This is a genomic window from Leucobacter chromiireducens subsp. chromiireducens, assembly GCF_016758255.1.
Taxonomy (GTDB): domain Bacteria; phylum Actinomycetota; class Actinomycetes; order Actinomycetales; family Microbacteriaceae; genus Leucobacter; species Leucobacter chromiireducens.
Genome location: NZ_QYAD01000003.1, coordinates 115,344 through 173,014 on the forward strand (window position 1 = coordinate 115,344; position 57,671 = coordinate 173,014).

A 57,671-nucleotide genomic window follows, 5' to 3' on the forward strand; every position below is an offset into this window, starting at 1 on the left:
CAAGTGGAAGCGGTACATGGTGGCGGGCGGCATCGCCCTCTTCGCAGGTCTCCTCATGATGGGCCAGCTGCGCTACGACACGTCGTACTGGTACGTGGGCGTCTCGATGTTTGTCATGGGCGCCGGCGTCGGCATGACGATGCAGAATCTCGTGCTCGTGGTGCAGAACACGGTCGCACCGACCCAGATGGGCGTCGCCAGCTCGGCGGTCACCTTCTTCCGCACGATCGGCGGCACCGCGGGCATGTCCGCGATGGGCGCGATGCTTGCGCACCAGGTGACCAGCTACATCACGGAGGGCCTGCAGAAGCTGAGCCCCGCGGACCTCGCGGGCGCCGAGTCGCTCTCGAGCGGCGTGCTCCCCAAGGTGTCCGAGCTGCCTCTGCCGGTGCGCCTCGTCGTCGAGTCCGCCTACGGACACGGGATCGGCAACATCTTCTTTGCTGCGGCACCCATCGCGCTCATCGCACTCATCGCCATCATCCTGCTGCCGAACATTCCGCTCAGCTCAAAGAGCAACGCGGAGAAGATCGCCGAGATGCGCGCCGAGGGCGACGGTGCGACGGGCGATATTGAGCAGCCGCGTGCCGCTGACGCGGTGACGGTCCCCACGGATGCGACGGGGCCGATCGCCCTGCCCACCCGCCACGGTCGGGTGTCCGGTTCGAGCCCTGACGGCACGGCGAGCTAGGGTTATTCATCATGAAGGATCGCACGCTGCCGTCCGCTCACCCCACCGGGCCGGCGGGCGGCAGCGCCGACACTATCGCGGACATCATCGCCGAGTTCTCGGAGGTGATCGCCTTCGCACGGAGCCGCTGGGCCCGCTACGCGGAGGACGTTCACCCAGACCTCCGCGGGGTCGGTTTGATCGTGCTGCAGCTGGTGTTGCGCAAGGGCCCACTCACGGTGACCGGCATCAGTCAGATGCTCGATATGGACAAGGCCGTGGTGAGCCGGCAGATCTCCAAGCTGCGTGAACTGAACCTCGTTGAGGCGGAGCCCGCGCCCGAGGATCGTCGTGTCGTGCTCCTCACGGGGAGTGCACACGCGCAGGAGCTCATCGACGCGATCCGCGAGAAATGGGCAGACGCCTACCACGAGCGCTTCAGCGGGTGGACGGACGCCGACCTGGAGCAACTGCGCGCAAATCTCCACAGGTTCAATGCCTCGGCGGACCACACCGTGGCGCGCGACACACCCTCCGGGCGCTGCTCCCGCGGTGAGACCCCTGAGGCACCCGCGGGCTCTGAGGCCGCCGCAGGAAGTGCCCCGGGAACGTCCGCGGCCTAACCGCTCACGCGAGCCGGGGACGCGGTGACCGCGTCCCCGGCTCGATCGCACGCGCTACTGCAGCCGCTTTCGGATCCACGCCGAGGCGAGATCGACGAGCACGATCACCACGAGGATGATGATGAGGTAGGTCATCATCTCGTCGAACTGGAACGTCTTGATCGACTTGTTGATCAAGAGGCCGATGCCACCGGCGCCCACGAGCCCGAGCACGAGCGACGAGCGCACATTCACGTCGAAGCGGTAGAGCAGCAGACCGGTCAGCTGCGGCAGCACGCTGGGGATCGTCGCGTTCGCGACCACCTGCCACCGGCTCGCGCCGGCGGTGCGGAGCGCCTGCTCAGGGCCCGGATCGATGTCTTCCATCGCCTCGGACCAGAGCTTGCCCATCACGCCCGTGTTGTGCGCGATGAGCGCGAGCACACCGGCGAACGGGCCGAGCCCCACGGCAGTCACGAAGATCAGCGCGAACACGATGTCGGGCACCGCGCGGAAGAATGACAGGATGCCTCGCGCTACCTGGTAGACGAAGCCGTTGGGCGTCGTTGTGCGGGCACCGAACACGGCGAGGAGCAGCGCGAGCGGGATCGACACCGTGGTGCCGAGAAGGCCCACCCAGAGCGTGGTGAGCGCGCCCTCGAGGCCGGCCTTCACGACATCGGGGCTGAGATCCGGCGGGATCGCCTCGGCGAGGAAGTTCGCCATGCCCTGCGCGCCGGTGACGAGCTTCTCGGGCCGGAAGTCGGTGGCCTGGAACGCGAGCAAGTGCAGCAGCACGAGCACGACGATGATGACGCTCCACGAGCCCGCGCGATACGGCACGCGGGGGTCACGGGGAACGCCGAGTGCGCGCGGCGCGCCGCCGTGAGACGGTGCGGGGGTTGGCTCGCGGGTCAGGGTGTCGGTCATGGATGGCTCCTCAGGGATCACAGATAGAGGGACGCCAGCTCAGCGTCGTCGATGTCGGCGGTGGGGGCATCAAAGACGAGCTTGCCGCCGCGCAGGCCGATCACGCGGTCAGCGTAAGAGCGCGCAAGGTGCGGCTGGTGCAGCACAGCGGCCACGCCCAGCCCCTCGTTCGCCGCGAGGTCGTGCAGGAGCTGCATCACGTCGTCCGCGGCTTTCGGGTCGAGCGCGGAAACCGGCTCGTCGGCGAGGATCATGCGGGGGCGCTGGCAGAGCGCACGCGCAATCGCCACGCGCTGCTGCTGCCCGCCCGAGAGGCTCCCCGCGCGGTCGTGCGCCCGATCGGCGAGGCCCACCCGGTCGAGGCAGGCCATGGCCTCCTCTTTCAGCTCGCGCCCGAAGAGGGGCGGGAGCGAACGCCATCCCGGCAGGCGGGCGAAGCCGCCCGCGCAGACGTTCTGCAGCACCGAGCGGCGCTGCACGAGGTGGATCTTCTGGAACACGGTGGCGGCGGTGCGGCGCGCCTCAGCGCGACGCTGACTACTCGCCTCGGTGAGGCGAACCCCGGCGATCGTGATGTCGCCAGAGTCCGCCTCGATCAGGCCGTTCACCGCGCGCAGGGTGGTCGACTTGCCGGAGCCGTTCGCTCCGAGGAAGGCAACCACTTCGCCCGCGTGCACGCGCATGCTCATGTCCTGCAGCACGACGCGATCTCCGAAGCTCTTGGAGATGGCCCGGACGTCGAGCAGCACCTCCCGCTCCTCGGCCGCGGCCGCTCCCCCGTGAGCGGGGAGCGCGGTGACGCGCCCCGCCTCGGCGGAATCCCTGTGTGCGGTGACGGCGCTCATTAGACGTCCGCCTCGGTGAGGCCCATGGTCTTCGCGAGATCGAAGAGGGGCTGGTAGTCCTGCTTCGTGGTGGGGATCAGCGGCCCGGCGGGGTCAACGCCGAGGAAGCCGGACACCTCTGCAACATCTTCAGCGTCGAGGCTGAGGAGCGCATCGGACACCGCGTCCTTGAACTCCTGCGGCAGGTTGCCGCGCACGGTGATCGGGTCGTTGGGGATCGGATCCGACTCCCAGATCTGGCGGAACTGGCTCGCGTCGAAGGTGCCCTCGGCCGTTGCCGTTGCCAGGGTCTGCGAGTTGATCTGCGCCGCGTCGACGGTGCCGTTCACGAGTGCGAGGAGTGCCTCGGGGTGGCCGCCCGCGTAGTCGGCGGTGACCTCGTCGGCGATCCCCGCGTCGGTGATGGCCGACATGGGCAGCGCATCACCCGAGGTGGAGCCGGGGCTCCCGAGGGCGAGGGTGTGGCCCGGCAGATCCTCGAGCTTCTGGATCTTCGAGTCCTTCGGCACCCAGATGCCGCCCGTGTAGGTGGTGGGGTTGCCCTCGGCATCGCCGAAGGACGCGAGCGGCTCAGCGGCGGCGCGCTCGTTCGCGAACACGAAGCCGAGCGGGCCAAATTGGGCGATCTCGAGCTGGTCGTTCTCCATCGCGAGCACCTCGGCGGCGTAGTCCTCGGTGATCGACACCTCGACCTCGCAATCGAGCTTCTCGGAGAGCGCCTTCGCGAGCACCTGGTAGGCGGGCTCCAGACGCTCGGGGTCCTCGTAGGGCAGGATGCCGAAACGGATCTTACCGTCGGGGCAGCTCGCCGAGGCGGCAGCGGTGTCCTCGCCGGCGGGCGCGCATGCGGCGAGGCCCAGGGTGAGGGCGGCCAGCGCGGTGGCGGCGAGGGCAGCGTTCTTCTTCACGATTCTCCTTGGGTGGGTACTGCGGTGAGTGGGTGTGTAGTTCGGAACAGCAGGTCGATGGAAATTGGGATCCGCTACCGCGACAGTGCGGCGATCGTGCGTGCGCCAAGCCCGAGGCCCACGGTCATGCCGACACCGGTGGTCAGCGTGACGATCGAGACGCCGGGCACAGGGGTCTCCTGGCAAATGTCACCGAGCTCGCTCGTGGCATACAGTCCCTGCCAGCGCTCGAGCACCTCGAGCCGCGGCGTGCCAAGGAGGGTCGCCACCTCATCGAGCAGGATCTGCGACCAGCGCTCGTCAAGGAACGGTGGCGCCGCGTCGTGGCTGGCGTGGGAGTCGCCGACGAGCAGCGTGCCGTCGGCCTGCTGCGTGAACATGACGTTCGCAGTGATCTCGGCAAACTCGGGCCGCTGCGCGAACAGCTCCGCCCGGAGCGCATCGGCAGCCGAGCCCGCGAAGCGGCCGTAGCGCAGCATTGACGTGCCGGTGAGCACGGCCGGGCCGAGCCCCATCGGGCGGGGCGGGCGCACGCGCGCCATCTGCAGCGCGCACTCGCGCACGCCGGCCGCGGTGGCGATCTCGGGGAAGAGCCGTCCGAGCAGGTGTCCGGTCGCGACGATAATGTGATCGGCCTCGACACGGCCGCGATTCGTCTCGACGACACCGGTATGGACAGCATGCACGGTCGTTGCGAAGCGCACCTCGCCGCGCTCGTGGCCATTGACCCAGGCCGCAATCCGGGCGACCGCGGTGCGCGGATCGGCGGTCACATCGTCGGTGAGGAGCAGGCCGGCCCGCACGGCGCCGGCCGCGGAGCTGCCCTCCTCAAGGTGCAGCGTCGCGGCGGTCTCGCCGCCCGTGAGGAGGCGCGCGCCGGCGGGGGCGCGCTCGGCGACGAGCTCCTCAAGCACGGCCTGCTCCGCCGCAGAGCGCGCAACGGCAAGCGTGCCCGAGCGGCGGGCCGTCACCCCGGCGCGCTCCGCGAGGCTCAACCAGATCGGCAGGCTCTCTGCGGCAAGCTCGCCAAGCTCCCCGTACTGCACCGAGGCGCACACGTGACCGAAGTTCCGTACGCTCGCGGTGACCGCGGCAGCGTCCTGTTCGAGCACGGTGACGCGGTAGCCGGCGTCAAGCGCGGCCACGGCGTGAGCGAGGCCGATGATGCCCGCACCGACGATGGTGATGCGGGGGGCGGGGGTCTGCGATGTCATGCTTCGATCCTGAACCGCAGAAAGTAGTCAACACAACTTTTTGCGCCGGTGTTCGCCGAGCGTTCATTGCGAGCGCGGTATCGGCCCGGAACCTTCACAATTCGTTCATGTGGCCGTCACCCGCGAACCGCTGCGCTAGTCATGACAACTTGTAGTCTTTCGACATGACATCCACCGCTCCCCTTCACGTGCAGCTGTACGAGGAGATGATTCGCCGCATCCGCACCGGCGCCTGGCAGCAGGGCGACAAGGTGCCGAGCGAGAAATCTCTCATCGCCGAGTTTGGCACCTCGCGTGGTCCGGTGCGCCAGGCTCTCGCCGCGCTGCGCGCCGAGGGCATGATCGTGGGCGGGCGGGGTACCCCGCCCCGCGTGCAGCGCACCGCCCCCGTGCAGTCCTTCGACACGTTCATGTCGTTCACCGAGTGGGCGCGCGATCTCGGGTACACCCCCGGCCAGCGCGTCATTGAGGCGAGCCGCCGCCCTGCAACCGAGCGCATCGCCACCGAGCTGAGGATCGCACCGGATTCCCCCATCGTGGAGATCATTCGCGTGCGCTCGCTCGATGGCAAGCCCGCCATGCTCGAGCGCTCGCTGTACCCCTACGAGATCGGGCGACACCTACTCTCGGCCGACCTCGACGGCGGATCGATCTACCAGGCGCTCGCGGCGGCGGGCGTGGTGCCCGTACGCGCGCGGCACGTTATCGACGCGATCGCCGCCCATCCGCTGGAGGTGGAGCAGTTGGGCGTCGCCCCCGGCTGCCCGCTGCTGCGCGTACGCCGTGTTGCCACGAACGAGTTCGGCGCGATCATCGAGACCGCCGACGATCGCTACCTCCCGTCAATGACCAACTTCGCCGTCGAGAACAGCGCGGAGCACCGGATCCCGCTCACTCGGCAGGCCGTTACCGCGGCACCGATCGCCGAGCCGACCGCCGCGCACTGAGTTTCCCCACCCACGTTTCAGGAGCACCCCAATGATCACCCTTGCAGTATTCGATATGGCCGGAACGACGATTGACGACGGCGGGGAGGTGTACCGCGCACTCGAGGACGCGGTGATCGAGACCGGCGCCACCGTCGCCACCGCAGATCTGCAGACCTGGATGGGTACAGAGAAGCGCGCAGCCATCACCGCGCTCATGGAGCTCGGCGGCGGCGATCCCACGCTTCCCGGTGTGGTCGACCGCGCATTTGAGCGCTTCCAGACGATCCTCGCTGAGCGCTACGCGGCCGCACCGCCCACAGCGATCGCCGGTGTTCCCGAGGCGATCGCTGAGCTGCGCGCCGGTGGCGTGCGCGTGGCCCTCACCACGGGGTTCTCGCGCGACGTAGCGACCGCCATCCTCGATCGCCTCGGGTGGCAGGTGGCGCCCGAGGCGGACGCGGTCAGCGCCCCCACGGCTCCCGTTCTCCCCGCAGGAAGTGCCGACGCGGTGGTCGTCGACGCGCTCGTGTGCGGCGACGAGGTGCTCGCCGGCCGCCCGGCGCCGTACATGATCCACTGGGCCATGGAGCGCACGGGCACCCTCGACGTGCGCACCGTACTCGTCGCGGGCGATACCGCGGTGGACGTGCAGGCCGGGGCCAACTCAGGCGCCGCGCACGCGATTGGCGTACTCACCGGCAAGCTCGAGCGCGGCGACTTCCCCGCGGCTGCGACAGCGGTGCTGAGCGGGGTTGCTGAGATCCCCGCGTACCTCGCCGCGCAGCGCTAAACGCGGCGCAGCACCGCGTGCCGGGCGCTAAACGAGGCTCGGCACGCGATGCTCCGCGCGCAACTGCGCGGACACCAGGATCGGCAGGTGATCCGACAGGCCCCGGCCCAGCGTGGACACGCTCGAGATGTCGAGACCGGCGGAGGTTGCAAAGTCAAAGTGCCCGCGGAACATCTTGTAGCGGGTGTAGGTGCGCTTGTCGCTCAGGCTGAGCTCGTAGCCGTGATCGCGCATCTCGGTGTCGAGACGGCCTTTGAACACCGGATAGTTGTAGTCGCCGACCATGAGCGCCGGGAGGCCCGGGCCGAGGTCGCGCAGCTCGCCCAGCGCCGCGTGGATCTGGTGTCGACGCAGCGAGTTGAGCGCGGTCAGCGGGGCCGCGTGGAATGACGCCACCACGAGGTCTCGGCTCGTCTCACGGTCGTGCAGGCGTGCGCCCAGCAGGCGCTCGTGTGCGGGCGCGAGCAGCCGGTCGTGAAGCGACTTCTTCAGCTGGAAGGTGTGCGCCGAGCGGGTCTCGAAGCGGTCGCCGCGCACGTACATGGCGAGCCCGAGCCGGTTGCGCTCGGTGGCGTGCACGAGCCGCAGTTCGCCGAGTTCGGCGGGAAGCGCGACGGCCTCAGCTTCCTGCAGGCAGAGCACATCGATCTCGTGGTCTGCGGCGAGCGCGGCGATCTCGGTGACCGCGCGGTTCTTCCGCAGGTTGTAGCTGATGACCTTCATACCGTGCCTTTCCCCGGTGGATCACCGGGCCAGTCCGACAGGCACCACCCTACGCTCGCGAAGCTGAGTGTCTGCACCGGATTCCCCACTTCCCGGCGGGCGAGCCCACTCAGTCGAACAGCACTCCCTGCGCAGCGTCGGCGAGCGCAGCGCGCACAGCCGCGAGCGCGGGGTGGTCGCTGCTTGCGGCACGCGCGGCCGTGAACACGGTGCGCTGTGGACGATCCGGCAGTTCGAGCAGGCGGAGCGTGCCGCCCGCGCCGACGAGCCCGGGGAGCAGCGCGACCGCGTTGCCCGATTCAATGAGGCGGAGGTGCGCCTGCAGATCGGCCGTCTCGTACCGCACGTCTGGCTCGAACCCTGCGCTGCGGCACGCCTGCTCGGCCCAGTGCCGGGTGGCGGCGCCGTGCGGCTCCATTACCCAGGGGAGCTCCGCAAGGTCGGCGAGCTGGGTGGCCGCGTCGAACCTGGGGTCCCCCGCCCCGAGCGGGGGGAGGCCGAGCCGAATCGGATCCCGCGTGAGTGGCTCGCGGTCGAGTCCCTGGAAGTGCGGAGCGGAGTGCCCCGGGTACTGCTCGGCCACCACGAGGTCGAAACCGCGAGCCCAGGTCTCGTGGAGCGCCGCGCCGGGCTCCACCTGCACGACCTCGACGCGCAGCGCCGGGTGTCGCTCGCGGAGCGCTCGGAGCGCCTCGGGCATGAACGCGAGCATCGCGGTCTGGAAGGCTGCGACCCGCACGGTGCCCGAGACCTCATCCCGCGCACGGTGGAGTGCCGACTCCGCGCGCTCGAGCCCGGCGAGCAGGGTCTCGGCTTCGGCGGCGAGCGCGGCGCCCGCGGGCGTCAGCTCGAGCGTTCTGCCGCTTTTGCGCAGCAGTTCGACGCCCGCCTCGCGCTCGAGGAGCGCGAGCTGTTGGGAGACCGCCGAGGGACTGTAGTTCAGGGCCTGTGCGACGGCCGCGATCGTGCCGCGCGCGTGCAGTTCCCAAAGCAGGCGCAACCGCTTCATATCGAGCATCGGCGTTCGTTCCCCTTCTACTCGCAACCGTTCAGCTTTTCTTCATGATATTCCATGAAAACAATCGCTGTACTTCATACTTCAACAGCTCCACACTGACACTACGGGCGCTCATCGCTGACGCCCATCCGCCATACCTGTTCGTTGAAAGGCCCGTCGTGACCGTGCACGCCACCACCCGCCCCCAGGACCTCGCACCCGAGGCCATCGCGCTCGTCGAGCGCTGGATCCGCGAAGCCGCGGAGATTCCCGCAGACCCCTCGGCCGCGCGCCTCGCCGGCGTGCTGCGCGACCCGAACGGGCTCGATTTCACCGTGGGCTTCGTCGACGGCGTGGTGCGCCCCGAAGACCTCCGCGCTGCGGCGAAGAAGCTGAGCGAGCTCACCCCGCTCACCCCGAAGTTCCTCGCCGCCCCGCTCCGCGGCGCGATCGGCCTGGGTGGCGCATTCGCAAAGCCCCTCCCCGGCGTCGTCGTGCCCATCGCGCGGCGCGTGCTCCGCCAGATGGTCAGCCACCTCATCATCGACGCGAGCGATCAGAAGCTCGGCCGCGCGATCGCCAAGCTCCGCACCGACGACGTGCGACTGAACATCAACCTGCTGGGCGAAGCCATCCTCGGCGAGCACGAGGCGGAGCGCCGCCTCGCCGGCACGCATCGCCTGCTCGACCGTCCCGACGTCGACTACGTCTCGATCAAGGTTTCCTCCACAGTCGCCCCGCACAACCACTGGGCGTTCGACGAGGCCGTCGCGCACATCGAGGAGCAGCTGATCCCGCTCTTCACGCGCGCCGCGGCGGCAAGCCCCCGCAAGTTCATCAACCTCGATATGGAGGAGTACAAGGATCTCGACCTCACCCTCGCGGTGTTCACGAGCATCCTCGACCGACCCGAGTTCCTCGAGCTCGAGGCAGGCATCGTGCTCCAGGCATACCTGCCGGACGCCCTCGGGGCGATGATCCGCCTGCAGCAGTGGTCGGCGGGCCGCGTCGCTCGCGGCGGAGCCCCCATCAAGGTGCGCATCGTGAAGGGCGCCAACCTGCCCATGGAGCTCGTCGACGCCGCGATTCACGGCTGGCCCGCCGCGACCTGGGGCACGAAGCAGGACTCCGACACGAGCTACAAGGCCGTCATCGACTACGCGCTCCACCCGGATCGCGTGCGCAATGTGCGCATCGGAGTTGCCGGCCACAACCTCTTCGATGTGGCACTCGCCTGGCTGCTCGCGAAGGCGCGCGGCGCAGAGAGCGGGATCGAGTTCGAGATGCTGCTCGGCATGGCCACCGGGCAGGCCGAAGCGGTGAAGCGCGAGGTCGGCTCTCTCCTGCTCTACACCCCCGTGGTGCACCCCGAGGAGTTCGATGTCGCCATCGCATACCTGATTCGTCGCCTCGAAGAGGGCGCGAGCCAGGAGAACTTCATGTCCGCGGTGTTCGAGCTGGGCGAAAGCCGCCCCCTCTTCGAACGCGAGCGCGATCGCTTCCTCGCCTCTCTTGACGCGCTCACCGCGATCACCGGGGATGGCAGCGCCGCGGGCCTCGCGGTGCCCCCGCCGAACCGACAGCAGGATCGCCGCGAATACGACACCGCGGGCACTGAGGCGCGCGTTGAGGCCCGCGTGGCCGCCGGCCGGCGGGGCGAGTTCGACAATGCGCCCGACACCGATCCCGATCTGCCCGGAAACCGGGTGTGGGGGCTCGCGATTGCTGACCGCATGACCGACTCGCAGCTCGGCACGCAGCTCGTCGCCGACGCCGTGGTGCCTGATGATGCCGCGCTCGATGCGATCATCGAGCGCGGCATCGCGGCGTCCGCCGGGTGGCAGGCGCTCGGAGCCGACGAGCGTGCCCGCATTCTCATGCGCGCGGGCGAACGACTCGAGGAACGCCGCGGCGAGCTCCTCGAGGTCATGGGCTCCGAGTGCGGCAAGACCCTCGACCAGGGTGACCCCGAGGTATCCGAGGCGATCGACTTCGCGAACTACTACGCGATGCTCGGACAGCTGCTCGAGCAGGTCGACGGGGCGACGTTTGAGCCCGTCGCGCTCACCGCGGTCATTCCACCGTGGAACTTCCCCGTCGCAATCCCCGCGGGTGGAGCGCTCGCGGCGCTCGCCGCAGGCTCGTCGGTGATCATCAAGCCCGCCTCGAACTCCGCCCGCTCGGGCGCCGTGATGGTCGAGGCGCTGTGGGAGGCCGGCGTGCCCCGGGAGGTGCTGCAGCTCGTGCAGTTCCGAGATCGGGATCTGGGCTCGCGGCTCGTCGCCGATCCCCGCGTGGACCGGCTCATCCTCACAGGCGCGTACGAGACCGCAGTCCGCTTCCGCGAGCTGCGGCAGGACCTGCCGATTCTCGCCGAGACGAGCGGGAAAAACGCGATCATCGTGACGCCCAACGCGGATTTAGATCTCGCCGCGCGCGACGTCGCGCAGTCCGCCTTCGGCCACGCCGGCCAGAAGTGCTCGGCGGCCTCGCTCGTCATCCTCGTGGGATCGGTCGCCACCTCGGAGCGGTTCCGCGGGCAGCTGCTCGATGCGGTGCGTTCACTCCGCGTGGGAACGCCCGAACACCTCGGCACGCAGATGGGGCCGATCATCACGGCGCCCGACGGGAAGCTGCTTCGCGGGCTCACGCGGCTGGGTGCGGGCGAGCGGTGGCTCATTGAGCCCGCGCCCGTGGAGAGCGACAGCCCGCTGGCGCGGGATGCGCAGGGCAGCACGAAGCTGTGGAGCCCGGGAGTGCGCGATGGGGTGCGCCGCGGCTCCGAATACCACCTCACCGAGTACTTCGGCCCGATCCTCGGCATCATGACGGCGGACACGCTCGACGAGGCGATCGATATGGTGAACGACATCGACTACGGGCTCACGAGCGGGCTGCACTCGCTCGACCGAGACGACCTCGAGACGTGGCTGCGCCGCATCCAGGCCGGCAACCTGTACGTCAACCGCGGCATCACCGGTGCGATCGTGCGACGGCAGTCGTTTGGTGGATGGAAGAAGTCGGCCATCGGCGCTGGCACGAAGGCCGGCGGGCCGAACTACCTGCACGGGCTCGGCAACTGGGCCGACGCGCCGGTCGCGGTGGCGGCAGGAGCCGCACACCCCGCAGCTGCGCCGGTTCTCGCGGCGGCCGAGCGTGCGGGTCTTGCGGGCGCCGAGCTTGCCTGGCTGCGCACCGCGCTGGGCAGCGATGCGGCAGCGTGGGACGCCGAGTTTGGTGTGGCGCGTGATGCCTCGCAGCTCGGGGTCGAGCGCAACCTGCTTCGCTACCACGCGGTCAGCACCACAATCCGAGTTGCGGCGGATGCACCCCTCCACGAGGCCGTCCGCGCGATTGCGGCGGGGATCACCGCCGGTGCGGCCGGATCGTCGGCCGCGGCCGAGCGCGTCGCCCCCGTGGTGAGCGCAGCGTTCGCGTTGCCGACGCCCCTCGCCACGGCACTCGTGCAGGCCGGCGTCTCCGTGCAGCTTGAGGACGAAGCTGCGTGGGGCGCTCGCCTCGCGGGGCTTGCCGCACAGGATGGGCCAGCGGCGAGCGCGCGCGTGCGTCTCGTTGCGGGTGCGTCACGCGCGGACGAGGCGGCGCGCATCCACGCCGCGACGGGCGGCAAGCCGGACATCGCGGTGTACGCTGGCCCGGTCGTCTCCGCGGGCCGTGTGGAGCTGCTGCCGCACCTCCGGGAGCAGGCGGTCTCGATCACCGCGCACCGCTTCGGCACCCCGAGCCAGCTGTCCGAGGGCCTCATCTAACCGCCCCGCCCCGCCCCCGCCCCCTGGCGAATCGGGGTCAGTTGGGCAGGGTGTCGCGCGAGCGCGCACACCGACACCCTGCCCAACTGACCCCGATCTTGCGCTTGCGTGTGGGGGTGCGGGTGGAGTGGGGTGAGCCGGGGAGGGCGGCGGTCAGAGGGCGCGGAGGTGCACCTCAAGGGTGCCGAAGATCATGTGCTCCGTCGCGGGGAACGTCAGCCCGGCGGGCAACTGCGCACGCTGCCCGCTCGACGAGACCAGCGTAAGGCCGTTCGTAGAGTTCAAGTCTTCCACCGTCCACTCGCCGCCGGCCAAGCGCAGCCGCACGTGCGACTTCGACACCGTTCGAGTGGGGTCGGCAAGCAGCAGGGTCTCGGAGCCTTCCAGGCTGCTCGGCTTCCGGCCCGCCACGATGTCGGTGCCGACGAGTTCGAGCACCTCACCGTCGGGCAGTTCGAGTCCCCACCGCTGCGCCGCGGGCGCTGCTGCAGGCTCGGGCTGTTCTTCGACGGGAAGCTCAGGCACAACGGGAGGCACAGGCACAACGGGAGGCTCAGGCGCAGCGGGAACCACGGGAGTCGGCGGCACCGCCGTGACCGCGGGTGCGGCGGGAACCACGGGCTCAGCGGGAGTCGACAAGTCAGCTGGGGGCGCCGGCGCAGCAGCGCGCGGGGCCCGGGGCTCAGGCCACGCGAAGGGCTCTGGCGCAGCGCGCACACCGAGCGGGGTGGCCGGGCGCTCCTCAACCTCCTCGGCAGCGAGACGCTCGAAGTTGCCGATCGTCGTGTTACTGAAGCCCCAGTCGTTCATGTCGTGCGGATCGGCGGCGGCACGAACGCGCTCGCTTCCGCTAGCTCCCGTCGACGGCGACGTGACCGGCGCAACGGGCGCGACGGGTTCGGCGCCGCCCGCGCGCTGCGGGTCGCTCGGCTCACGGTGTGCCTCCGCAAGCGCGGCCTCCGAGACGGGAGGCAGGCCCCGCCAGGCTGCGGGTTCACTGGCCGCGGGGCTCCCCGCACCGCCTCCCGCTGCCACCGCAGCCGCACGACGCGATGGCGAGAGCGGCGGAAACGCGGTCTCGCCCTGGTACACCCGCGCACCCGCGTACATGCCATCGCCGATGTGGCTTGCCAAGAGCATGGCCCAGATCGGGGGAAGGAATGCACCGAGCACGGTGTACCAGGCGTCCTTGCCGAACTCTCGATTCAGCCGGTGGATGGCGATGATGCTCACAACGATGACGACGAGGATCAGTCCGGGCACAAACCCGAGCAGCACGAGCCAGCCGGGCAGGCCGCCACGCTTCAGCAACTGCCACTGATTCCAGACGGGGATCCACCCATCGCGCGACGGCAGCCCCAGGTAGGGAAACAGCTTCGACAGCGCCCAGAGGTACCAGACGTACAGCACGAGCGCGACGAGGCCCCAAATGCTGAGCATCGCGACAAGCACCGTGAAGCCACCGCTGCTGAGTTCAGAACTCATCGGATCGCCACCAGTCCATTCACTCGGGGAGTCGGAAGCGAATCCCACCGCAGTGCGGGTGATCCACTGCCTCTCATTCTACGTGTGGCGGGTGTGCAACAGCCGGAACGCGCCTGACGAACACTCAGCTGAGCAGCAGCCTCACGATGACCGTGATCCCCGTCACCACACCGATGAGCAGCACCGGTCCGCCGACGAGCACCGCGCGACGGAACCGCGCATTCTGGCGCGCGAGCGACGGGAGCGCTCCCTTGGGGTCATCGGCCGCGGTGGCGCGTGCCTGGTCGGGAGTCGAACCGGGCCCCGGAGCGGGCAGCTCCCCGGGCGCTCCGAGATCCCACGCCGCGAGATCCGCTGCCGCGAGATCCGCTGCCGCGGCGGCAGGATCCAGTTCCGGTACCGCCCGCGCCCCGTACACCACGGGGATCTCCGGTCGCTCGCCGCCGTGCACCGGTGCAGGCGGTTCGCCCGGCGCCTGCGGCAACCGCCGCTCGGGATCCAGCTTCGGCTTGAACATCAGTGCGGCGAGCGCACGCGCGGAGCGCTCGTCGGTCGGTTCAGGCACGGGCGGCGCGGGCGTTCCGCTCGTACCGCCGGTCACCTCATCAGGGTCACGCACGGGGCACCTCTTCTGGTTTCGCGGGCTCCGCCTCGCCAGACGTGGCCGCGGCCGCGGGTGGATGTGCGGACCGCTCGGGGCCGATCCCGAACGAAGCGAGTGAGAAGCGTACACGGAGCCGTCCCAGACCCGAGCGGTCCGCGCGCAGCTGATCCCGCGCACGATCGACGCGCGACCACAGCTCGGTCGCCTCGTCTGCGGACGCGCCCTCCGGGGAGAACACCGCGTGGTCGACGCGCGCAGCGAACGTCGCACCACCGGGCAGGCGGGCACCCAGATCGCGGCGGCTCTCCGTCGCCGCCCCGCGACTGCGCGGTCGCGGGATCGCCCCGGCGTCCACGTGCAGGTCGACAAACTCCTCCCACGCGCCGAGCGCGCGCACTTCGGGGTGCGAAGCGCCGCGTCGCCGCCGCGTGCGCAGCGCCTTGATCGCGGGGATGAAGAGCGCCAGGGTGGTGAGCAGGAGCACGCCGAGAAGCCCCAGCGAGACCCCGCGCACCCAGGGCCACACGCTGCCGGGTTCCGTTCGCGGCGGCGCCGGATCGGACGAGCTGTCGCCCGTTCCCGCTCCGTACTCCGGATCGCTCTCGTGTGCGTCGCGCTCCTCCGGCACCGTTGGGTGCTCAGGGAGACGTTCGCCCTCGGTGAGCGCTGCGGGTGGAACGGCGACCTGCGGGGTGACATCGAGCGGCGCCCACACGCCATCCGCGCCACGCGCCTCCACCCACGCGGCGATGTTGCGCCCCGCACACGTTTCGCCGCACGCGGGCACACCGGGCACCTCGCCAGAGTCGGCGGCACCGGCGGCACCGGCGGCACCGGCGGCACCGTCGGCACCGTCGAGCCGCACTCCGAGCACGACACGCGCGTCGAAGCCAAACGCCTCGGCGAGCCGCGCGGCGGCAACCGCGAACTGCTCGTCGTCGCCGATGCCCGCCACGAGCTCAGCGCTGCTGGCACCCTCGCCGGCAGCCGCCTGGCGGTCCGCAAGCTGCGCGAACAGTTCCTCGACACGGGCGTCAGAATGGCCCCCGGCGCTCGCGACGAACCGCGTGCCGTGCTCTGCGCTCAACTCGTCGAGCCAGGCGCGCGCACCGGGGTTGTCGCTCAGCGCGTGACTCAGGTATCCACGCTCGCGCAGCCGCTCAATCGCGGTCTGCAGCCCCGCACCCGTGGCAGGCAACTGCTGCATGCGCACCCAACGGTCGAGCTGCGGGTACGCGGTGCGGTCGATCTGCGGGGTATCAAACGCGGGCGCGGGATCGAGCTGAGCGTCCGCCGCCGTGCCGACGACCGCGGTGTAGCCGTCGCCGGAGCGCAGCCCCGCCGCGGTGGGCACGGCAATCCCGGCGCCTGTCTCGCGATCCAGGTAGAAGCCATCGGCGAGATCTGCGGAGCGCGGACCGGTGAAGCGCGGCGGCTCACCGAGTTCGGCGGGGAGCGGCAGCCAGATCCCGGAGTCCCCTGAGTCAAGCCGCACGCTGATCCGACTCGGGTCTGGCACGTCGTGCCCGCTCGGGAAGCGGGTGAAGGTGCCGCGCTCCGCGGTCACCGCGAAGTCGACGCCGTTCGCGTCGTCGAGCACGGCGATGCGCAGCCGTTGCGGGAGCTCCCCGTCACTCGTCACTGTAAAGAGCGGCGCGTCGAAGGCGGCGTCACGCTTCCACACGCGATACCCCGAGAGCGGGCTGCTCTGTGCGCGGACCACCACGACCGGGTCCACCTGGTCACGCGGCAGCGTGCGCGGTGTCGCGGTGACAGCGGGCGCGAGTATGGTGCCCGCGGCGAGCGCGCCCACCGCAAGGAGCGCAGCCAGGCTGCCGCGCACGAACCGGCGCCCGGTTGCCCGCGGGCCGCCCCCCAGGCGCAGTGCCGCGCGGCGCGCTCGGCCCGAACTCCACGCGATCCAGGTGGTCACCAGGATCGCGCTCACTCCCCAGAGCGCGAGCTCGCGCGGGGCTTCGATGAGGATCGGGCCGATGCTCAGCGGCTCGCTCGGCGTTCCGGGCCCGAACACGGTGCCGAAGAGCACCGGCGCGAGGAGTGGGATCGCGGCGAGCGCGTGCGCCCAAGGGCCGCCCGCGGCGAGGCGTGTCGATGCGGCAACCGAGAGCAGCACAACGACGAGAAGCGGGACCAGCACCGACTGGTAGTGCCCCACGGGGAGCGTGAGGGTGAGGAGCTGTTTCCACCCGAGCGCAACCGAAGCAAGCCCATCGCCGAGCCCCAGGAAGAAGCTGCGTACCCCGCCGCCGAGTGCCGCGGGAACCGCGAGCGGCACGATGAGCGCCGTGCCCACCACGGCGAGGGCGACCGCGGTGCCGACGCCCCAGCGCCAGCGAGTGCCCGCCCACACCACGAGGAACGCGGCCGCTGCTGCGACGCCCGTGACGAGCGCGGCACGCGGATCCTGATAGATCGGCCAGGCCGCCGCGAGCGCGACGAGCGCAATCGCGAAGGCGAGGAGGCCCGCGGCGAAGCCGGGTCCGGGCCGCCGCGGGCTCACGCGCTTCCCCGACGGAGGAGGAGCGGCGCGGTGTCCTGCAGCGCCCCGACCGTGAGGAGCGCGGAACCGGCCCCGCGATGAATCGCGGGATCTGCGTGCAACGCGCAGCGCACCGTCAGCACGGCAACATCGCCCGCGAAGGGGACGGTGGCGCGGCGCAGCCGCTGTGCCTCGGGGCGGGAACCCGTGATGAGCACCACGAGCGACAGTGGTCGCCCCGACTCCGCAAGCCCGCGCGCCAGCTGTTCGAGGGGCACGCCCGCGTCGCTCGGATCGAGTTCCGCCCAGGCGTCGAGCAGCTGCGCGCCGGTACGGCTGGGCAGCTCACATGCACCCGCGAGCGCGGCTCGCACTCGCCCCGCCACCCACTGCGTGGCCACGAGGCGCTCGCGTCCTTCCCGAACCGCGTGCGCACCGAACGAGGCCGCGGTACTCACGCCCAGTTCGAACTCCTCGGGCGTCGCGTACGCGTCACGGCGACTATCGAACAGGATCGCGGAACGCGCGGTCTGGGATTCCTCGTACTGCCGCACCATGAGTCGGCCGGTCTTCGCCGTGGAGCGCCAGTGGATGTGCCGCCGCGCATCGCCCGCGGCGTACTCGCGCACAGCGTGAAACGAGAGGTCGGCATCGGTGAGGCGACGGCTCGCATCCCCCTCTAGGTCGCGGATGAGCCCGGCGCTACTCGCCGGGAGCGCGGCCGTGACCGGGTGCACGTGAATGCGCCGATGCGCCGGCCAGCTCAGCTCGCGCTGCAGGAGACCGATCGGGTCGCGCCGGGTCAGCGCAAGCGGCCCAACATCGATCACCCCGCGGTGGGGCGTCGGCACGGCAACCTCGATCGCTGCCTCGGCACCGGGGGTGAGGAAGGGGATCGGTAGTTCACGAAGTGCCGCGCCCACGGGCAGCTCCGCCGTCGCCGGCAGCGCTGGCGTGCGGCTTGCGTTCGTCACGCCGACGCGCAGTGTTGCCTCGCCCCCCGCGACCACCCGCTCGCGTTCTGCGTGCAGCTCGACCCGGTACGCGCGGCCGCCCAGCAGGAACGGCAGCGAAACGAGGATCAGCAGCGCTGCGGCGATGGCGAGCATTCCCGCTTCAGCCCACCCCAGCCACGCGGCGAGCACCGCGGCAAGCACACCGCCCAGCGCCACGAAGCGGCCCGCCGGCGTGACAACGCGCACGGCACGGGTGAGACCCGCCCGGAGCATCGCCAGCGGGTTCCGCCGCGAGGGCGGTGCGGTGTCCGTCTGGCTCACGCGGTGCCGTTCTCCCGCGGCATGGGTGCGTCAAGCAGCACCTGACCGACGATCTGCTCTGCGGTGACGCCGTCGAACTCCGCCTCCGGTTCCAGCACAAGGCGGTGCGCGAGGGTCGGCAGCGCAAGGTCGCGCACATCGTCCGGCGTGACATAGTGGCGTCCCGCTGCCGCGGCCCAGGCGGTCGCGAGGCGCACAAGCGCGAGCGCACCACGCACACTGGCGCCCAGGCGCACCTCGCGCGCACGGCGAGTGGCCTCGACGATCTGCACGGCGTAGTCGGCGACGAGCGGGCTCACATGGACACGATCGACCAGCGCCTGCGCCTGCGCAACCATCGCGGTCGTGACCACCGGCTCGATGGGCTCCTGCACCCGGCGGTGCTGCTCGAGAATGCGCAGCATCGCGGACGCATCCGGGTAGCCGATCGTCGTCTTGATCATGAAGCGGTCGAGCTGCGCCTCCGGCAAACGGTAGGTGCCCGCCTGCTCAATGGGGTTCTGCGTGGCGATCACGAGGAACGGATTGCCCACCTCGTGGGAGACCCCGTCGACCGTCACCCGCGCTTCCTCCATCACCTCGAGCAGTGCCGACTGCGTCTTCGGGCTGGCGCGGTTGATCTCGTCGGCGAGCACCACGTTCGCGAATACTGGGCCCGCATGAAACTCGAACACCCCAGCGCGCTGATCGAACACGGAAATGCCCGTGACGTCGCCAGGCAGCAAGTCGGGGGTGAACTGAATGCGCGAGGAGGTGCCCTGGATCACTGCCGCGAGCGCGCGCGCGAGCGCCGTCTTGCCCGTGCCGGGCACGTCCTCGAGCAGCACGTGCCCGCCCGCGAAGGTGCTCGCCAAGACGAGCTCGATGACGCGGCGCTTGCCTTGGACAACCTCGCCGAGCGCGTCTGCGCACGCGGAGAACACCTGCTGCACCCACCGTGCCTGCTCTGGCCGGAGCGCATCGCTCGCCACGCCACGCGCTGCGCCACCGGTGCCGCCGGAGGGTGCGCTTCCGAGGGGCGCGCTCGGCCGCGTTGCGGGCTCCGCGCTCGGCGAGGCCGGGACGAGCGTGGGATCGTCGTCCACGGGAAAGTCGTCGCGCGGATCCTGCTGCTGTGCGTTCATGAGTCCTCGTGTGGTTGGGGTGGTCGGTGGAAAAGAATAGGGGCTAGGGCGCGCAGACGGGCGCGTTCAGCACTGCCGGAGTGAGCGCTGCATAGTCGCCTGCCCAGCTCACCGTGAGTGGAACGGTTCCGTCCGCAGGCGCGCCGACCGCGTAGCTGGCGCTGCCTGCAGCCGCGGCCGAGATCGTCGCGGTCTTCCCGACCGCTGCGGGATCGCCCACCGCCGCGGGGTCGACGCAGCTGCCGTTGAGCTCGACAACCACGGGGCGCGGGGCACCGCTCCAGCGCGCCGGCGCGGGCTCCGAACACTGTCCGCCAAGGCACTGCTGCACCGTGATCGGGGTTGCGTCGTTTGGGTTCTCGGGCGGGGCCTCGCCGCCACCCGGCAGGAAGCGGAGCTTCGCGCCGGGGAGGAGCGCCTCGGCGCTCGGCGAGCCCACATAGCCATAGCTTGCGCGGCTGCTGTCGCCCACCGGGGTCGTCGACACCGCATAGCTCGCACGGGGATCCGGGATCGTGCCGCCCACCTGGGTCTCGCCCGTTGTCGCAGAGCTCACGCCGTACGGACTCGTTGCGCACGCGGCGCCGCGGTACCAGCCGCCACGCTTCAAATCGGAGAAGGTCGCATTCGCGCTGCCGCCAGCCACACAATCGGGTGCGCTCCCCCGCGGCGCGACTGCGTACCGCAGCGTGACCGTCTCACTCGCGTGGGCGGAGCCCCCGTCGGGGATCACCGTGGCGCTCGTCGATCCCGATTCGCTCTGCAGCGTGGCGCCGCGCAGGAGCGGAGCGCCGATCACCCGCCCCTCGGCCTGCGCTGCGGTTCCCGTGTCTGAACCGCCCGGCACCGGGGGAAGCTCGTGCGCGGTCACCGGGGTGACGGTGACGGTCGCCGCGCCCACGGGCAGGCCGCGGAGGTCGATGCTGCCACGGCTGCCCGAGATCGCGCCCTGGGCGACCCCGCCGACGGCGACCCGCAGCTCACGCGTATCCGCGGAGCCGTTCGCTGAGACGCGGAGGCCACCGCTCGCCTGGTCGGTGTTTCCCGCGTCAGGGAGGGACGAGACCGAAAGCGTCGGCTGCTCCGGCGCACGGTAGGCCCACGCGGTGATCGCACTCGAGGGAGCCGAGTCGCCCACCGAGTTCTGGGCGCGTGCGGTGAAGCTGTTGCGCACGCCGCTCTCGAGCCCCGTCACCACGCAGTCGAATGCGCCCGATCCTGCCGAGGTGCAGCTCGATGACCCCGCGCCCTGCACACGCACACCCGTCACATCGGGGTGAGCCTGCCGCCCACCCAGGGTCACCCGGAACGATGCGCTCGACGCGGTAAACCCGGTCTGCGTAATGCTTGCCGGCGCGTCAGGAAGGCCCTGCGCGTCGAGCTCAATCGAGCCAGCGCCCACCCGTCCCTGCGCGTCGCGCACCGTGTAGCCCACCGTGCACGTACCGCCGGGGCCGTTCGTGTCGGGCCAGCTCACGTTGACGCGCTGCTCGTCCGACACGGCGAAGCGGGCGATTGAACACCCGGCGCCGTCCACCGACACCACCCGCAGCCCACCGCCGCGCTTCCCGGCAAACGGGTCGTGCTCGCCGGCCACGCCCACGAGGTCTGCAGCGCAGGGCTGGCCCACCGTGCAGTTCAGCGAGACCGTGCCGCCACGCGGAAGGTCTCGCGGGCTCTCGCCCACCCGGAGGGTCAGTGGGGCGCGCGATTCACCCGCGCCGGTCACGGATACCGTCAGCGTCTCCTCGACTCCGGCGCGCGCATCTGCGCGGGCCGTCGCCTGCACCGTGCCGCCGCCAATCGTCACGTCGAACGCCTCGCTCGCACCGCTCAACGAGAAACGAAGCGCGGAGGCGGAACCGGCCCGCTCACCCTGCCAGGTCACCATGTCGCTCAGGGCAATCGTTTCACTCGCTCCCGGCGAAATCGTGCGGGTCAAGGCACGGAGCTCGGCGACAGGCTCACTCGGGATGACGCGGATGGGCACGGGCAGCACGGTCCACCGTTCCTGGCCCGAAAGGCGCACTTCCATCTGGCAGCTGTCGGTCCAGGGCTCGCCGCGGCCGGCCAGGTACCGAATCGTGCTGGAGTTCTCGGCTTCGCAGCGCGCACCGGGGCGCCCAGTCGCGAAGACGCTGCCGCGCAGCTCAATGCGATCGGTGGGTCCGGCATCCACGAGGTCGGCGACGCGCGCCGAGACGGTCTCGCCCTCGTCGACCTCGAGCGGCGCGAGCCCAGGCTTCAGCGTGACGCGCAGTTCGTCGAGCGGCGGAATCACGAGGAAGCCGTAGCTCGCGACAGCGGTGCCGTTCGCGTCTGTCCCACTCACCTTGAAGATCACGAGGTCGCCCGCTGGGTTATAGTCGCCGGCAATCTGCGATCCCGAAACCCGGTAGTCGCCGCGCTGCGCGTCCCACAGCGAGAGCTTGAGTGTGTCTGGGTCGCCGCCCTGCCAGCGCACTTTCCCCGAGAGCACGTCCACGCCACGCCCCGCAAGCTGCGAGCGATCCCGCACGCTGAGCACGGTATCCCGCACTGCGGGTGCCTGCGCTCCGACGCGCTCGGAGGTCTGCACGACGATGAGGCCCTCCGCGGTGCTCCCACTCTGCTCCGAGCGCACCGAGTAGCGGTACGACACCGTGCCCAGTTCTGCGCCCGCGCGCACTCCGACCCGCCCCTCGGCGATCTCGGACACGTCGAGCGCCTCGGCCAAGGCACGGTACTCCGCGCTATCGGGTGCGGCCGTGGTGTTCGGCTGCACCGAGCGCAGGGTGAGCGTGCCGCCCGCGGGGTCAACATCGTTGTCGAGCGGCCGGATCACCGTCGCGCCGCCCGGCACCAACCGCACTTGGTCGGTCATCGCGGTTGGCGCGCCGCTCGAGTCGCCCGTCACCACGACGTTGAGCGTGCCGCGCCCGGTTCCGCCGCGGCCATCGCTCACCGTGTAGCGCAGCGGAACGGTGCCCGCCTCGGCCGCCGCAGATGCGCCGACCTCGATGCCCGTGCCCGACGCATCGAGCGTGGCAGAGATTCGCGGGTCATCGCCCGCGTCGATGCTCACCAATCGCACGCGATCCCCGTCCGGGTCCACACCCGTGAGCGGCACGCGCACGCTCGCGCTGCCGCCCGGCGCCACCCGCGCGGTCACTGCGGAGGGCTGCGGATCCCGGTTGGCTCCCGTCCCGACCACGGTAAACACGACCTCGCCGGTGTCGCTCAGTTCGGGGGCGCCCGCGGCGTATGCGGTGTAGCTCACACGATAGGTGCCCGGCTTGTCCGGCGCCACATACCGCAGTGTGCCCCCCGCTGCGAAGGCGAGTTCGCCGGCTGCCCCGGAGGAGGTGACCTTCGGGTCCAGCAGCAGACGCTCCCCCGGCGGCGCAACATCGTTTTCGAGCACGCGCACGTCGACGGTCGATCCCGCGCGCACGGTCGCGGAGTTGCCGACCGCGATCACCCCAGCGCCGCTGGTCTCGGGCACCTGGAACACGGTGAGGCGACCGCGCGCGCTCGCATCGCCCTCCGCCACAGTGATGTCTGCGGAACCAATTCGGCCGGGCGCCCCGTCCGCGGTGTTTCCGGCGACGCGCACCCGCGCGTGCTCAACGACGTCGGCCCGCAGATCGCCGTCCACCACGGCAACGCTGCGCACCGCGAGCGCACGGTCCTGCGCCCCAGGAATGGCATCGAGCACTTCAACGGTCGAGTCAGCGAGCGGCCGCACATAGGCGCGGAGCGGTGGCAGGACGAGCTGCGGCCCACCCGCCACTGCTGTGACCCGCAGGGTGCCCGTTGTCTCCGTTCCCGTGACCGCATCGCGCACCGTCATCGCGTAGCTGGATACCCCAGCATCGCTCGCAGTCACCTGCACCGTGCCGGAGGTCTGCTGCGGAGCCGCCTGCGCCGAACCAGCGAGCGGCACGACGTCGACCAGCGTGAAGGTTCCCGAGCCGCCGGCCACCCGCTCGAGCGGGCGAATCGTGGTCGGCTGCCCCACCGCGATGGTCGCGGCGGTACCCGTCACGACGGGCACCGCGTCAGCGCGCACCTGCAGCGTCAACTCGCGCTCCGCCTCAGCTCCACGACTGTCGCGCACGGTCACGCGCAGCCCAATGTCCGCGGGCCCAGCGTTCGGGTCGGTATGGCGCACCGCCAGGCGCCCGTCCGCAGTGACAATCGCGCGCACGGGATCCGCCGCCCGCACGGGCGCCACGCGCGCGAGGGTCATCACATCACCCTCGGGATCGACCCATCCTTCGAGCAGCGGCGCGACGAGCGTACCGCCCGGCACCACCGCGGGCACGCCCCACTCACGCTGGCACCCCTCCACGGGACACCACGCAGGCGCTCCGTTCTCGTCATCCGCGGCGATGCGCAGCGTGACGGTCGCGGGCGCCGACTCGAGGGTGCCATCTGAGATCCGGTAGCTGAAGCTTGCGGTGCCCCGCGCGCCGGGTGCGGCCTGGAACACGAGCGACTGCCGATCTGCGAGCAGCTCGAGCGTGCCGAACTCCTCGGGCAGCGAGGAATCGTCGATCGAGTCGGGCACAACCGTCAGCACGTCGCGCACGTTCGCATCAAAGTCGTTGAGCAGCACGGGCAGCGGCGTTGGCACCCCGGGGCGGGCGCCGAACGAGTCATCGACGGCGGTGGGCGCCACCTGCTCGGTGACCTCCTCAACCACCACGGCGCCACGCAGCTCTTGCGGCGGATCAGCGAGACTCCACTGCGAGAGTGGGATCAGTGCGCCGTCCGGCAGTGTCCACAGCATGCCGGTTCGCGGTTCGCTCAGCACGGCCCGATCGCCGTTGCTCTGGATCACCGGGGCGAGGTCCGTCGCATCGCGCACCGCGTCATCAAACTGCAGCGGGAGGGTCTCCGCGCGTGCGCTGCGCCACAGCGTGCCCGCGCCCTGCCCGAGCCATGCGGCAAAGCGCTCGCCCGCCACCTCGCTCGGCCGTGCCGGCGTTCCGCTCGCTTCAGCGACGCGCTCGGAATCACGGCCCGGCGAGGCCGCGATAAGGCCCGCCTGGTCTGCGATGAGCGCGGCCGCGCCGTCTGCGCCGCGGCCGGAGCTGCTGAGCTGCAGGCGGGGCGTCCCCTCAAGGGTGAGCTGCGCGGGATCGGCCCCGGCACGCAGCAACCGGCCGTCTGCCGCATCGAGCAGCACCCAGTCGTCACCGATAAGCGCAAGCTGCGGCTCCGCCGCGGGCGATCCCGGCAGCTCCGTGGGGCTTCCACGCTCGGTGTCGCGGGGCACGTCAAATCGGCGAATTGTGTGCGACTCGGCCGAGTACACCGCAACCGTGCCATCGGCGGCGAGGGCAATCGCGGCAGCATCGAGCGCGGTGTCCCCCGCAGCCTCGTCTGCGGCGGCATCGTCGGACGCTTCAGGAGCGTTATCCGAGGGCGTCGCGCTCTCTCCGATCGGGCGCAGCGCGGTGAGCTGGCGTTCCAGTTCCTCAGCGCTCGGCACCGCGCTGAGCGACTCGGCCGCGAGTTCGCCCGCGAGCACGCCGCCCGCCTCCGTGCGCACGGCGACAAAGCGCCCGGCAACGAGCACCTCCCGCGCGCCCTCGGGCAGCCGGACGCTGCGCGCGGCATCGTCGGAGCCCTGCGATCCCGAGCTGGCTGTCGCGGCCTCGTCGGCACCGTCCGCCGCATCTCCCGAACTCGCTCGATCGCGGATGCCCAGGTCCTGCGGGGAGCCCGCCGCAATCGGCCACGCCTCTCCCGATCCGTTCGTCAGCACCGCGGCGCTGCCGCCGGCCTGCACGACGCCGCTGGGTTCAGTGACCTTCCGCACCGTGTCAAGCTCGCCGGTATCCGTGTTCACGCGACCGTATTGGCCCGCGTCGCGCGCCACCCAGACGCCGGGCTCCACGCGTGGCGTGTCACGCGCGTCGTAGCCGCCCGAGACAATCGCGATGGTCGCGATGAGCGCGGTCGCCGCGCCAGCCGCAACCCACGCCCAGAGACGCCGTCGCGACACGGTTTCCCCTGTTCGTGTCTGCCACCCCCGCTGCGCGGCGGTCACCCGCCACCGCCCAGCACCGCCCAGAGGGTGCCTCCCACCACGGCGACCCCCGCGAGCGCGATGGCCGCTCCGATCAACGCGGCACGCTTCGCGGAGCGCGGCCGCTCGACGATGACACCGTCGGAGTCGACCTCGCGGAGCTCAGCGCGGGTGCGACGGCCCGGCACCTCGGAAACGACAGGCCCCCGCACGCCCACGGGAATGGTTCCGGTCTGCGGCGTCCAAACTTCCGCGACGATCTCGAGTGGGGTCACGTCAAAACCGTAGCCGCGCTGCACGTCCTGCAGCGCCGCGCCGAACTCCGCCATCGAAGCGAAACGCTCGGCGGGGGTGCGACGCATCGCACGCGCGAGCACGGCATCAAACGGCTCGTAGCCCTGCGCACCCGGAATCGGCTGCACTTTGCCTCGCACGATCCGCTCGATGAGCAGCGAGCGCGTGTTCTTCTCGCGCGTTGCCTCCTCGAAGGGCGAGAGGCCCGCGGCAAACGAGAACAGGGTTGCGCCGAGCGCCCACACCTCTGTGGCGACGCTACCTCTGGTCTCAAGGCGCACCACTTCGGGTGCCGACCACGGGATAGACATGGCCACCTCGTCAGCGGGCACGGGACCCGCGGGCTCGCCGTTCTCGAGCACGGCGTGGCCGCCCGCGATCCCAAAGTCCGAGAGCGCGGGTTTGCCGAGCGAGGTGAGCAGCACGTTCGCCGGTTTGATGTCTCGGTGCAGCACACCGGCGCGATGCGCGGTCTCGAGCGCGCCTGCGAGCCGCACCCCGGCATCGAGCACGTCGCGCAACTGCGCGGGGTTGCGCTTCGTGAGCGCGCCCAACGAGGCCGGGCAGTACTCCATCACGAGGAACGGCTGTCCCGCAAGCGACATCCCCGCCTGAAAGATCGACACGATCGAGGGGTGGCTGCTCAGTGCGGCCATCGAATCGGCCTCGCGTTCGAACGCGGCGCGCTGCTGCGGGGCCGCGTTCAGCACCTTCACCGCGACCTCGCGGCGGGGGAAGTCTTGTTCGTAGAGGTACACCTGAGCGAAGCCGCCCGATCCCAGCGGGCGCACGTAGCTGAACCCCGGGATCGCCGGATGGGAGGCCACGCGCTGCGAGCCCACGGCTATCCCTCGGCCCCGCAGTGGGGACGTGACGCCTGGCTCTCGTGCATACCCCCAATGATAGGAGATCGCACCGGCACATCCCGAAACGACGCGATCCCCCCGCTCCCAGGGAGCGAGGGGATCGTGTAGGGCTCGATGCCGCAGCATCAAGCAACGTGCGAGCTTAGAGGCCCGAAACGTCCAGCGGGATTCCGGGACCGAAGGTCGTCGAAACGGCGCCCTTGATCACGTACTTGCCCTTGGCCGACGACGGCTTGAGACGCGAGATCTCGTCGAGCACGGACGTGATGTTGTCCGAGAGCTGCTCAGCCGTGAAGGAGGCCTTGCCGACGATGAAGTGCACGTTGGCGTGCTTGTCGACGCGGAACTCGATCTTGCCGCCCTTGATGTCGGTCACGGCCTTGGCCGGGTCCGGGGTAACGGTGCCGGTCTTCGGGTTGGGCATGAGGCCACGGGGACCCAGCACCTTACCGAGGCGGCCAACCTTGCCCATGAGCTCGGGGGTCGACACGGCCGAATCGAAGTCGGTGTAGCCAGCGGCAACCTTCTCGATCAGCTCGTCGCCACCGACCTCGTCGGCGCCAGCAGCGATTGCTGCCTCAGCCGCGGGGCCAACTGCGAACACGATGACGCGGGCGGTCTTGCCCGTGCCGTGGGGCAGGCTGACGGTGCCGCGCACCATCTGGTCTGCCTTGCGGGGGTCCACACCGAGCTTGACGGCGACCTCAACGGTCGAGTCGGTCTTGGTGGAACCAGTCTCCTTCGCCAGGGCAACTGCCTCGGCGGGAGCGTAGAACTTGTCTGCCTGGATCTTCTCGGCAGCGGCGCGGTACGCCTTCGACTTCTGTGCCATCTTCAGTACCCTTACTCGACCGTGATGCCCATGGAGCGAGCGGTGCCCGCGATGATCTTCGACGCAGCGTCGAGGTCGTTCGCGTTGAGATCAGCCTGCTTCTGCTCGGCGATCTGGCGAACCTGCTCAGCCGTCACCTTTGCAACCTTGACGGTGTGCGGGGTGCCGGAGCCCTTCTGCACGCCAGCAGCCTTCTTCAGGAGCTCAGCGGCGGGCGGGGTCTTGAGGACGAAGGTGAACGAGCGGTCCTCGTACACGGTGATCTCCACCGGAACGATGTTGCCGCGCTGGGACTCCGTTGCAGCGTTGTACGCCTTGCAGAATTCCATGATGTTGACGCCGTGCTGACCCAGCGCGGGACCCACGGGGGGTGCCGGGTTGGCAGCACCGGCAGCGATCTGAAGCTTAATCAGACCGGTAACCTTCTTGGCCTTTGCCATGATTGTTTCCTTTCCTTCGAACGGGTTTCCCCGCTCTCCCGCAGTTCCGGCCGATCCGGACGCGGTGTGGTTATGCGCGAACGCACAACTTCACAATCGTACCCCAGTTTTTCCCGCTCCGCACCCAGCCCACTCCCCTCCCCCGATTCGGGGTCACTTGGGCAGGGTGTCGCCTGCCTAGCTGCACTGACACCCTGCCCAAGTGACCCCGAATCCCGGCGGCGGGGCAGGGCGGGGCGGGCGCGAAACAAAAAAGAGGGCCCCGCGCCGAAGCGCGGGGCCCTCTCACATCCGGGAAACCGGACTAGACCATCTTGGTGACCTGATCGAAGCCCAGCTCCACGGGAGTCTCGCGCTCGAACAGCGACACGAGAACCGTGAGCTTACCGGCCGCGGGGTTGATCTCGCTGATCGTGCCCGGCAGCCCCTCGAAGGAGCCGGACTTGATCGTGATCGTCTCGCCGACCTCGAAGTCGATCTCAACGTTGCCCTGGGCGGCGGCATTGGCCGCGGCCTTGCCCTTCGCCGTTGCTGCGGGCTCGAGCTCGACGGTGCTCTTCAGCATCTCGAACGCCTCGTTGATGCGCAGGGGCACGGGGTTGTGAGCGTTGCCAACAAAACCGGTCACTCCAGGCGTGTGGCGAACGACGGACCAGGTGGTCTCAGTCAGGTTCATGCGAACGAGCACGTAGCCGGGGATGCGCACGCGCGTCACCATCTTGCGCTGGCCGTTCTTGACCTCCATGACTTCTTCCATGGGGACCTGGATCTCGTAGATGTCGTCAACCGCACCCATCGTCTCGCGACGGTTCCACAGGTTCGACTTCACCTTGCGCTCGTAGCCGGCGTAGGTGTGAATCACAAACCACTTGCCGGGGCGACGGCGCAGATCCTTCTTGAAAGCCTTGTAGGGATCCTCGGAGGTTTCTGCCTCTGCATCCGCAGCGACGCCGTCCTCGGTCTCCTCGTCGACAATCGCCGAGGCCGCAGCCTCTGCTTCCTCAACGGAGTCGATGTCGAGGGCGTCCTCAACTGCCGCGTCGACAACGGGGTCAGCGGTGTGCGCCAGCGCATCGAGGGCCGCGTCGAGGTCGGCCTCGGGAGTGTTGCTCGTCTCGCTCGTCATCTGCTGCTCTTGCTTTCTGTGCTTACCGAATTCGGGGCCGGGAGTAGCGCGTCTCGCGCGACTATCCGAGCGGCGTCCCGAAGATGAAGACGGTGATGAAGCTGAAGACCTGGTCAAGTGCCCACACCAGCGCCATCATGATCACCACGAAGGCGATCACAACGAGCGTGTAGTTGATGAGCTCCTTGCGGGTCGGCGTTACGACCTTCTTCAGCTCGGCGATGACCTGCTGGATGAAGAGCACGATCCGGCTGAACCAGTTGCGCTTTGCAGCGCGGTCGCTGGTAGCGCGCTCGGCTACGCCGCCGCTCTCCTCAACTTCACTGGTGCTCACTCGCCGTTCCTTTCAATAGACTCGTTCGGCGCCGAAGCGCCGAACGAGTGCGGCAGGGCGGACAGGACTCGAACCTGCAACCTGCGGTTTTGGAGACCGCTGCTCTACCAATTGAGCCACCGCCCTATGGAAACTGACTTAAGAACTTCCATTCCCGAAAGGTCGAAACCTTCAGGCATAGGAAAGTATGGCAGAAGTCAACTACCGAGGACTACCTTACGGGATCCCGGGCGGGTTGTCGAACTGGCACGCAGCGCCCGGAACGTCGCGCTGCGCCGACACCTCTGCTGCGTATCGGCACGCGTTCGCGCTCACGCGCGGGCAGCGTAGCTCCGGCCCGACTGGTCCGGAGCTACGCCCTGATCGGGGAGTTAGCCCCGACTCATGCGGCGGCGCAGGCCGAGTGCGGCCGCACCCGCGAGCACGAGCGCGCCGGCTGCGGCAAGCACCGGAATACCCGCAGAACCGGTCTGCGCGAGTTCGTCATTCACCGGGGTGTCTCCGGCGCCGGGCCGCGTGTCGCCGCCGGTTCCGGATCCCGCGCCAGTGTTCCCTGACCCCGACCCATCAACGCCGGGGCCGCCCGGCTCACCCGTTCCTGGCTGCTCAGATTCCACCGCCTGCTGCCACACGGCGAGCGCCGCCCGCAGTTCGCCCTCGGCCGCATTCAGCTGCGCCTGAGCCACGTTCAGCGTGCCCCGAAGCTCCGTGGCCTCGGCAAGTTCTGCCCGCAGCGCTCGCTCGGCAGCCTCCGCCCCGCGCTGCGCGGCCCGCGCCTCGGCGAGTGCCCCCTCGGCTTCCTCGATAGCCGCATCCAGTGGCGCCCGGTCCACCGAGACCATCCGGTCCTCGAGCGCTCCCGCCCCATCCGAGATCTGCCACACCAGTGCGTCCACTGCGTCCTGCGTGGCGGGCTGGCTCGCCAGCTGTGCCCGAAGCTCCGCCACCGCGACCTCCGCCTCGTGCGTCTCAGGAATCACGAGGTCAAAGTCGCCCGCTTGGGCCGGGGTGACCACACCGAGCACACGCTCGACCTGCGCGATGGCGGCCTCGGCACGCGTGCGCGCGTCAGTCAGGGCAGCCTCATCGAGCGCACCCGCAACGAAGCGGAAGGTGCGCGGAGCGCTCTGGTTTTGGTAGGAGTCGTACGCAACCAGCGTTGCCTCGTACTCGCGCCCGATAGTGAGCGTCCGATCAATCGGCTGCCCCACCTTGTTGCCCGCACGCACCGCAAGCGGAATGTCGAGCGCCGCTGGCTTCGGCGCGACAACATAGTCGGAGTAGATTCGTCCATTCGCCGGCACGAGGTCAGTGACCTGCCCGGTCTGCACATCAGTCACGGTGAGGGTGTACTCGGCCGTGAACTGATCATCGCCAGCCTGCGGGAGCCTGAGCACCGGGCCGGTTTCCGTCTGACGCACGGTCGGCTGGCGCTCTCCCCACGCTGGAGCAACGGCGTTGCGATTGGCCTGCGTGTAAGTGAACTGCGCCTTCGTCTCGGCGGGAGTTGCGCCGCGCGCGATGACCCAGCTCGGGCCCGCGAGCGAACCGGAAGACGCAAACGGCGGATTCTCCTGGAACGCCCACGCCCCATCGTCGGTGTATGTGCGCCCCGGGTCAGCTGCGTAGTTGATTCGGTCGATCTCGATCCGGTCCCCGTACACGTCCACGACCACCGACTGCGCGGTAGGAATCGTGGCATCGCGCGCCAGGCCGGGCCCGAAGACCTGGAACTTCCCGTCGTTTTCGCCGTAGGACATGGACCCCTCGTTCACCGAGGTGAAGTCCTGCTGGTGGATCGAGCGCTCGTCAGTGATGTTCAGGTGCGAGTGCCCGGAGAAGTAGACCACCTGCGGGAACGCGCTGAGGTTCGTCTTCAATCCACCGTTCGAGGCCTGCGCACCATCCCACACTGTCGCGGGGATCGGGCGATGCCCAAACACGAAGATCGGCTGGCCCTGCGTCGCGGGATCCTTGCTCAGCGCGTCGAGCCGCCCGTAGAGCCAGTTTGCCTGCGTGGTGTTCCATGCCTCGGTGTTCACCACGAACGCGGGGAACTCGCCAATTTGGGATTCGTAGTACCCGGTGGTGCCGGGGAACCAGTCATCCGGATACTGCTCCGCCATGCGGGTCACGTAGTCGTCGTGGTTGCCGAACGACATCATCACCTGGGTATCGGTCATCCCGGTGCGCGCGAGGTTGCGCTCCAGCATCTCGCGCGGGTACTGGTGATCCGCCGCCGAGTTGAAGTAATTGTCGTTGATCTGATCGCCGTTTGAAATCAGCGCATCGGGGTTCGGGGCGATCCGCTTCAGGGTGTCGAAGTAGCCGTCCCACTTCGCCATCGCCGGCCCCGTCCCCGTCGAGAGGTGAATGTCACTCATCACGGCGAACTGGGCGAGCGGCTCCTCGGCTGTCTTGACAAGAATCCCGCGAATCATCGGGAGACTCTCTGCGCGGTCGGTGAACGCGACGGCCGTGAGATTCGCGGTCTTTTCGATCAGGATCGGGCCCGTTGCCAGAGCACTGTCACGCGTGGGGTGCGTGCCGTCGAGCGTGTACCGAACCTCCGTCCCCTCAGCCGAGGTGAGGGTCACCGCCTGTGGTCCGACGTAGCGGCCGCTCTCGTGGCTTGCCGCGGGCGGGGAGACTTCACCGCTCACCGCGGCATGAGCTGCGACAGCCGTGGGCAGCGCCGCCTGCGCCCCAAGCAGCGCGACACCGCTCAACGCAAGGGCAGCGATCCTTCGTTTCGACATGGATTCCTCTCGTCCGGCGCCCGAGATAGGCACACATGAATCCAAGTTGTCGATACAGGATGTCGGCGTTTTGGCCCCGGCGTGAAAGCTGCATGAACACCGCTTCACCCCGGATTCACCCATTGGCCTGCACGCATTCCCGCGCGGACGCCCACACGTCCTAGACTGGTCTCGTGACCACCATCTCTCGTCTGTCAAAGAAGCTCGGTGCTATCGCCGAGTCCGCCACGCTCAAAGTCGACGCCAAGGCGAAGGCCCTCCAGGCCGAGGGCCGTCCCGTCATCAGTTACGCCGCCGGTGAGCCCGATTTCGCGACGCCCCCGCACATCGTCGATGCCGCCCGTGCAGCGCTCGATGATCCCAAGAATTTCCGCTACACCGCCGCAGCCGGCCTGCCCGAGCTGAAGGAGGCCATCGCCGCGAAGACCGCGCGCGATTCCGGCTGGGCGATCGACCCCTCGCAGGTGATCGTCACGAACGGTGGCAAGCAGGCCGTGTACCAGGCGTTCCAGGCGCTGCTCGATCCGGGCGACGAGGTCCTCCTCCCGGCCCCGTACTGGACCACGTACCCCGAGGCGATTCAGCTGGCAGACGGCGTTCCCGTTGAGGTGTTCGCCGGCTCGGATCAGGGCTACAAGGTCACCGTTGAGCAGCTCGAGGCCGCACGCACCGAGCGCACGAAGGTGCTGCTCTTTGTCTCGCCGTCGAACCCCACCGGCGCCGTCTATACGCCGGAGGAGACGAAGGCGATCGGCGACTGGGCCGACGCCAACGGCCTGTGGGTCATCGCTGACGAGATCTACCAGAACCTCACGTATGACGGGGTTCGCGCGGTGTCGATTGTCGAGGCAACCCCTGCGCTGCAGGATCGCGCGATCCTCGTGAACGGTGTTGCGAAGACCTACGCAATGACGGGCTGGCGCCTCGGCTGGATGCTCGGCCCCGCCGACGTCATCAAGGGTGCCGCCAACCTGCAGTCGCACCTCACCTCAAACATCAACAACATCGCGCAGCGCGCAGCGATCGCGGCGCTCACCGGGCCGCAGGAGCCGATCGAGGAGATGCGTCTCGCATTCGATCGCCGCCGCAAGCTGATCGTCGCGGAGCTGAACAAGGTTCCGGGCTTCAACTGCCCCACCCCCGAGGGCGCGTTCTACGCGTACGTGGATGTGACCGCGGCACTCGGCAAGCCCGTGCGCGGCGTCACGCCGACGACCTCGCTCGAGCTCGCGGACCTCATCCTTGAGCACGCAGAGGTTGCCGCGGTGCCCGGCGAGGCCTTCGGCCCCTCCGGGTACCTCCGCTTCAGCTACGCGCTCGGCGACGACGCGATCCTCGAGGGCGTCCAGCGCATCCAGGCGCTGCTCTCCGAGTAACACGCCTCGTGCGAACGAGAACGGCGGCAGCTCCTTCGGGAACTGCCGCCGTTCGACGTTGTGCGGGGGGGGTGTTGGTGCGGCACCCGTTCCAGCGCCAAGCACGGTCTTCTAGAACGCGACTAGCACCTGGTCGAGCACGAGCTCCACGGGCTGGTCGCTGCGGAAAAGCAGCCAATCTAGGCAGGCGCCCGCCAGGGCGCCAAAGAATGCCGCGCCCGCGGTCTCAGTGGTCTCCGCGGCATGCGGGTCGCCGTTTGCCTCGCGGGCTGCGCGCAGCACGTCTCGGAATCGCACCGTCACTGATCCCCGTGCGAGGGTCATGGTGTCAGCCCAGGGCCGATCGGTACGAAACACTTCGGAGGCCATGAGCTTCGCGAGATCGAGGTTGCCCCTCAGGGTCTCGAGCGTCACGGCCGCGACGGCGCGCGGCCCATCCGCGGGGGCCACTGCCTCACGCGCCGCATCGATCGCGGCGGCAAGCTTCGCAAAACCATCGCGGATCACCTCTTCAAAGATCGCGTCCTTCGAGGCGAAGTTGTAGTACAGGCTCCCCTTGGCCACCCCGGCGGCCTCGGCGATCTGGTCCATGGACGCACCGCTGATCCCGTGCTGCGCGGCAACCCGCACAGCAGCCTCAGTGATGAGCTGTTTGGTGTTGACGCGAGCCATACCTCTATCTTCCCCTACTTGGCGAGCACTTGCCCCCACGAGGGCGGGATGATCTCTCCTGTGGCGCGGCCCCCGTCGCCCAGCAGCCACCCCACGCGTTTCACGATGCGCAGCGCGATGGCGCTCTCGCGGATCACCAGCGACGGCACCGCTTCGACAAGCATCTCCTCGATTCGCGGCACCTCGGCAACCGAGCGCAGCCACACCGCAATCAGGATGTTGGTGCGCCCGGTGGTTGAGGCGCAGAGCCGCACTCCAGGGATCTGGGCCACACGCTGGGCAAGCTTCTCGTGTTCCGTCGCAGGCACCGCCGCAAACCACTGAGCGGTCACCGGGGTTCCCGTCACTCCCTGCGCGACCTCGCATCGGAAGTGCACGAGCCCGTGCTCGACCGCCGCGCGGATCTGCCGCCGCACCGTCGGCTCGCTCATCCCGAGGCTCCTGGCGATCTCGGATGCCGACGCGCGACCGTCGAGTGCAAGAGAGCGGAGCACAGCGGGATCCACGCGCGGCGGTGTGGCCTCTGCACGCTGACGGGGGTTCAGCTTCGCGACGTTGCGCGCCTGCTCCTGCGTGAGCGACTTCATCGACCAGCTATCGGCGATCACGTGCATACGTGTGCTGAACGAGGTCTCGACGTGTTCGACACCCGGTACTGCCGCGATGACGGGCAGCGTCTGCTCCGTGAGGTGCGCGAGCGAGGCCGCCGAGACGGTCAGCAAGAGGTCACGGTGGCGCGCGGAGATATCAAGAGACACGACATCGGGCAGTGCGGACAGCGCGCTGATCACCTCTTCACGCTGCGGCACCGCACACATGACCTCGATGAACGCGGTCACCGGGCAGAGCCGCGTCGCGAGCGGGTGCGCCGCAATCCACGCGACTCCGGCATCGGTGAGACGCTTCCAGCGTGCGGCGAGGGTGGTGCTGTGCACGCCCAGGATGGACGCCAAACTCGTCCACGAGGCCCGCGGGGCAATCTGCAGCGCATGCACGAGTTGCAGATCCTCATCATCGAGCACCGAGGGATCATGGAGATGATCGTTTCGTGTAATTTCTCGCACGTACTGATTGAAACCTGCATTTTCACTCGACGCAAGATCCAAACACGCAGACTATCTGGCGTGCGGCTGCGCGTTCGTAGCCCCTGACCTTCCTGCAACGGAGCATGTATGACGTCCCCCACCCCCACCGAGCTCACGCAGCTGCGTCGCGCACTGCACGCGATTCCTGAGATCGGGCTCTCATTGCCGCGCACGCAGCGGACCCTGCTCGACGCGCTCGACGGGCTTCCGCTGGAGGTGCGCCTCGGACAAGCGAGTACCTCAATTACCGCGGTGCTCCGCGGCACCCACCCTGACCGCGCCTCGGACGCGCCCGCGGTGCTGCTCCGCGCCGATATGGATGGGCTGCCGATCGACGAACCGGAGTCGGCAGATCCCCGATCCGAAATCGCGGGCGCCATGCACGCTTGCGGCCACGACCTCCACATGGCCATGCTGGTGGGCGCAGCTCTCGAGCTGAGCGCACGCCGCGCCGAACTCCGCGGAGACGTCGTCTTCATGTTTCAGCCCGGCGAAGAGGGGTGGGGCGGCGCGCGAGTCATGATTGACGAGGGCGTGCTCACAGCTGCCGGCCCGGAGGCAGGCGCCGCCTTCGCGATACACGTCTTCACCGGCGATCCACGGCCCGCACGTTTCGAGGTGTGCTCCGGCACCGCCATGGCCGCGGCAGCCGCGCTCACCATTGAGATCATTGGCCGCGGCGGCCACGGCTCAGCCCCGCATCTCGCGAGCGACCCGGTCCCCACCGCAGCGGAGACCATTCTCGCGCTGCAGAGCGCCACGACCCGCCGATTCAATGCGCTCGATCCCGTCGTCGTGACCGTGGGGCAAGTAACGGCAGGCACAGCGCGGAACATCATCCCCGACCGCGCGCAGCTGTTTGCCACCGTTCGCAGCTTCTCGCACGCAAGCCAGGCACGCGCGGCCGAGGTGCTTCCGGCCGTGGCTGAGGGGATCGCTCATGCACACGGTCAGGACGCAGTCGTCGAGTTTCGCCCCGAGTTCCCGCCCGTGGTCAACGAAGGCGCGAACGTCACCACCACCGTCGAAGCCGCGAGCCGGCGATTCGGGGCTGACGCCGTTCGTACCCTTGATACCCCCAAGACGGCGTCCGAAGACTTCGCCGAGATTCTCGAGCGCGTTCCCGGTGCCTTCGTCTTCCTCGACGCCACCCCTTCCGCGGGAGCCGGGTACAACCACTCCCCCTTCGCCGCGTACGACGATTCCGTACTCGGTGATGGCGCTGCGCTGTACGCAGAGTTCGCGGTGCAGCGGCTCGCGGAACTGAGCGCCGCAGATATCACTTCCCACCCACTCACGCGCAACGACCGCGCGTGACCCCACCGAAGGACATCATGACCACGACAACCTCCGCTCCCAGGGTCGCACCGCCGCGATCCCAGTTCCGCACCGTCTTCGCCACCAGCTTCGGCAATGCGCTCGAGTGGTTCGACTGGCAGATCTACGCCACGTTCGCGCCGTTCATCGCCGCGCAGCTCTTCAACGCCGAGAACCCGATCTCCTCACTACTGCAGACCTTCGCTATCTTTGCTGTCGGATTCCTCGCTCGACCCCTGGGCGGACTCCTCTTCGGTCTGATCTCAGACCGCTTTGGGCGAAAGTCCTCGCTCATCCTCGCGGTGGGTGCGGCGTCCTTCGGGAGCCTCTTGATCGGCTTGATCCCCACCCACGCCGCAATCGGCGCGTGGGCCGCAGCGTTGTTGCTCGTCGCACGTCTGATCCAGGGGCTGGCGCATGGCGGGGAGATGCCCGCCGCGCAGACCTACATCTCCGAGATCGCTGTTCCCGAGAAGCGAGGCATGTGGTCTTCCCTCATCTATGTATCCGGCACCACGGGCATTCTTTGCGCAACCCTGTTCGGTGCGGTACTCACGGGCGTGATGAGCGTGGAAGCCATGCAGCAGTGGGGCTGGCGCGTTCCCTTCATCGTGGCCGCCGCGATGGGGCTCTTCGTGCTCGTGATGCGCATCGGCATGCATGAGACCGAGTCCTTCACCACCGGTCGGCTGCAAACGCTCACCGAGACCCGACCGGAGCCGCTCCTCCCCGCACGCCGCGCCGCCATGCTGGTGATCCTGCTGACCCTCGGCGCCACCGTGTCGTTCTACGTGTGGGGCGTCACGGCCCCAGCGGTCGCAACCGCGACGCTCGGCATGGACCCGAGCGGTGCGCTCTGGGCGGGTGCCGGTGGCATCATCGTCTTCATCGCCGCGCTGCCGCTCTGGGGCCGACTCTCCGATCGCATCGGTCGGAAGCGTGTGCTGGCAATCAGCCTGCTCGGCACCGCGGCACTCTACTTCCCCATGCAGTCGCTGATGTCCGATCAGCCGTGGACGTTGTTCGTCGCGACCGCGTCCGTGCTCGTCTTCCTCGCGGGCACGATGGCGATCCTGCCCGCTGTGTTCGCCGAGCTCTTCCCCACACACATCCGCACGGTGGGAACGGCTGTCCCCTACAGCATCGCGGTCGCGCTCTTCGGCGGCACGGCACCGTACCTGCAGACCTGGTTCAGCGCGCAGCTCGAACTGCCCTGGCTGTTCTCGCTCTACAGCGTGGTCCTGCTGCTGATCTCCGCGGCAACCGCGATCTTCCTGCTCCCGGAGACGAAGGGCCGCGTGCTCTAGCGTCACGCGCAACGCGCAGTGGGCGGTGCCCCGGACAGGATCCGGGGCACCGCCCACTGCGCGTTTCAGCTTCGCCTAGATCGCGAGCGCCGGGTGGAGCCGCGAGATAGTCCACACCTTCTGTCGCCGCGCCGCCACCGCACTAATGGCGAGCGAACCGACGAACACGACGGCCATCACCGCGAGTGCCACCCAGAAGCGACCATCGATGCCACCACCGATCAGCTGCCGCAGCCCATCAACCACGTACGAGGCGGGCATGAACGGGTGCAGGATCTGGAAGAACTTCGGAGTCGTCTCCACCGGGTAGGTACCGCCCGAGGAAGAGAGCTGCAGCATGAGGAGCACGAGGCTCACCACGCGGCCCGCTGCCGTTCCGAGCACCGCGATGAACATCTGCTGCAGCGCGAGGAACGCGAGCGTGACCAGCAGCATGAACGCCGCCATGCCCACCCAGTGCGTGGGGCGCATCCCGATTCCGTAGACGAGCACCAGCATCATGATGACCACCTGGCCCAGGCCGATCAGTGCGGCGGGCCAGAAGCCAGCCAGCACCGAGCGCAGCCCGGACACGTTCGAAGCCAGCGGGCGCCGCGGCAGCGGCCGCAGGATCAGCCAGGTAATGAGCGCCCCCACGAAGGAGGCCAGTGCGATGAAGAACGGAGCGAAGCCTTCACCGAAACCCTGCACGGCGTTCTCGGTGGATTCGTCGAGCGCCACCGGCTTCGCCATCGTCTCGGCGATCTGCACGGTCTGTCCGTCCGCGAATTCGGGCGCTTCCTCCGCGCCATCGGCGAGCTTCGTCGCGAAGGTGTCGGCGCCGTCGGTGACCTTCTTCGCGCCCTTCGCGAGATCGCCCGACTTCGAGCTGGCCTCCTGCGCGCCGTCGTTCAACTTGGTCGCGCCCTCGGCAAGCTGCCCGGCCCCGTCCGCGAGCTGGTTCGCACCGTCCGCTGCCTTGCCCACACCAGCGGCCAGCTCCGAGCTTCCCGCGGCCGCGTCACGTGTGCCACCGGCGAGCGTGCCCAGACCCGAAGCCAGCTGCCCGCTGCCGTCACGCGCGGCGGTCGACTTCTCCGCGAGCGTGCCCGCGCCGGAGGAGACCTTCGCAGCCCCCGCGTTCAGTTCGGACGCGCTGGAGCTCAGCGTGCCAAGCCCCGACGCAACCGTGTTCGATCCGGTAGCGAGCTTCGCCGCGCTGTCTTGCAGTTCGCCGGTCTTGTCGGCCAGCAGGTGTGTGCCGCCGGCGAGCTCACCCGACTTCGTGGCAAGCGTCTGAGCCCCGGTGTTCGCCGCAGCGATCCCGCCCGAGAGCTGATTTGCCCCGCCCGCGAGCTGCTCAGCGCCCCCAGCAACCTGCTGCGCACCCGCAGAAACCGCGGAAAGCGAGGTGCCCTTCGCGGCAAGCGCGGCCTCGAGGTCAGCGATGGTGGCCTCAGGATTTGCTGCAGCGAAACTCGCGATCGCAGCGGCGCCCTGCGACACCTGAGCTGCGCCGCCCGAGAGCGCCCCAGCATTCTCGGAGAGGCTTGCCGCGCCCTGCGCTGCGTTCGCCGTACCCGCTGCGAGATCTCCCGCACCCGCCGAGAGCGCATCGGCGCCCGCTGCGAGCTCACCCACCTTTGTGTTCAGCGTCACAGTGCCGGCGCTCAACTGGTTCATGCCCTGCGAAAGGGTATTTGCACCCGAGTGGAGCTCTCCGGCCCCCTGGGCGAGCTTGCCGCTGCCATCAGTGACCGCAGCGCTGCCGCTTGCGAGCGCACCGGCGCCCGAGCTGAGCTGGCCCAGCCCATCGCGCAGCTGCCCCGACTTGTCGGCGGCTTCCCCAGCCCCGGCGGCAAGCTTGGCGCTACCGTCAGCGAGCTTCGCGCTGCCGGCGCGAGCGGTGTCGAGCCCACCAGCCAGCTGCTGCGTGCCGTTCACCAGTTCAGGCGATTTCTCCACGATCTGCGCGGTGCCATCGGCGAGCTCCCCGAGCCCCACACTCAGCTTCTGGGTGCCGTCAGACACCTGCTTCGTGCCCGACTCAAGCGCGTCCGCCGCCTCTGCGGCGTCGCGGGTGCCGTTGCTGAGCTTCTCAACGCCGACAAGCACCTGCTCAGCAGCCGTCTGCGTTGCCGTCTCTGCAACCGCGTCGCGCAGTTGCACCATGGCCTGCTTGCCCAGTGTCGACGCGAGGAACGAGTTGTTGTCGTTGTACTGCACTTCGAGGGTGCCGGCCTTCGGATCATCCTGTAGGCCGGCAAGCGTGCTCGAGAAGTCCTTCGGAATGGTCACGGAGAAGTAGACATCACCATCGGCCACCGCGCTCGCCGCGTCGGCGGCGTCGAGGGGCTTCCAGTCGAGATCCTTCCCCGCTTGCAGCTCTTCGAGCACATCGTCGCCGGCGGTGAGCATCTCGCCGTCTGGCTTCTCTGCGGGCTCATCGAGGTTGACGACCGCGACGGGCAGGTTGTTCATGTTGTCGGTGGGCGCCCAGAACGCCCACAGGTACAGCGCGCCATAAATCAGCGGAATGACCAGGAGGACGACCAGCGAGATCTTCGGCAGGGTCCCCCTGCGGAAACGTTGCAGCTCGGTGCCGCGAGTGAACAGTGACATATCTTTCGTCTTCTTCGTGTGTGTCGGTGAGGCTTAGAGTGCGATCACAGCGGGCTCGAGCGCCGCAAAGCGTTCGACATCGCCGGGATCGCTCGTGGCGAGCACGGTGCGGATGCCTCGCCCGGCGAGGGCGGTCAGCCGCTCAGCAAGGAGGTCGCGGTCCGCGGGATCGCGCAGCGCATCAAAATCGTCGAGCACGAGCAGCTCGGGCTCCTCCAGGAGGGCAAGCCCAATACGCAGCAGCTGCTCGGAGGCCGGATCAAGATCACGCACGAGCGTCTCGATTGGGATCAGGGGAAGGCTCCCGAACGCCGGCTCGAGCAGTTCGGCCGCGAGTTCTTGCGTGATGCGAGGAACTCGGCGATACCAGGGCAGCGCCCAGGAAAGCCGTTCCCGGAGGATGTCGGCAACCGTGACCTGGGGCTCGAGGGCGTCAATCGCCTCGAAGCCCGCGATACCGGTGAGTCGACGGATTTCGCCGAGCTTCGCGGTTCCCAGGGTCTCGAGTTCGCCCTCGTGCAGGCGCATCCGGCCAGCAATGCTCAGCAGCAGCGAGGTGCGTCCACTCCCCCGCGTGCCAACGATCGCCGTGACGGGGCGGTCGCTCGTGGCGGTGAGCGGACCGAACACGGGACCGTGCTCGCCCTTCACCAGAGCGTCGCTCAGCGCGACGATGGGCGCGCGAGCGGCGCTGGTGGAGCTGGGCGCTGAGGTGGGCGCGGCGTGCAGTGTGGTCACGATGATCCTTCGCTGTTTTCTTGAACTGACTAGTCAGTCTAAAAGCATGCAGTACGAACGTCAAATTTGGCTGGGAATAGATTCAAACCCCCCGTGTTACATTTATATGCAAGCGCATATAACTGGAGGCAGGCATCATGGAATTTGGGATCTTCTCGGTCAGCGACGTCACTCGCGACCCGGTGGCCGACTACACGCCGAGTGAGGCGGAACGCATCGACGGTCTCGCGAAGATCGCCGTCCACGCCGAAGAGGTCGGCCTCGACGTCTTCGCGATCGGCGAGCATCACAACCCGCCCTTCTTCTCTTCGAGCCCCACCACGTTCCTGGCATACATCGCCGCGCAGACGAAGACGCTCAAGCTCTCGACGAGCACCACGCTCATCACCACGAACGACCCGGTGCGCATTGCCGAGGAGTACGCGATGCTTCAACACCTCGCGAAGGGCCGCATGGACCTCATGCTCGGCCGCGGAAACACCGCGCCCGTGTACCCCTGGTTCGGCAAGGACATCCGCTCCGCACTGCCGCTCGCGCTCGAAAACTACAACCTGCTGCACCGCCTGTGGCGCGAAGACGTTGTCGACTACGAGGGCAACTTCCGCACCCCGTTGCAGGGCTTCACCTCGACGCCCCGCCCGCTCGACGACGTGCCGCCCTTCGTGTGGCACGGCTCAATCCGCACACCGGAGATCGCGGAGCAGGCCGCCTACTACGGTGACGGCTTCTTCGCGAACCACCTGTTTGCGCCGTCCGAGCACTTCCTACGCCTCGTACGCTTCTACCGCGAGCGCTTCGAGCACTACGGTCACGGCACGCAGAAGCAGGCGATCGTTGGCCTCGGCGGCCAGGCGTTCATCGCAAAGAAGTCGCAGGACGCGGCAGCGCAGTTCCGGCCCTACTTCAACGAGGCCCCGGTCTACGGCCACGGCCCCCGCATGGAGGACTTCACGCAGCAGACTCCGCTGACGGTCGGCAGCCCGCAGGAGGTCATCGACAAGACACTCACGTTCCGCGAGACGTTCGGTGACTACCAGCGGCAGATGTTCCTCGTCGATCACGCGGGTCTGCCGCTCAAGACGGTGCTTGAGCAGCTCGATATGCTGGGCTCCGAGGTGATCCCCGTGCTTCGCAAGGAGATGGCGGCCCGCCGCGATCCCGAGGTTCCCGACTCGCCAAGCCACGAGAGCCTCGTGAAGGCAAAGTACGGCGACGAGGCTCCGCGCCAGCCGCGGCCGAACGCCAACCGCGGCGACAACGTGACGGGCGGATCGCCCTACCAGGATTCGTCGGCAAAGCCCGGCGCTTCCTTCGGCCTGTAGTCAGCACGGTGTGGTGCGGCGGCTTCCCCGCCGCACCACCCCATCTGCCCCGCACCTTCCCACCCAACCCGCATCACCACCCGAGAGGACCGCTCATGAGCACCCCGCAGCGCGCAGACATTCGGCTCAGCAATGAGTCGTGGGAAGCGCTGATGACGGCCCACGCCACGCTCATGGGCACCTTCGGCGCCGAGAACATTTGGGGCGAGGCGAGCGTGCGAGAGTACGACGTGCTCTACACGCTCGCGAAGCACGGCGCTCCCATGCGCATCTGTGAGATCCAGAGCAGCGTGCTGCTCAGCCAGCCGGCGCTCTCACGCATGATCGACCGGCTCACCACCCGCGGGCTGCTCGCCCGCGCCGCCGATGAACAGGATGGGCGCGCGGTACGCGTCTCGCTTACCGAAGACGGCGTACGTGTGCAGCGAGAGATTGGTCGCGCACACGCGAAAAGCGTTGCCCGCGAGGTGGGATCACGCCTCACCGCGGATGAAATGCACGAGCTGACGCGGCTGACCCGCAAGCTCGTTGCCCCCGCCGAACCCCAGATCTAAAGAGGAACAGACCATCATGAACACTCCCCTCGACGGCGGCGTCCCCGCCTCGCGCACCGTGAGCATCGCGGTCGTCAGCGCCGGCACCAGCGATCCGTCCACCACCACCATGCTCGCGCGTCGCGTGGCCGACAAGGCGGCCACCCTGGCTGCGCGGCACGGCGTCGACGCCCAGATCCGCATGGTCGATCTTCGCGCACTCGCTGCTGACGTGACCACCGCGATGGTGTCCCAGCACATTTCGCCTGCGCTTCAGGAGGCGAGCGACATCATGCGCGACGCTGACGCGATCGTGGCGTCCACCCCGGTGTACAAGGCCGGCGCAAGCGGACTCTTCACGAGCTTCTTCCAGGTGCTCGATAATGACCTCCTGATCGGCACCCCCGTGGTGCTGGCGGCGACCGCGGGGAGTGCCCGGCACGCACTCGTGGTCGACGATCAGCTGCGCGGGCTCTTCGCTTACCTGCGAACGGTCACCGTGCCGACCGGGCTTTTCGCGGCGCCCGACGACTGGAACCACAGCGACTTCGGGACCCGCATCGAGCGCGCCGCCGCTGAACTCGTCGCGCTCGTCGTGGGCGGCTTCCGCAGCGCGGTGCGCGACGAGACGTGGGGCGCGTACCAGCATTCCTACGGCAGCGCCGGCGGCACCGAGCTTGGCATCAACCTCGATTCCGATCTGATGCGTCTCGCCACGGGCGGCCGCTAGTTTACTGCTCGAGGTCTCCAAGCACGCGAGCACGCTTCATCGCGGAGACCGAGGCGTAGCGCTGTCGACGAACCCAGGCGCTCCCCTGCCCGCGCCGCGGATTGGGGAGCGCCTCACGAAGCGTCACATGGCCCGCCGTGATGCCTTCCGCGTCGGGGGTAGTCAGCAGGAACAGTTGGTACTCATCCTCGTCCCACCCAGCGAGCCGAGCGGCTCGAATCACCTCCGCGATCCTGTGGTCTCGAGCGCTGCCGCTGCGCATCCGACGCTCGATCTCCTCAGGCCGCCAATCCACCCGTTCAATTCGCTCCAGGATTTTCGGAACTTCGGGTTGTAGCGCACCTTCCGCGTAGAAGCCCAAATGGCTGATCTTCCGAAAATAGCGACCCGTCTGACATACATAGGCAGAAACACTCTGGTAGAGCGGCCAGGCATTTCGTGCCGGAACAACCCCCGCAATCGCCTCGGCAGCACTTGGTTTGCGGTTCAACAGCTCGGGAACCCGACACTGTGTGCCCACCCACTCTTCGAGGTCCGGTGAGATCCAACGAAGCAGCTCGGTTGCCTGCTCGTATCGTTCCTCAAGCGGAAGATCGAAGATTGCCTGATGGTGCGCAATCCTGTTGCGCAGGTTCTTCAGTGCAAGAAGGCTTCGCTTCACACTCGCACGCAGAAATCCCGGACCTCGATGCGGAAAGGCATAAACAAGATGGCTCCGGAAAAGCTGCTCGTATGCTGGCCCAAACACCGCGTCCCAAACTCCGAACGTCATTGACGCAAGCACTTTGTCACGCGAGGCAGTGCCCTGACGAGATCCGAGATGCCGATACGCAGTCTGGGCGAAAGTGAGGTCAGATTCTCTCAAGAAGGTGGGGCTGGCGAACCACCATCCCTCCGCGGAAGCAACGCGAGCTGACTCAACTACCTCGAGCTCCCGGAGCACGTCATCGACAGCTTTCCGCACCGCAACCTCAACGTGGCAGATGAGCTCAAAGAACGCGCCGGAAACTGACACGTTCCACTCGTACAGGCGCTGGGCGGCCTCCGGATCATGATTCGCCGCGATCAGATACTCGTCGAAGCGCCGAGCCGCAATCCATTTCGTGACGTCTGCCATGATTCTCCCTGGATCTTTGGCGTTCCCCAGCCTAAGATGAGCATATACGCCTCAGATCGGCCTCTGGTCCCTAGCAGATTACGCCGCTGAGGCGTTTTTCCGTTCAGACGTGGCCTTTCTCCAGCGCACACACTCGCCCGCTGGGAAGGATGTTTGCGCAAGGGTGCACATTAGCCCAGAGTTATCTACCCCATCGCAGAGAAGCTACCCGTTGGGTAGAGGCATCTCGCCCAATCGAGCCCTCACCGGACTCGCAGGGAGCCGAGCGTCGGCAAGGGAAACGTCTCGCCACGGGCGGCCGCTAACGGGGCGACCGACGCCCGGGCACGCACCCGCACGCCGCCACATACCCTCGCGCACCCGCCCGCATCCACCCGCACGCGCGCGCAGGGCAGGATCTTCACGAAAGGGTAGGCAATCGCACGGGATTGCCTCCCCTGACGCGGAGAAGCTACCCGTTGGGGGCGGCTCAGGCGTCGCCCGCGGTGATCGCCGCGGCTTCCTCCGTTGCCGTCTCGTGCGGGCGACCGATGTGCGCGAGGTGGCGGCCGCCGACGAGCAGTGCGACAATCGCGAGCACCACGGCGGCGGCACCAACGAAGTACGGCACGGGCGCACCAAGTGCGGCAGCGAGCGGACCCGCAATGGCCGGCGCAATCGCACCGCCCATGAAGCGGACACCCGAGTACGTGGACGACGCGACGTTGCGGGGCAAGTCCGTCGCCTCCATGACGGCTTCCGTGAGCGCGGTGTTCATTACGCCGAGCAGCAAGCCGCTCACCACAACCACTGTGACCAGGCCCGGCAGCGAGTCTACGAACACACCGAGCAGCACGAGGCAGACGGTCAGCCCGCCGAGCATCGTGAAGAGCACAGGGCGCAAACCGAGCTTGCGCGTCAGCACGGGTGCGACAAGCACCGAGGTGATCGCGAGCGCGAGCCCCCACCCGAAGAAGACGAGCCCGAGTTCGCTCGCCCCGAACTCGCGGCCGCTTGCGTGCGCGGCGGCCTCGAGTGGGTAGGGGCTGTACGCGAGCAGCATGAAGAAGCCGAAGTTGTAGCAGAGCGCCACGAGTGACAGCGCCAGCAGCGCCGGGTTGCGAAGCGCGCGGAAGCTCGCAAGGAGCGACACCTTCGCGGGCGGCTCTACCGTGGCGCCCGCGGCGGGCTTCGGGCTGCGCAGCAGTGCGAGGATCGCGATCAGCGCGATCGCCATGAGCGCCGCCGTACCAAAGAACGGACCCCGCCACGAGACGGAGCCGAGTGCCCCGCCGATGAGCGGGCCGGTGGCGAGGCCGATCCCAAGCGCCGCTTCGTACAGCACGACCGCCTGGCGTGCACCGCCCGCGGCGGCCCCCACAATCGCGGCGAGTGCGGTCGAGATGAAGAGCGCATTACCGAGGCCCCAGCCCGCACGGAAGCCGATGATCGCGTCGACAGAGCCCGCGGCGCCAGCGAGCGCCGCGAACACGACAACGAGCACGAGGCCGGCGATGAGCGTGCGCTTCACCCCGATGCGACTCGACACCCAACTCGTGAAGAACATCGCGATTCCGGTGATGAAGAGGTAGCTCGTAAAGAGCAGCATCGTCTCGCTCGGCGTCGCTCCGAGCTCGCGACTGATCGCGGGCAGGATGGGGTCGACGAGGCCGATGCCCATGAAGGACACGGCGCAGGCGAAGGCAATGGCCCACACTGCGGTGGGCTGCTTCAGGATGGAGGGGCGCGGCGCGGTGGGCTGCGCGGCCTTCGCGGCGATCACGGGTACGGCCTGGGGTGCGGTCTCAGCGGACGTGGGAGTCTCCTCTATAGAACGGGATGGATCGAGATTGGGATCGCGGGGCGCCGCCGCGCGAGATGCACGGCGCGGCGGCGCGATGGGTCCCGGCTAGCGCGTGTCAGCGTCGATCTGGTCGCTGAGCTGCTGCAGGAGTTCGGTGGCGCGCACAAGGGTGGCGCGATCGAAGTCAGTGAGCTGCGCGAGGTGCGGATCGACCGCAGCCGCGGCGGTCTGCCGATAGTCGGCGAGCGCAGCACGGCCTGCGTCGGTCACGGCGACGAGCGTGGCGCGCCCGTCTTCGGGGTCGGGGCCGCGCGTCAGCCACCCTTCCCCCTCGAGCCGCTGCACCAGAGCAGTCATCGTGGGCTGCGCCACTCGTTGCTGCTGGGCGAGCACACTGATGCGGGTCGGGGTACGGCTCACCTCGCCGAGCACTCGCCAAGCGACCGTCGAGTAGTGCACTCCAGGCACACGGCCGAGCGTGCGCGTAAACCGGCTCGTGGCGACGAGCAAATCCAGAGCAGTGCGATCCTTATCCGCGGCAGCTGTGGCGATTTCTTTGCTCATAGTCAGACAGAGTAGCACTATTTACATAGCTCACCTATTCATTGCCGCGGGACCAACGTCCACACAACGACGCAGGGCCGGATCCCAATGGGATCCGGCCCTGCGTTGCTTCGGCGACTACGCCGTGACGTAGCCGTCTGCGACATCAAGTGCCGCATCGATGATCTCAAGGCCCGCGATGAGGTCTTCCTCGGAGATGATCAGCGGGGGCGCCACCTGCAGGCGGTTACCCGCAGCGAAGGGCCACAGCCCCTTCGCCTTGCACGCCGCCACAACCGCGTTGAACGGAGCCGCAGCTTCGCCCGCCGCGTTGAACGGTACGAGCGGCTCGCGCGTCTCGGCGTTCTTCACGAGCTCGATGGCCCAGAAGAGCCCCGTGCCACGGACCTCGCCGACGGATGCGTGCTTTGCCGCCATCGCCTCGAGGCGCGGGCGCACCACACGCTCACCCAGATCGCGCACGCGCTCCAGGATTCCCTCTTCCTCGAAGATGTCGAACGTGGCAACGCCGGCCGCACACGCGAGCGGGTGGCCCGAGTAGGTCAGCCCGCCGGGGAACGAGCGCTCCTCGAACGTGGCGTGGATCGCCTCGCTGATCACCACGCCGCCAAGCGGCACGTAGCCCGAGTTGACACCCTTCGCGAAGGTGACGAGATCGGGGTTCACGCCGAACGCCTGGTAGGCGAACCACTCGCCCGTGCGGCCGAAGCCGGCCATGACCTCGTCGCAGACCATCACGATGCCGAACTCGTCACACAGCGCGCGCACGCCCTCGAGGTAACCGGGCGGCGGCACGAGAATGCCGTTCGTGCCGGTGACCGACTCGAGGATGATCGCGGCGATCGTGCCGGGGCCCTCAAGCTCGATGGTCTGACGCAGGTGCGCAAGCGCACGCTCCGACTCCTGCTCCGGGGTCTCAGCGTAGAACGCCGAGCGGTAGGCGTACGGTCCGATGAAGTGGACGACGCCCGCGTCGAGCGTGCCGTTCGCCCAGCGGCGGGGCTCACCCGTGAGGGTGATCGCGGTGCCGGTGGAGCCGTGGTACGAGCGGTAGCGCGAGAGCACCTTCTGGCGACCGGTGTGATGGCGCGCCATACGCACGGCGTACTCGATCGCGTCCGCGCCGCCGTTCGTGAAGAACACCGAGCGCGCACCCTCGAAGGAGTGCTCAACGATGCGCTTCGCGAGCTCGCCGCGCACATCGTTTGCCATTGCGGGCTGGATGGTCGCGAGGCGACCGGCCTGCTCCTGGATCGCCTGCACAAGACCGGGGTGCTGGTGCCCCAGGTTCAGGTTGACAAGCTGCGACGAGAAGTCGAGGAACTCGTTCCCGTCGTAGTCCCAGAAGCGCACGCCTTCGCCCTTCGCGATGGGCAGGGGGTTGATGGCCCCCTGCGCCGACCACGAGTGGAAGACGTACTGACGATCGTTCGCGCGCACCTCGCGCTGCGCCTCGGTGTCGCCGAACTGCTGCTCGGCACCGTTCAGATCAATGTAGTCAGCCATGACTGCAGTCTCCTTCGAATCCGTCTTAGCTGTTGCTCGGGAAGCCGAGGTCAACCTTCGACTGGTCCGGGTTCGGCCAGCGCGTGGTGACGACCTTCGAGCGGGTGTAGAAGTGCACGGACTCGGGGCCGTAGATGTGTGCGTCGCCGAAGAGCGAATCCTTCCAGCCACCGAAGGAGAAGGAACCGACGGGCACGGGGATCGGCACGTTGATGCCCACCATGCCGGCCTCAACCTCGAACTCGAACTGGCGCGCCAGGCCGCCATCACGCGTGAAGATCGCGGTGCCGTTGCCGAACTGGTGCTCGTTGATGAGCTTGACGCCCTCTTCGTAGGTGTCAACGCGCACCACTGCGAGCACGGGGCCGAAGATCTCCTCGCGGTACACCTTCGAGTCGGTCTTCACGTGATCGATCAGCGAGACGCCAGTGAAGAAGCCGTTGCCCTCGAACTGGGTCTCACGGCCGTCGACCACCACGGTCGCGCCCTCGGCCGCAGCGCCTGCGACGTAGGACTCGACGCGCTCCTTGGCCTCCTTGGTGATGAGCGGGCCCATCTCCGATGCGGGGTCGGTGCCATCACCGATCTTGAGGTCCTTCATGCGATCGGCGATCTTCTGCACGAGCTCGTCGCCCGTGTTGCCCACGGCAACGACGACCGAGACGGCCATGCAGCGCTCGCCAGCCGAGCCGTACGCGGCGGAGACCGCAGCATCAGCCGACATGTTGAGATCAGCGTCGGGCATGACGATCATGTGGTTCTTCGCGCCACCGAGCGCCTGCACGCGCTTGCCGTTGGCAGCTGCGCGCTCGTAGATGTACTTCGCAATGGGGGTCGAGCCCACAAAGCTGATCGCCTTCACCGACGGGCTGTCGAGCAGCGTATCGACGGCAACCTTGTCACCGTGTACGACGTTGAGCACACCGTCGGGCAGGCCGGCCTCGCGGAACAGATCCGCGATGAACACCGAGGCGGAGGGATCGCGCTCGGAGGGCTTCAGTACGACAGTGTTGCCGCAGGCGATTGCCGAGGCAATCATCCAGAGCGGAACCATCACGGGGAAGTTGAAGGGGGTGATCGCGGCAACAACGCCGACGGGCTGCTTCACCGAGTGCACGTCAACGCCGGTCGAGACCTGCTCGTCGCGTTCGCCCTTCAGCAGGTGGAGGAGACCCGAGGCGAACTCGACATTCTCGAGGCCACGTGCGATCTCGCCCGCAGCGTCCGAGAGGACCTTGCCGTGCTCGCTGGTGACAATCGCCGAGAGCTCGGGGGTGCGCTGCTTGAGCAGCTGGCGCAGGTTGAAGAACACGTCAGCGCGCTTCGTGAGGCTCGTCTTGCGCCACATCGGCAGTGCAGCCTGGGCTGCAGCAATGGCCTGCTCGACGGTCTCGACCGAAGCGATGCCCAGCTCGTGCTGCTGCTCGCCCGTCGCGGGGTTGTAGACCGCCTGGTAGCGCTCGCCTGCGTCGACCTTCTCGCCGCCAATGACGTGGGGAATGCGTGCCATGCTGCTCGCCCTCTTTTCCATGGTGTGGGGATTTCTACCATCGCCCGGGCCATTCCGGGCAATGTGTTCGAAGCTCTCGGCTTCGGTGATCCCAGTGTGGCACTGAGCGAAGCGCAACACGACCGACAAAGCATCGCAGAATTCGCCCGATTCCGTACAATATGTCTGACATGCACACTCCAGCCCCCGAATTCATCCCCATCACGGTGTCCGACGTGCTCGCCCTGCCGGAGCTGCAGGCGAGCGAACCCGAGCTCGTCGCGGGCGCCGCCGGGCTGTCCCGCAGCCTGCGTTGGGCGCACGTCGTCGCGGGCACCGGCGCCCTCGACCTCCTCGACGGCGACGAGCTCATCCTCACGACCGGTGCCGGCTGGCCGACGGACCGTGACGCGCTCGACGAGCTCGCTCGGAAGCTCGTCAGCGCGAACCCGGCGGCGGTCGTGTTCGAGCTCGGCACGCACTTCGCGGCCGCCCCAGACGCGCTTGCCGCGGTCTGCGAGAAGCGCGGGATCCCGCTCATCACCCTGCACCGCGAGGTGCGCTTTGTGCAGATCACGCAGCGGATCCACCAGCTCGTGCTCGCAGCCCAGACCGAGGCGTTGTCGGCCCGCGCCGAGGTGCACACGATGCTCACCGAGCTGGGCCTCAACCGCAGCCCAGTCGACTACGTGATTGAGCGACTCTCCGAGACACTCGACGCCCCCGTGGTGCTCGAGGACTCCGCTGAGCACGTGGTCGCGTGGGCAGCACCAGATCGGGATCCGGAACGTGTCCTGCGCCCTTGGGCGGCCGGCGCCGGTGCCGAACTTCCCGTGGGCTCCGAATGGGTGACCGTCGAGGCGCAAGAGCGTCGGTGGGGGCGACTCCTCGCGCTGCCCGGCCCCCCGCACCCGGCTGGCCGGCGCACGGTCCTCGAACTTGGCGCCTTCGCGCTCGCCCTCGGCAGGCTCGCCGACGCGAGCGGGGAGGCCTGGCTGCAGCTCAGCTCCAAGCAGCTCTTCGACACACTGCTGAGCGGGCGGTACCGGCGCGACACCGAACTCGCGACCCAGCTCGCCGCCGCGGGGCTGCCCGTGAGCGAGCGCGTGCTGCTTGGAGCAACCCTCCGCGGCACGGGCGACTTCGGTGCGCACGAATCGCTTGAGCGCGCGATTCTTGAAACCGCGCTGCGCCGCGCTGTGGCGCCCGAGGGACGGGTGATCCTCGTTCCTGACGACGGCGCCGTTGGCGGCAACGCCGCGCTCATCGCACTGCTCTCCTTCCCGCCGGAGGACCCGCGCGTCGCACCGCCGGTTGGGGGTGCCGCGCCGCCCCTCGCGGCACGGCTCGCACGTGAGCTCGACATGCTCCTCCCGTCGACCACCCCGGCGCCGTGGCGCGCACACCTATCGCTCGGCGCGGTGGGGCGCGGCGTGCGTGCACTCATCACCTCGCTTGAACGGGTGCGCGCGGCCGGCTCGCTCCGCCCGTCCGGGGCCATCGGCAGAGTCACGGCACAGCAGGCGGAGCGACAGGCCCTCGCGTACCTCGTGCGTGGGCTCTCCGCAGCCCCCGAAGTGCAGGAGTACGCGGCGCACACGCTCGGCCCGCTGCTCACGCACGATGCGGGATCGGGGCCGGGCCACACGGGCGATCTCATCGACGTGTTGCGCGCGTACCTCGACCACCCCACGAACCGCTCGCTCGCGGCACAGCGCGCGCGGCTCTCCCGCTCTGTGTTCTACCAGCGCCTCGCACTGATCGAAGAACTGCTCGACGTGGATCTCACCGACGGCACCACGATTGCCACGCTCGCGGTGGCACTGCTGGCCCGCGGCGAGGGATAGGGGGCGAGCGCGTGGCGTGGCGCGCTACACCTGCGGTGTCCAGAGCGCCGGGTACGAGTGCCCCAGCGTGCGCACGAGTTCTCGCAACTTCGGCAGCGACAGCCCGATCACACAGCTCGGCGCCCCCTCGATGCGCTCGATGAACGCGCCCGCGAGGCCATCGATCGCGAAGCCGCCGGCCAGCTCAAGCGGCTCCCCCGTCGCGACGTACGCGGCAAGCTCGTCATCCGTGAGATCGGCCGAGAGCGTCACGCTCGCAGTGTCCACTCCGCCCACCGCGGGGAGTTCGGCGGCGCTCGGCGCTGATCCCGATCCGCTCGTGCAATCAATCAGCCAGTGGCCCGAGTGCAGCACGCCCGTGCGTCCGCGGTGGTGCTGCGCACGGGCGAGCGCGATTTCGGGCTCGTGCGGCTTGCCGAGAATCTCGCCGTCGAGGAGGAACATCGAATCGCCGCCCAGCACGAGCCCGCCGCCCAGTTCGGCGATCTCTGCGCCGTGCCGCCGCACCACAGCTTCCGCTTTGAGCCGCCCCAGGTACTCGGTGAACTCCGGTGCCGACAGCGAGCGGCCGAGCTCCGCCTCACGAGCGGCCACCGCGGCGTCCTCATCGACCTCCGGCGAGAAACACACGGGTTCGATTCCCGCCCCGCGCAACACGGAGAGACGGGCTGGGGAGGTCGAGGCGAGGATGAGGCGCATGCCCCCAGCCTAGGCACTCTGGGCGGCATCGCGCGTGCGATCCGGCGCGCATGTTCGCACGGCGCGCCATTTCAACACGCGCTACCGTAGAAGCATGAAGCTCACACGGAAGTCCACTCTCACCGCGTCGCTCCTCCTCATCGGCGGCCTCGCGCTCTCCGGCTGCAGCACGGCGGAGGCCCCCGCGAAGGATGGCGCCGCGTCCTCCGAGCAGGCACCCGCGGCCTCGGGCCCGCTCACCGAAGACAACTTCATCGAACGTATCGCTGCGGCGCAGCTCGCCGCCGGCACGATGCACCTGTCGATGGATATGGGCGACAGCGTCGATGGCGGCCTTGAGGCGGATCAGCAGCTCGCCAAGGACCCCAAGCAGGCAAAAATGCGCATGACCATGTCCGCATCGGGCATGGAGAACGAGATCATCCTCATTGATGGCAAGCTCTACATGAACATGGGCGCGCTGTCGCAGAACAAGTACATGGATATGTCGGCAGACGAGGCCTCCGCAGGGAGCATCGACGCGATTCTCGAGCAGGCGAACCCCGAGGCGCAGCTGCAGGCGTTCCGCTCCGCGCTCACCGAGTTCTCGGCCGAGCCGAACTCCATCGAGATCGACGGCGTTAAGACCACCGCGCTCACGCTGACGCTCGACACGAAGAAGATGTTTGCGGCGAGCCTGCCCGAGGGCGCGACCGCCGATGAGCTCGTCTCGAAGCTCGGCGAATCGGTCGTCTACGAGATGTACGTCGGCTCGGACGACCTGCCCCGCCGCATCGTGATGCCGAATGTCGCCGGGCTCGGCACCGCAACGCAGAACTACACGAAGTGGGGCGAGCCGGTATCGATCGAAGCCCCCGCGGCCGACGAGATCATCGATCCCGCGAAGCTGCAGGGCTAGTCACCAGGCCGCGCGCTTCACGCGGGCGCGCGGCACAGCCACCGCCCCCGTTCTCCCCTGGCAGAGCCGCCGCTCAGCCATGGGAGAATGGGGGCATGGCTTTTCCTGAAACCCCCGCTGGCGCGCCCCTTGAGGTCGGCGCCGAGATCGAGCTCGACGTCACCGGTATCGCCCACGGCGGTGTGAGCGTTGCGCGCCACGAGGGTCGCGTTGTGTTCGTCGCAGACGCGATTCCCGGCGAGCGCGTTCGTGCCCGCGTCACCGACGCCAAGAAGAAGTCGTTTGCGCGCGCGGTGACCACCGCGGTCGTCGACGCGTCCGAGGATCGCCGCGACCATGTGTGGGATGCTGCGTCTCTCGAGCGGGATCCCGAGAACCGTGCGGGCGGCGCCGAATTCGGTCACATCGCGCTCGAGCGTCAGCGCATGCTGAAAGCCGAGGTGCTCACCGATGCGATGTCCCGCTTCGGTGGCGTCGAGTTCGCGGCCGAAGATGGCGAGGATCTCGCGGAGACGCTGGCGGAGCTCGTCGAGGCGGCACCCGGCGACGACGAAACGAATGGCCTCGGCTACCGCAGCCGGGTGCGTCTGCACGTCGATCCCGAGACGGGCGCGGTCGGGCCGTACGCGGCGCGCAGCCGTCGCGTGATCCCGGTCGACTCGCTGCCGCTCGCGAACGCAGGCATCGCACAGATCGCCCCGCTCGGCGACTTCATGCCCGGTGTCGCAACCGTCGATCTCGTCGCCCCGTCCGCGGACGATCCCCGCATGCTGCTCGGCATGGTCGGAGAGAAGACCCGCGCGGGCGCCAGCGACGCGGTGCAGGAACTCGTGGAGGATCGCGGCTTCCTCGTGCGCGCCGGTGGGTTCTGGCAGGTGCACCGCGAGGCTCCCGCCGTGCTCTTCACCGCGGTACGCGACGCGATTTCCGAGCTGATCGAAGACGGTCGCTTCGACCCCGCAGCGGGCAACCTCGACCTCTATGGCGGCGCCGGGCTGCTTGCCGCCGCGATGGCGGAGGCCGCGGGGCCCAGCCTCAAGGTCACCACGGTCGAGTCAGACGAAGCCGCGACTGATGATGCGGCCGAGAACCTTGCCGAGCTGGTCGGCGCGCTCGCGCTGACGGCACGCGTGGATCGCCACCTTGCGGAGCTCTTGAAGGCCCCTGCCTCGGTGCGCGATCGGCTGCGCCGCGGCACCGTCGTGCTCGATCCGCCCCGCTCGGGCGCCGGCGGCGGCGTCACCGGCCAGATCACCGAGCTCGCACCGGCGAACATCGTGTACGTGGCGTGCGACCCGGTCGCCCTGGCCCGCGACACGAAGACGCTGCGCGAGTCGGGGTACGAGCTCACCGGGCTGCGTGCCTTCGACATTTTCCCGCACACGCACCACTTCGAGTCGCTGGCGGTGTTCGAGCGCGAGTAGGCCCGCGCCTGGCCACCCCGGCCCGGGGTGGCCGGACTCACCGACGCACCCGAGCTACGCCCTGCCACAATGGGCGCATGACATCGTCGTTCACCCTCGTGCAGCTCCGCTACTTCGCCGCAGTGGCCCGACTCGAGCACATGACGGCGGCGGCCGCCGAGTTGAACGTCACGCAGTCCACCCTGTCGAGCGCGATCTCGCAGCTGGAGCGGGAACTCGACGTCCAGCTGTTCACCCGCATCCCACGCCGCGGGCTGCAGCTCACCCCGGCGGGTAAGGCACTCCTCGCGCGCAGCGGCGCCTTCCTCGAGGAGGCCGAACTCATCGAGCGTTCGGTGCGCTCCGCCGACGATGCGCTCACGGGCGAGATCACGGTGGGCATCTACGCCCCGCTCGCCCCCTTCCACGCCCCGTCGATCCTGGATCGATTTGAGGAGCGGTACCCCGGGGTAACGATCGAGTTTTTCGAGGGGGATCAAGGCACGCTGCAGGAAGCGCTGTACGACGGCCGATGCGAGCTTGCCCTCATGTACGACCTGGGCGTCGACGAGCGCTTTGACCGCACCGTCATCGACCGCATCCCGCCGCACGTGATCGTGCCGGAGGAGCACCCGGTGGCGCGAAGCGGACGCACCTCCGCGAGCCTCACCGAGTTCGCTGAGGAGCCGCTCGTACTGCTCAATCTGCCTCACACGCGCGACTACTACCTGAGCCTGTTTCGTCAGCTCGGCATCACGCCTCGGATTCGCCACGTTTCGCTCGGCTACGAGACTGTGCGCTCATTCGTGGCACGTGGGCTCGGCTACTCCGTGCTCAACCAGTGGCTTGATCACGGGGTCACTTACTCGGGCGCCCGCGTCGTCCCCCTCAGAATCGATGAGCCCCTCGCCCCCACGGAAGTCTCGCTCGTTCGTCGTCGCGGCCTCGTGCCCACGCAGAAATCCCTGGCCGTCGCACGAGTCTGCGCGGAGCTGGCGCAGGAGCGCCCGCACGCATCGAGAACGTCGATGCGTGCGAACGAAACTCCTCATTAGACCGATGCTTCGCACTCCTCCAAGATGAGGAGCACGCCCGCCCCTTCACCGACGCAGGGACCCCAGCTGGCGAAACCAGGAGGACGCAATGACGCCGCAATCCGAGACACAGACTTCCGCCGCTGCGGGCCCGCTCGGGGCCCCGCCCGCGGGGAGCCCCGAAGCTCCCTCCACCGATCCCGTCAACCTGCCCACCGGGCCGGTCTCCGTCACCGAGCGTCGTTCGCTCACCCGCGACCGCCGCCGCGTGCTTCTCGCAGGCAGCGTTGGCCAGTTCATCGAGTTCTACGACTTCAGCCTCTACGGCCTCTCCGCGCTCACGCTGTCCGCGCTCTTCTTCCCGACAGAGAACCCAGCGCTCGGCCTCCTCTCCACGTTCGCGGCGTTCGGCGTCGCGTTCTTCATCCGCCCCCTCGGCGGCCTGTTCTTCGGGGCGCTCGGCGACCGCTACGGCCGCCGCCCGGTGCTCTATGTCACGCTGCTCACGATTGGCATCGCGACCACCGCGATCGGGCTGCTTCCCACGTACGCGCAGATTGGCCTGTGGGCGCCCGTGCTGCTGGTGCTCTGCCGACTGCTGCAGGGCTTCTCCGCCGGCGGCGAGTCGGTCGGCGCCCCCGCATTCGTGTTCGAGCACGCGCCGAAGGATCGCCGCGGCTTCTGGCTGAATGTCACGCTCGCTGCCACCGCGCTCCCGTCGGTGGTGGGCGGCACGCTCATCCTTGTCCTCTCGCAAAGCATGTCGGCGGAGTCGTTCGAGGCGTGGGGCTGGCGCGTGCCGTTCCTCATCGCGCTGCCGCTCGCGCTGTTCGGACTGTGGATCCGCTCGCACACCGAGGAGTCTGCCGCCTTCAAGCAGGTGCAGCTCGAGCAGCAAGCGCAGCAGGAGGAGCACACTCCGATTCGCGACGCGTTCCGCGAGAACTGGCTGCAGATGCTGCAGGTCATCATGGTGATGGGCCTCACCGCGATGGGCTTCTACTTCCTCTCCGGCTACTTCGTCGCGTACGTGCAGACCGCGGGCGAGCTGAGCCGGGAGGCCGCGCTGCTCGCCAATGCGGCGGCCATGCTGCTGTACGCGCTGCTCCTGCCCATCGGCGGCAGGCTCAGCGACCGGTTCGGCCGCAAGCCGATGCTCATCGTCGGGTCGGCGGCGTACGCAATTCTTTCAGTCCCCGCGTTCCTCCTCGTCACCTCCGGGTCACTCACGCTCGCGCTGCTCGGCCAGTTCATTTTCGTGGTCGCCGCGTGCATCTACGGCGGTGGCTGCTACACCTTCTTCGTCGAGATCTTCACCACCCGCACTCGCTTCACCTCTGCCGCGGTCAGCTACAACGTCGGCTACGCGATCTTCGGTGGCACCGCGCCGTTCATCGGCACCTGGTTGGTCTCGGCAACCGGCTTCAACGCGAGCCCAGGTGTCTACATGGCGATCGCCGCGGCCGTCGTGTTCCTCGTTCTCATTCTGACCCGCATCCCCGAAACCCACCCGCTGAAGCGGACGCGCACGACAGGAGTCGCACAGTGACCACCGAAACCCTGAGCCAGGCACCCGCCCCCACGACCGCCGAGGTGAACGCGTTCCTCAGCG

The 57,671-nt window shown here is 68.7% G+C and carries 45 protein-coding genes and 1 tRNA gene (2 of these 46 cut by a window edge); 17 read left to right on the forward strand and 29 right to left on the reverse strand.

Going from position 1 to position 57,671, the window contains the following annotated elements:
- Both D3226_RS09345 and D3226_RS09350 read left to right on the forward strand, forming a co-directional pair.
- Window positions 1–691: the end of an MDR family MFS transporter gene (locus tag D3226_RS09345; RefSeq protein WP_202382282.1), read on the forward strand. Its footprint begins 1,013 nt before the window's first position; 691 of the gene's 1,704 nt are visible here — the last part of the coding sequence; the start codon falls outside the window, past its left edge; its stop codon occupies window positions 689–691.
- A gap of 11 nt (window positions 692–702) precedes the next feature.
- On the forward strand, window positions 703–1,293 hold the full coding sequence (locus D3226_RS09350; protein ID WP_202382283.1) for a MarR family winged helix-turn-helix transcriptional regulator: 591 nt from the start codon (window positions 703–705) through the stop codon (window positions 1,291–1,293).
- Window positions 1,294–1,347: 54 nt separating this feature from the next.
- Here D3226_RS09350 and phnE read toward each other — a convergent pair whose 3' ends face one another.
- From phnE to D3226_RS09370, 4 genes are all read right to left on the reverse strand, one after another.
- The gene (gene phnE / locus D3226_RS09355; RefSeq protein ID WP_202382284.1) at window positions 1,348–2,202 is read right to left on the reverse strand and encodes a phosphonate ABC transporter, permease protein PhnE; all 855 of its coding nucleotides are present in this window, start codon (window positions 2,200–2,202) and stop codon (window positions 1,348–1,350) included.
- 17 nt (window positions 2,203–2,219) lie between these two features.
- Window positions 2,220–3,047 (reverse strand): phosphonate ABC transporter ATP-binding protein, encoded by an 828-nt coding sequence (locus D3226_RS09360; protein ID WP_420029091.1) that lies wholly within the window; start codon window positions 3,045–3,047, stop codon window positions 2,220–2,222.
- Window positions 3,047–3,955 carry a phosphate/phosphite/phosphonate ABC transporter substrate-binding protein gene (locus D3226_RS09365; protein WP_202382285.1) on the reverse strand — a complete coding sequence of 303 codons (909 nt, stop codon included), beginning with the start codon at window positions 3,953–3,955 and terminating at the stop codon, window positions 3,047–3,049. The genes D3226_RS09360 and D3226_RS09365 overlap by 1 nt, the downstream gene beginning before the upstream one ends.
- 74 nt (window positions 3,956–4,029) lie before the next feature.
- On the reverse strand, window positions 4,030–5,169 hold the full coding sequence (locus D3226_RS09370; RefSeq protein ID WP_202382286.1) for a TIGR03364 family FAD-dependent oxidoreductase: 1,140 nt from the start codon (window positions 5,167–5,169) through the stop codon (window positions 4,030–4,032).
- 164 nt (window positions 5,170–5,333) lie between these two features.
- Between D3226_RS09370 and D3226_RS09375 the strand changes: the two genes are divergently transcribed.
- Together D3226_RS09375 and D3226_RS09380 are read left to right on the forward strand one after the other, a co-directional pair.
- Window positions 5,334–6,116: a GntR family transcriptional regulator gene (locus D3226_RS09375; RefSeq protein WP_202382287.1), complete on the forward strand. Its 783-nt coding sequence runs from the start codon at window positions 5,334–5,336 to the stop codon at window positions 6,114–6,116.
- A 31-nt stretch (window positions 6,117–6,147) separates the two neighbouring features.
- The gene (locus D3226_RS09380; protein WP_202382288.1) at window positions 6,148–6,888 is read left to right on the forward strand and encodes an HAD family hydrolase; all 741 of its coding nucleotides are present in this window, start codon (window positions 6,148–6,150) and stop codon (window positions 6,886–6,888) included.
- 27 nt (window positions 6,889–6,915) lie between these two features.
- Here D3226_RS09380 and D3226_RS09385 read toward each other — a convergent pair whose 3' ends face one another.
- Both D3226_RS09385 and D3226_RS09390 read right to left on the reverse strand, forming a co-directional pair.
- Complete coding sequence (locus tag D3226_RS09385) at window positions 6,916–7,611, reverse strand: endonuclease/exonuclease/phosphatase family protein (protein WP_202382289.1); 696 nt, start codon at window positions 7,609–7,611, stop codon at window positions 6,916–6,918.
- A gap of 109 nt (window positions 7,612–7,720) precedes the next feature.
- Window positions 7,721–8,629: a LysR family transcriptional regulator gene (locus tag D3226_RS09390; RefSeq protein WP_202382290.1), complete on the reverse strand. Its 909-nt coding sequence runs from the start codon at window positions 8,627–8,629 to the stop codon at window positions 7,721–7,723.
- A 158-nt stretch (window positions 8,630–8,787) separates the two neighbouring features.
- Between D3226_RS09390 and D3226_RS09395 the strand changes: the two genes are divergently transcribed.
- The gene (locus D3226_RS09395; protein WP_337248955.1) at window positions 8,788–12,378 is read left to right on the forward strand and encodes a bifunctional proline dehydrogenase/L-glutamate gamma-semialdehyde dehydrogenase; all 3,591 of its coding nucleotides are present in this window, start codon (window positions 8,788–8,790) and stop codon (window positions 12,376–12,378) included.
- A 153-nt stretch (window positions 12,379–12,531) separates the two neighbouring features.
- Here the strand turns inward: D3226_RS09395 and D3226_RS09400 are convergent, their stop codons facing one another.
- From D3226_RS09400 to D3226_RS09460, 13 genes are all read right to left on the reverse strand, one after another.
- Entirely contained in the window at window positions 12,532–13,863 is a 1,332-nt protein-coding gene (locus tag D3226_RS09400) for a DUF5684 domain-containing protein (protein ID WP_202382292.1), read from the reverse strand.
- A gap of 124 nt (window positions 13,864–13,987) precedes the next feature.
- Window positions 13,988–14,482 (reverse strand): hypothetical protein, encoded by a 495-nt coding sequence (locus tag D3226_RS09405; RefSeq protein ID WP_202382293.1) that lies wholly within the window; start codon window positions 14,480–14,482, stop codon window positions 13,988–13,990.
- Window positions 14,475–16,988: a transglutaminase domain-containing protein gene (locus tag D3226_RS15070; protein ID WP_202382294.1), complete on the reverse strand. Its 2,514-nt coding sequence runs from the start codon at window positions 16,986–16,988 to the stop codon at window positions 14,475–14,477. The genes D3226_RS09405 and D3226_RS15070 overlap by 8 nt, the downstream gene beginning before the upstream one ends.
- Window positions 16,985–18,244 (reverse strand): DUF58 domain-containing protein, encoded by a 1,260-nt coding sequence (locus tag D3226_RS09415; RefSeq protein ID WP_337248956.1) that lies wholly within the window; start codon window positions 18,242–18,244, stop codon window positions 16,985–16,987. The genes D3226_RS15070 and D3226_RS09415 overlap by 4 nt, the downstream gene beginning before the upstream one ends.
- Entirely contained in the window at window positions 18,241–19,368 is a 1,128-nt protein-coding gene (locus D3226_RS09420) for an AAA family ATPase (protein ID WP_202382295.1), read from the reverse strand. The genes D3226_RS09415 and D3226_RS09420 overlap by 4 nt, the downstream gene beginning before the upstream one ends.
- 43 nt (window positions 19,369–19,411) lie before the next feature.
- Complete coding sequence (locus D3226_RS09425) at window positions 19,412–25,363, reverse strand: Ig-like domain-containing protein (RefSeq protein WP_202382296.1); 5,952 nt, start codon at window positions 25,361–25,363, stop codon at window positions 19,412–19,414.
- 41 nt (window positions 25,364–25,404) lie between these two features.
- Window positions 25,405–26,508, reverse strand: a complete 1,104-nt coding sequence (locus D3226_RS09430) for a serine/threonine-protein kinase (protein WP_337248957.1) — start codon at window positions 26,506–26,508, stop codon at window positions 25,405–25,407.
- 181 nt (window positions 26,509–26,689) lie between these two features.
- A complete protein-coding gene (gene rplA / locus D3226_RS09435; RefSeq protein WP_025134077.1) occupies window positions 26,690–27,379 on the reverse strand; it encodes a 50S ribosomal protein L1 in 690 nt (229 codons plus the stop codon).
- 11 nt (window positions 27,380–27,390) lie between these two features.
- Window positions 27,391–27,819, reverse strand: a complete 429-nt coding sequence (rplK, locus tag D3226_RS09440; RefSeq protein ID WP_025134078.1) for a 50S ribosomal protein L11 — start codon at window positions 27,817–27,819, stop codon at window positions 27,391–27,393.
- A 304-nt stretch (window positions 27,820–28,123) separates the two neighbouring features.
- Window positions 28,124–28,945: a transcription termination/antitermination protein NusG gene (gene nusG, locus D3226_RS09445; RefSeq protein WP_202382298.1), complete on the reverse strand. Its 822-nt coding sequence runs from the start codon at window positions 28,943–28,945 to the stop codon at window positions 28,124–28,126.
- 61 nt (window positions 28,946–29,006) lie between these two features.
- The gene (secE, locus tag D3226_RS09450) at window positions 29,007–29,279 is read right to left on the reverse strand and encodes a preprotein translocase subunit SecE (RefSeq protein ID WP_202382299.1); all 273 of its coding nucleotides are present in this window, start codon (window positions 29,277–29,279) and stop codon (window positions 29,007–29,009) included.
- A 53-nt stretch (window positions 29,280–29,332) separates the two neighbouring features.
- Window positions 29,333–29,405 (reverse strand) — tRNA-Trp (locus D3226_RS09455).
- 245 nt (window positions 29,406–29,650) lie between these two features.
- Window positions 29,651–32,038 (reverse strand): chitobiase/beta-hexosaminidase C-terminal domain-containing protein, encoded by a 2,388-nt coding sequence (locus tag D3226_RS09460; protein WP_202382300.1) that lies wholly within the window; start codon window positions 32,036–32,038, stop codon window positions 29,651–29,653.
- Between the two features lie 173 nt (window positions 32,039–32,211).
- On the opposite strand from D3226_RS09460, the gene D3226_RS09465 reads away from it, so the two are divergent.
- Window positions 32,212–33,414, forward strand: a complete 1,203-nt coding sequence (locus D3226_RS09465) for an aminotransferase class I/II-fold pyridoxal phosphate-dependent enzyme (RefSeq protein WP_202382301.1) — start codon at window positions 32,212–32,214, stop codon at window positions 33,412–33,414.
- 111 nt (window positions 33,415–33,525) lie between these two features.
- On the opposite strand, the gene D3226_RS09470 is transcribed toward D3226_RS09465, so the two are convergent.
- Window positions 33,526–34,086, reverse strand: a complete 561-nt coding sequence (locus D3226_RS09470; RefSeq protein ID WP_202382302.1) for a TetR/AcrR family transcriptional regulator — start codon at window positions 34,084–34,086, stop codon at window positions 33,526–33,528.
- Window positions 34,087–34,100: 14 nt separating this feature from the next.
- Window positions 34,101–35,150, reverse strand: coding sequence for an AsnC family transcriptional regulator (locus D3226_RS09475; RefSeq protein ID WP_202382303.1), 1,050 nt, complete (start codon window positions 35,148–35,150; stop codon window positions 34,101–34,103).
- 108 nt (window positions 35,151–35,258) lie between these two features.
- On the opposite strand from D3226_RS09475, the gene D3226_RS09480 reads away from it, so the two are divergent.
- Both D3226_RS09480 and D3226_RS09485 read left to right on the forward strand, forming a co-directional pair.
- Window positions 35,259–36,488, forward strand: a complete 1,230-nt coding sequence (locus tag D3226_RS09480) for a M20 metallopeptidase family protein (RefSeq protein WP_202382304.1) — start codon at window positions 35,259–35,261, stop codon at window positions 36,486–36,488.
- Window positions 36,489–36,505: 17 nt separating this feature from the next.
- Entirely contained in the window at window positions 36,506–37,795 is a 1,290-nt protein-coding gene (locus D3226_RS09485; RefSeq protein WP_202382305.1) for an MFS transporter, read from the forward strand.
- Window positions 37,796–37,870: 75 nt separating this feature from the next.
- On the opposite strand, the gene D3226_RS09490 is transcribed toward D3226_RS09485, so the two are convergent.
- Together D3226_RS09490 and D3226_RS09495 are read right to left on the reverse strand one after the other, a co-directional pair.
- Window positions 37,871–40,396: a YhgE/Pip domain-containing protein gene (locus D3226_RS09490; RefSeq protein WP_202382306.1), complete on the reverse strand. Its 2,526-nt coding sequence runs from the start codon at window positions 40,394–40,396 to the stop codon at window positions 37,871–37,873.
- Between the two features lie 33 nt (window positions 40,397–40,429).
- Window positions 40,430–41,134 carry an ATP-binding cassette domain-containing protein gene (locus tag D3226_RS09495; RefSeq protein ID WP_337248958.1) on the reverse strand — a complete coding sequence of 235 codons (705 nt, stop codon included), beginning with the start codon at window positions 41,132–41,134 and terminating at the stop codon, window positions 40,430–40,432.
- A gap of 137 nt (window positions 41,135–41,271) precedes the next feature.
- On the opposite strand from D3226_RS09495, the gene D3226_RS09500 reads away from it, so the two are divergent.
- The 3 genes from D3226_RS09500 to D3226_RS09510 all read left to right on the forward strand — a co-directional run bounded on the left by D3226_RS09500 (window position 41,272) and on the right by D3226_RS09510 (window position 43,719).
- Window positions 41,272–42,456 (forward strand): LLM class flavin-dependent oxidoreductase, encoded by a 1,185-nt coding sequence (locus D3226_RS09500; RefSeq protein ID WP_202382307.1) that lies wholly within the window; start codon window positions 41,272–41,274, stop codon window positions 42,454–42,456.
- A 95-nt stretch (window positions 42,457–42,551) separates the two neighbouring features.
- Window positions 42,552–43,010, forward strand: coding sequence for a MarR family winged helix-turn-helix transcriptional regulator (locus D3226_RS09505; RefSeq protein WP_202382308.1), 459 nt, complete (start codon window positions 42,552–42,554; stop codon window positions 43,008–43,010).
- 16 nt (window positions 43,011–43,026) lie between these two features.
- Complete coding sequence (locus tag D3226_RS09510; protein WP_202382309.1) at window positions 43,027–43,719, forward strand: CE1759 family FMN reductase; 693 nt, start codon at window positions 43,027–43,029, stop codon at window positions 43,717–43,719.
- Between the two features lies 1 nt (window position 43,720).
- Here the strand turns inward: D3226_RS09510 and D3226_RS09515 are convergent, their stop codons facing one another.
- The 5 genes from D3226_RS09515 to D3226_RS09535 all read right to left on the reverse strand — a co-directional run bounded on the left by D3226_RS09515 (window position 43,721) and on the right by D3226_RS09535 (window position 50,199).
- Entirely contained in the window at window positions 43,721–44,836 is a 1,116-nt protein-coding gene (locus D3226_RS09515; protein WP_202382310.1) for a hypothetical protein, read from the reverse strand.
- A 469-nt stretch (window positions 44,837–45,305) separates the two neighbouring features.
- Complete coding sequence (locus D3226_RS09520) at window positions 45,306–46,598, reverse strand: MFS transporter (RefSeq protein ID WP_337248959.1); 1,293 nt, start codon at window positions 46,596–46,598, stop codon at window positions 45,306–45,308.
- 126 nt (window positions 46,599–46,724) lie between these two features.
- Window positions 46,725–47,183 carry a MarR family winged helix-turn-helix transcriptional regulator gene (locus D3226_RS09525; protein WP_202382311.1) on the reverse strand — a complete coding sequence of 153 codons (459 nt, stop codon included), beginning with the start codon at window positions 47,181–47,183 and terminating at the stop codon, window positions 46,725–46,727.
- A 117-nt stretch (window positions 47,184–47,300) separates the two neighbouring features.
- Entirely contained in the window at window positions 47,301–48,689 is a 1,389-nt protein-coding gene (locus D3226_RS09530; protein ID WP_202382312.1) for an aspartate aminotransferase family protein, read from the reverse strand.
- A gap of 25 nt (window positions 48,690–48,714) precedes the next feature.
- Window positions 48,715–50,199 (reverse strand): CoA-acylating methylmalonate-semialdehyde dehydrogenase, encoded by a 1,485-nt coding sequence (locus tag D3226_RS09535; protein ID WP_202382313.1) that lies wholly within the window; start codon window positions 50,197–50,199, stop codon window positions 48,715–48,717.
- Between the two features lie 170 nt (window positions 50,200–50,369).
- Here D3226_RS09535 and D3226_RS09540 point away from each other — a divergent pair, with 170 nt between their 5' ends.
- Window positions 50,370–52,025, forward strand: a complete 1,656-nt coding sequence (locus D3226_RS09540; RefSeq protein WP_237462673.1) for a PucR family transcriptional regulator — start codon at window positions 50,370–50,372, stop codon at window positions 52,023–52,025.
- Window positions 52,026–52,049: 24 nt separating this feature from the next.
- Here D3226_RS09540 and D3226_RS09545 read toward each other — a convergent pair whose 3' ends face one another.
- The gene (locus D3226_RS09545) at window positions 52,050–52,724 is read right to left on the reverse strand and encodes a Maf family protein (RefSeq protein WP_202382315.1); all 675 of its coding nucleotides are present in this window, start codon (window positions 52,722–52,724) and stop codon (window positions 52,050–52,052) included.
- A 94-nt stretch (window positions 52,725–52,818) separates the two neighbouring features.
- Between D3226_RS09545 and D3226_RS09550 the strand changes: the two genes are divergently transcribed.
- The 5 genes from D3226_RS09550 to D3226_RS09570 all read left to right on the forward strand — a co-directional run.
- Window positions 52,819–53,622 (forward strand): SCO4651 family lipoprotein, encoded by an 804-nt coding sequence (locus D3226_RS09550; RefSeq protein ID WP_202382316.1) that lies wholly within the window; start codon window positions 52,819–52,821, stop codon window positions 53,620–53,622.
- Between the two features lie 95 nt (window positions 53,623–53,717).
- Window positions 53,718–55,046 carry a class I SAM-dependent RNA methyltransferase gene (locus D3226_RS09555; RefSeq protein WP_202382317.1) on the forward strand — a complete coding sequence of 443 codons (1,329 nt, stop codon included), beginning with the start codon at window positions 53,718–53,720 and terminating at the stop codon, window positions 55,044–55,046.
- A gap of 77 nt (window positions 55,047–55,123) precedes the next feature.
- On the forward strand, window positions 55,124–56,080 hold the full coding sequence (locus tag D3226_RS09560; protein ID WP_202382318.1) for a LysR family transcriptional regulator: 957 nt from the start codon (window positions 55,124–55,126) through the stop codon (window positions 56,078–56,080).
- Window positions 56,081–56,168: 88 nt separating this feature from the next.
- On the forward strand, window positions 56,169–57,608 hold the full coding sequence (locus D3226_RS09565; protein ID WP_202382319.1) for an MFS transporter: 1,440 nt from the start codon (window positions 56,169–56,171) through the stop codon (window positions 57,606–57,608).
- Window positions 57,605–57,671: the 5' end (the start) of a M20 family metallo-hydrolase gene (locus D3226_RS09570; protein ID WP_337248960.1), read on the forward strand. Its footprint extends 1,217 nt past the window's final position; 67 of the gene's 1,284 nt are visible here — the first part of the coding sequence; it begins with the start codon at window positions 57,605–57,607; the stop codon falls past the right edge of the window. The genes D3226_RS09565 and D3226_RS09570 overlap by 4 nt, the downstream gene beginning before the upstream one ends.

Bases quoted from the DNA above. Each gene is read 5' to 3' on its own strand.
- D3226_RS09540 (WP_237462673.1), top strand. From the start codon at position 50,370: ATGCACACTCCAGCCCCCGAATTCATCCCCATCACGGTGTCCGACGTG.
- D3226_RS09375 (WP_202382287.1), top strand. From the start codon at position 5,334: ATGACATCCACCGCTCCCCTTCACGTGCAGCTGTACGAGGAGATGATT.
- rplA (WP_025134077.1), bottom strand. From the start codon at position 27,379: ATGGCACAGAAGTCGAAGGCGTACCGCGCCGCTGCCGAGAAGATCCAG.
- D3226_RS09500 (WP_202382307.1), top strand. From the start codon at position 41,272: ATGGAATTTGGGATCTTCTCGGTCAGCGACGTCACTCGCGACCCGGTG.
- D3226_RS09380 (WP_202382288.1), top strand. From the start codon at position 6,148: ATGATCACCCTTGCAGTATTCGATATGGCCGGAACGACGATTGACGAC.
- D3226_RS09385 (WP_202382289.1), bottom strand. From the start codon at position 7,611: ATGAAGGTCATCAGCTACAACCTGCGGAAGAACCGCGCGGTCACCGAG.
- D3226_RS09420 (WP_202382295.1), bottom strand. From the start codon at position 19,368: ATGAACGCACAGCAGCAGGATCCGCGCGACGACTTTCCCGTGGACGAC.
- D3226_RS09535 (WP_202382313.1), bottom strand. From the start codon at position 50,199: ATGGCACGCATTCCCCACGTCATTGGCGGCGAGAAGGTCGACGCAGGC.
- D3226_RS09545 (WP_202382315.1), bottom strand. From the start codon at position 52,724: ATGCGCCTCATCCTCGCCTCGACCTCCCCAGCCCGTCTCTCCGTGTTG.
- D3226_RS09460 (WP_202382300.1), bottom strand. From the start codon at position 32,038: ATGTCGAAACGAAGGATCGCTGCCCTTGCGTTGAGCGGTGTCGCGCTG.
- D3226_RS09400 (WP_202382292.1), bottom strand. From the start codon at position 13,863: ATGAGTTCTGAACTCAGCAGCGGTGGCTTCACGGTGCTTGTCGCGATG.
- D3226_RS09390 (WP_202382290.1), bottom strand. From the start codon at position 8,629: ATGCTCGATATGAAGCGGTTGCGCCTGCTTTGGGAACTGCACGCGCGC.
- rplK (WP_025134078.1), bottom strand. From the start codon at position 27,819: ATGGCAAAGGCCAAGAAGGTTACCGGTCTGATTAAGCTTCAGATCGCT.
- D3226_RS09480 (WP_202382304.1), top strand. From the start codon at position 35,259: ATGACGTCCCCCACCCCCACCGAGCTCACGCAGCTGCGTCGCGCACTG.
- D3226_RS09350 (WP_202382283.1), top strand. From the start codon at position 703: ATGAAGGATCGCACGCTGCCGTCCGCTCACCCCACCGGGCCGGCGGGC.
- D3226_RS09470 (WP_202382302.1), bottom strand. From the start codon at position 34,086: ATGGCTCGCGTCAACACCAAACAGCTCATCACTGAGGCTGCTGTGCGG.
- D3226_RS09370 (WP_202382286.1), bottom strand. From the start codon at position 5,169: ATGACATCGCAGACCCCCGCCCCCCGCATCACCATCGTCGGTGCGGGC.
- D3226_RS09565 (WP_202382319.1), top strand. From the start codon at position 56,169: ATGACGCCGCAATCCGAGACACAGACTTCCGCCGCTGCGGGCCCGCTC.
- D3226_RS09485 (WP_202382305.1), top strand. From the start codon at position 36,506: ATGACCACGACAACCTCCGCTCCCAGGGTCGCACCGCCGCGATCCCAG.
- D3226_RS09550 (WP_202382316.1), top strand. From the start codon at position 52,819: ATGAAGCTCACACGGAAGTCCACTCTCACCGCGTCGCTCCTCCTCATC.
- D3226_RS09560 (WP_202382318.1), top strand. From the start codon at position 55,124: ATGACATCGTCGTTCACCCTCGTGCAGCTCCGCTACTTCGCCGCAGTG.
- D3226_RS09490 (WP_202382306.1), bottom strand. From the start codon at position 40,396: ATGTCACTGTTCACTCGCGGCACCGAGCTGCAACGTTTCCGCAGGGGG.
- nusG (WP_202382298.1), bottom strand. From the start codon at position 28,945: ATGACGAGCGAGACGAGCAACACTCCCGAGGCCGACCTCGACGCGGCC.
- D3226_RS09530 (WP_202382312.1), bottom strand. From the start codon at position 48,689: ATGGCTGACTACATTGATCTGAACGGTGCCGAGCAGCAGTTCGGCGAC.
- D3226_RS09360 (WP_420029091.1), bottom strand. From the start codon at position 3,047: ATGAGCGCCGTCACCGCACACAGGGATTCCGCCGAGGCGGGGCGCGTC.
- D3226_RS09555 (WP_202382317.1), top strand. From the start codon at position 53,718: ATGGCTTTTCCTGAAACCCCCGCTGGCGCGCCCCTTGAGGTCGGCGCC.
- D3226_RS09510 (WP_202382309.1), top strand. From the start codon at position 43,027: ATGAACACTCCCCTCGACGGCGGCGTCCCCGCCTCGCGCACCGTGAGC.
- D3226_RS09505 (WP_202382308.1), top strand. From the start codon at position 42,552: ATGAGCACCCCGCAGCGCGCAGACATTCGGCTCAGCAATGAGTCGTGG.
- phnE (WP_202382284.1), bottom strand. From the start codon at position 2,202: ATGACCGACACCCTGACCCGCGAGCCAACCCCCGCACCGTCTCACGGC.
- D3226_RS09525 (WP_202382311.1), bottom strand. From the start codon at position 47,183: ATGAGCAAAGAAATCGCCACAGCTGCCGCGGATAAGGATCGCACTGCT.
- D3226_RS09515 (WP_202382310.1), bottom strand. From the start codon at position 44,836: ATGGCAGACGTCACGAAATGGATTGCGGCTCGGCGCTTCGACGAGTAT.